The organism is Actinophytocola sp. KF-1 (genome assembly GCF_054661535.1).
Genome location: NZ_BAAFVK010000002.1, coordinates 168,966 through 225,924, shown reverse-complemented (window position 1 = coordinate 225,924; position 56,959 = coordinate 168,966). Strand labels below are relative to the sequence as shown.

The 56,959-nt window shown below is 71.4% G+C and carries 49 protein-coding genes and 1 riboswitch (2 of these 50 only partly in view); of the genes, 21 read left to right on the top strand and 28 right to left on the bottom strand.

The genetic code is table 11. From position 1 onward, the window contains the following. The 5 genes from fxsT to ACYQ77_RS06810 all read right to left on the bottom strand — a co-directional run. A protein-coding gene (fxsT, locus tag ACYQ77_RS06830; RefSeq protein ID WP_459708548.1) for an FxSxx-COOH system tetratricopeptide repeat protein crosses the window boundary here: on the bottom strand, positions 1-4,253 show its 5' portion. Its footprint begins 151 nt before the window's first position; the window shows 4,253 of its 4,404 coding nt (coding positions 1-4,253); the start codon lies at positions 4,251-4,253; its stop codon lies off the left edge, out of view. Beyond that, a complete protein-coding gene (locus tag ACYQ77_RS06825) occupies positions 4,253-5,299 on the bottom strand; it encodes an AAA family ATPase (RefSeq protein ID WP_459708546.1) in 1,047 nt (348 codons plus the stop codon). The genes fxsT and ACYQ77_RS06825 overlap by 1 nt, the downstream gene beginning before the upstream one ends. After that, positions 5,296-6,693: a VMAP-C domain-containing protein gene (locus ACYQ77_RS06820; protein ID WP_459708544.1), complete on the bottom strand. Its 1,398-nt coding sequence runs from the start codon at positions 6,691-6,693 to the stop codon at positions 5,296-5,298. The genes ACYQ77_RS06825 and ACYQ77_RS06820 overlap by 4 nt, the downstream gene beginning before the upstream one ends. Positions 6,694-6,921: 228 nt before the next feature. Then, entirely contained in the window at positions 6,922-7,881 is a 960-nt protein-coding gene (locus tag ACYQ77_RS06815) for an effector-associated domain 2-containing protein (RefSeq protein WP_459708542.1), read from the bottom strand. 128 nt (positions 7,882-8,009) lie between these two features. Further along, a complete protein-coding gene (locus ACYQ77_RS06810) occupies positions 8,010-8,384 on the bottom strand; it encodes a hypothetical protein (RefSeq protein WP_459708540.1) in 375 nt (124 codons plus the stop codon). 81 nt (positions 8,385-8,465) lie between these two features. On the opposite strand from ACYQ77_RS06810, the gene ACYQ77_RS06805 reads away from it, so the two are divergent. Further along, on the top strand, positions 8,466-8,714 hold the full coding sequence (locus ACYQ77_RS06805) for a hypothetical protein (RefSeq protein WP_459708539.1): 249 nt from the start codon (positions 8,466-8,468) through the stop codon (positions 8,712-8,714). A gap of 311 nt (positions 8,715-9,025) precedes the next feature. Here the strand turns inward: ACYQ77_RS06805 and ACYQ77_RS06800 are convergent, their stop codons facing one another. The 5 genes from ACYQ77_RS06800 to ACYQ77_RS06780 are packed head-to-tail and all read right to left on the bottom strand — an operon-like array spanning position 9,026 to position 14,697. Continuing rightward, on the bottom strand, positions 9,026-9,823 hold the full coding sequence (locus ACYQ77_RS06800) for an EamA family transporter (protein WP_459708537.1): 798 nt from the start codon (positions 9,821-9,823) through the stop codon (positions 9,026-9,028). 1 nt (position 9,824) lies between these two features. Then, a complete protein-coding gene (locus ACYQ77_RS06795; protein WP_459708535.1) occupies positions 9,825-10,325 on the bottom strand; it encodes a MarR family winged helix-turn-helix transcriptional regulator in 501 nt (166 codons plus the stop codon). Positions 10,326-10,328: 3 nt separating this feature from the next. Further along, complete coding sequence (locus tag ACYQ77_RS06790; RefSeq protein WP_459708533.1) at positions 10,329-11,807, bottom strand: CYTH and CHAD domain-containing protein; 1,479 nt, start codon at positions 11,805-11,807, stop codon at positions 10,329-10,331. Positions 11,808-11,825: 18 nt separating this feature from the next. Beyond that, complete coding sequence (locus ACYQ77_RS06785) at positions 11,826-13,838, bottom strand: hypothetical protein (RefSeq protein ID WP_459708531.1); 2,013 nt, start codon at positions 13,836-13,838, stop codon at positions 11,826-11,828. Positions 13,839-13,893: 55 nt separating this feature from the next. Beyond that, positions 13,894-14,697: a class I SAM-dependent methyltransferase gene (locus ACYQ77_RS06780; RefSeq protein WP_459708529.1), complete on the bottom strand. Its 804-nt coding sequence runs from the start codon at positions 14,695-14,697 to the stop codon at positions 13,894-13,896. Positions 14,698-14,750: 53 nt separating this feature from the next. Here ACYQ77_RS06780 and ACYQ77_RS06775 point away from each other — a divergent pair, with 53 nt between their 5' ends. Then, positions 14,751-15,296, top strand: a complete 546-nt coding sequence (locus ACYQ77_RS06775) for a TIGR03086 family metal-binding protein (protein WP_459708527.1) — start codon at positions 14,751-14,753, stop codon at positions 15,294-15,296. A 1-nt stretch (position 15,297) separates the two neighbouring features. Here the strand turns inward: ACYQ77_RS06775 and ACYQ77_RS06770 are convergent, their stop codons facing one another. Genes ACYQ77_RS06770 through ACYQ77_RS06755 form a run of 4 tightly spaced genes read right to left on the bottom strand, consistent with a single transcriptional unit; the run spans position 15,298 to position 17,939 of the window. Then, on the bottom strand, positions 15,298-16,047 hold the full coding sequence (locus tag ACYQ77_RS06770; protein ID WP_459708525.1) for a carboxymuconolactone decarboxylase family protein: 750 nt from the start codon (positions 16,045-16,047) through the stop codon (positions 15,298-15,300). Beyond that, complete coding sequence (locus ACYQ77_RS06765; protein ID WP_459708523.1) at positions 16,044-17,228, bottom strand: RNA polymerase sigma factor; 1,185 nt, start codon at positions 17,226-17,228, stop codon at positions 16,044-16,046. Before ACYQ77_RS06765 ends, ACYQ77_RS06770 begins: the two co-directional genes overlap by 4 nt. After that, positions 17,206-17,571: a YciI family protein gene (locus ACYQ77_RS06760; RefSeq protein ID WP_459708522.1), complete on the bottom strand. Its 366-nt coding sequence runs from the start codon at positions 17,569-17,571 to the stop codon at positions 17,206-17,208. Before ACYQ77_RS06760 ends, ACYQ77_RS06765 begins: the two co-directional genes overlap by 23 nt. A gap of 59 nt (positions 17,572-17,630) precedes the next feature. Further along, the gene (locus tag ACYQ77_RS06755; protein WP_459708520.1) at positions 17,631-17,939 is read right to left on the bottom strand and encodes an isoamylase early set domain-containing protein; all 309 of its coding nucleotides are present in this window, start codon (positions 17,937-17,939) and stop codon (positions 17,631-17,633) included. Between the two features lie 121 nt (positions 17,940-18,060). Between ACYQ77_RS06755 and ACYQ77_RS06750 the strand changes: the two genes are divergently transcribed. From ACYQ77_RS06750 to ACYQ77_RS06740, 3 genes are all read left to right on the top strand, one after another. Next, positions 18,061-19,539 (top strand): right-handed parallel beta-helix repeat-containing protein, encoded by a 1,479-nt coding sequence (locus ACYQ77_RS06750; protein WP_459708518.1) that lies wholly within the window; start codon positions 18,061-18,063, stop codon positions 19,537-19,539. Between the two features lie 387 nt (positions 19,540-19,926). Continuing rightward, positions 19,927-20,127 (top strand): hypothetical protein, encoded by a 201-nt coding sequence (locus ACYQ77_RS06745; RefSeq protein WP_459708516.1) that lies wholly within the window; start codon positions 19,927-19,929, stop codon positions 20,125-20,127. Positions 20,128-20,131: 4 nt separating this feature from the next. Beyond that, positions 20,132-20,839 carry an SDR family oxidoreductase gene (locus ACYQ77_RS06740; RefSeq protein WP_459708514.1) on the top strand — a complete coding sequence of 236 codons (708 nt, stop codon included), beginning with the start codon at positions 20,132-20,134 and terminating at the stop codon, positions 20,837-20,839. A 43-nt stretch (positions 20,840-20,882) separates the two neighbouring features. On the opposite strand, the gene ACYQ77_RS06735 is transcribed toward ACYQ77_RS06740, so the two are convergent. Together ACYQ77_RS06735 and ACYQ77_RS06730 are read right to left on the bottom strand one after the other, a co-directional pair. Next, on the bottom strand, positions 20,883-22,337 hold the full coding sequence (locus ACYQ77_RS06735; protein WP_459708512.1) for an aminotransferase class I/II-fold pyridoxal phosphate-dependent enzyme: 1,455 nt from the start codon (positions 22,335-22,337) through the stop codon (positions 20,883-20,885). 194 nt (positions 22,338-22,531) lie between these two features. Next, on the bottom strand, positions 22,532-23,332 hold the full coding sequence (locus ACYQ77_RS06730) for an endonuclease/exonuclease/phosphatase family protein (RefSeq protein ID WP_459708511.1): 801 nt from the start codon (positions 23,330-23,332) through the stop codon (positions 22,532-22,534). A gap of 97 nt (positions 23,333-23,429) precedes the next feature. Between ACYQ77_RS06730 and phoU the strand changes: the two genes are divergently transcribed. From phoU to ACYQ77_RS06715, 3 genes are all read left to right on the top strand, one after another. Then, entirely contained in the window at positions 23,430-24,086 is a 657-nt protein-coding gene (gene phoU / locus ACYQ77_RS06725; protein WP_459708509.1) for a phosphate signaling complex protein PhoU, read from the top strand. A gap of 960 nt (positions 24,087-25,046) precedes the next feature. Next, positions 25,047-28,574 (top strand): GH116 family glycosyl hydrolase, encoded by a 3,528-nt coding sequence (locus ACYQ77_RS06720; RefSeq protein ID WP_459708508.1) that lies wholly within the window; start codon positions 25,047-25,049, stop codon positions 28,572-28,574. A gap of 8 nt (positions 28,575-28,582) precedes the next feature. After that, positions 28,583-29,656 (top strand): GTP-binding protein, encoded by a 1,074-nt coding sequence (locus ACYQ77_RS06715; RefSeq protein ID WP_459708506.1) that lies wholly within the window; start codon positions 28,583-28,585, stop codon positions 29,654-29,656. Here the strand turns inward: ACYQ77_RS06715 and ACYQ77_RS06710 are convergent. Further along, on the bottom strand, positions 29,643-30,608 hold the full coding sequence (locus ACYQ77_RS06710; protein WP_459708504.1) for a zinc-binding dehydrogenase: 966 nt from the start codon (positions 30,606-30,608) through the stop codon (positions 29,643-29,645). The genes ACYQ77_RS06715 and ACYQ77_RS06710 overlap by 14 nt on opposite strands. 368 nt (positions 30,609-30,976) lie before the next feature. Next, positions 30,977-31,174: riboswitch (cobalamin riboswitch) on the top strand. Between the two features lie 97 nt (positions 31,175-31,271). Here ACYQ77_RS06710 and ACYQ77_RS06705 point away from each other — a divergent pair. The 3 genes from ACYQ77_RS06705 to ACYQ77_RS06695 all read left to right on the top strand — a co-directional run bounded on the left by ACYQ77_RS06705 (position 31,272) and on the right by ACYQ77_RS06695 (position 36,190). Continuing rightward, positions 31,272-33,611, top strand: a complete 2,340-nt coding sequence (locus ACYQ77_RS06705) for a ribonucleoside-diphosphate reductase subunit alpha (RefSeq protein WP_459708502.1) — start codon at positions 31,272-31,274, stop codon at positions 33,609-33,611. Next, positions 33,602-34,636, top strand: coding sequence for a ribonucleotide-diphosphate reductase subunit beta (locus ACYQ77_RS06700; RefSeq protein ID WP_459708500.1), 1,035 nt, complete (start codon positions 33,602-33,604; stop codon positions 34,634-34,636). The genes ACYQ77_RS06705 and ACYQ77_RS06700 overlap by 10 nt, the downstream gene beginning before the upstream one ends. A 126-nt stretch (positions 34,637-34,762) precedes the next feature. Then, on the top strand, positions 34,763-36,190 hold the full coding sequence (locus tag ACYQ77_RS06695) for an amidohydrolase (protein WP_459708498.1): 1,428 nt from the start codon (positions 34,763-34,765) through the stop codon (positions 36,188-36,190). Here ACYQ77_RS06695 and ACYQ77_RS06690 read toward each other — a convergent pair. After that, a complete protein-coding gene (locus tag ACYQ77_RS06690) occupies positions 36,116-37,312 on the bottom strand; it encodes an MFS transporter (RefSeq protein WP_459708496.1) in 1,197 nt (398 codons plus the stop codon). The two genes, ACYQ77_RS06695 and ACYQ77_RS06690, sit on opposite strands and share 75 nt — an antisense overlap. 76 nt (positions 37,313-37,388) lie before the next feature. On the opposite strand from ACYQ77_RS06690, the gene ACYQ77_RS06685 reads away from it, so the two are divergent. After that, positions 37,389-37,709, top strand: a complete 321-nt coding sequence (locus tag ACYQ77_RS06685) for an ArsR/SmtB family transcription factor (protein ID WP_459709736.1) — start codon at positions 37,389-37,391, stop codon at positions 37,707-37,709. A 2-nt stretch (positions 37,710-37,711) separates the two neighbouring features. Here the strand turns inward: ACYQ77_RS06685 and ACYQ77_RS06680 are convergent, their stop codons facing one another. Together ACYQ77_RS06680 and ACYQ77_RS06675 are read right to left on the bottom strand one after the other, a co-directional pair. Next, the gene (locus ACYQ77_RS06680) at positions 37,712-38,155 is read right to left on the bottom strand and encodes a hypothetical protein (RefSeq protein ID WP_459708494.1); all 444 of its coding nucleotides are present in this window, start codon (positions 38,153-38,155) and stop codon (positions 37,712-37,714) included. After that, positions 38,125-38,703: a DUF1453 domain-containing protein gene (locus ACYQ77_RS06675; RefSeq protein ID WP_459708493.1), complete on the bottom strand. Its 579-nt coding sequence runs from the start codon at positions 38,701-38,703 to the stop codon at positions 38,125-38,127. Before ACYQ77_RS06675 ends, ACYQ77_RS06680 begins: the two co-directional genes overlap by 31 nt. Positions 38,704-38,764: 61 nt before the next feature. On the opposite strand from ACYQ77_RS06675, the gene ACYQ77_RS06670 reads away from it, so the two are divergent. Next, the gene (locus tag ACYQ77_RS06670; RefSeq protein WP_459708491.1) at positions 38,765-39,379 is read left to right on the top strand and encodes a TetR/AcrR family transcriptional regulator; all 615 of its coding nucleotides are present in this window, start codon (positions 38,765-38,767) and stop codon (positions 39,377-39,379) included. A 639-nt stretch (positions 39,380-40,018) separates the two neighbouring features. Here ACYQ77_RS06670 and ACYQ77_RS06665 read toward each other — a convergent pair. Beyond that, entirely contained in the window at positions 40,019-41,401 is a 1,383-nt protein-coding gene (locus ACYQ77_RS06665) for an MFS transporter (RefSeq protein WP_459709734.1), read from the bottom strand. 95 nt (positions 41,402-41,496) lie between these two features. Between ACYQ77_RS06665 and ACYQ77_RS06660 the strand changes: the two genes are divergently transcribed. Beyond that, positions 41,497-41,949 (top strand): MarR family winged helix-turn-helix transcriptional regulator, encoded by a 453-nt coding sequence (locus ACYQ77_RS06660; RefSeq protein ID WP_459708490.1) that lies wholly within the window; start codon positions 41,497-41,499, stop codon positions 41,947-41,949. 29 nt (positions 41,950-41,978) lie between these two features. Here the strand turns inward: ACYQ77_RS06660 and ACYQ77_RS06655 are convergent, their stop codons facing one another. Continuing rightward, entirely contained in the window at positions 41,979-42,440 is a 462-nt protein-coding gene (locus ACYQ77_RS06655; RefSeq protein ID WP_459708489.1) for a hemerythrin domain-containing protein, read from the bottom strand. A gap of 61 nt (positions 42,441-42,501) precedes the next feature. On the opposite strand from ACYQ77_RS06655, the gene ACYQ77_RS06650 reads away from it, so the two are divergent. Together ACYQ77_RS06650 and ACYQ77_RS06645 are read left to right on the top strand one after the other, a co-directional pair. After that, a complete protein-coding gene (locus ACYQ77_RS06650; RefSeq protein WP_459708487.1) occupies positions 42,502-43,860 on the top strand; it encodes a 3' terminal RNA ribose 2'-O-methyltransferase Hen1 in 1,359 nt (452 codons plus the stop codon). Beyond that, positions 43,857-46,349, top strand: a complete 2,493-nt coding sequence (locus tag ACYQ77_RS06645) for a polynucleotide kinase-phosphatase (RefSeq protein ID WP_459708485.1) — start codon at positions 43,857-43,859, stop codon at positions 46,347-46,349. The genes ACYQ77_RS06650 and ACYQ77_RS06645 overlap by 4 nt, the downstream gene beginning before the upstream one ends. Positions 46,350-46,409: 60 nt before the next feature. Here ACYQ77_RS06645 and ACYQ77_RS06640 read toward each other — a convergent pair whose 3' ends face one another. Both ACYQ77_RS06640 and ACYQ77_RS06635 read right to left on the bottom strand, forming a co-directional pair. Continuing rightward, positions 46,410-47,057, bottom strand: a complete 648-nt coding sequence (locus tag ACYQ77_RS06640; RefSeq protein ID WP_459708483.1) for a response regulator transcription factor — start codon at positions 47,055-47,057, stop codon at positions 46,410-46,412. A gap of 30 nt (positions 47,058-47,087) precedes the next feature. Further along, on the bottom strand, positions 47,088-48,251 hold the full coding sequence (locus ACYQ77_RS06635) for a sensor histidine kinase (RefSeq protein ID WP_459708481.1): 1,164 nt from the start codon (positions 48,249-48,251) through the stop codon (positions 47,088-47,090). A gap of 158 nt (positions 48,252-48,409) precedes the next feature. Here ACYQ77_RS06635 and ACYQ77_RS06630 point away from each other — a divergent pair, with 158 nt between their 5' ends. Then, entirely contained in the window at positions 48,410-49,009 is a 600-nt protein-coding gene (locus ACYQ77_RS06630) for a DUF4190 domain-containing protein (protein WP_459708480.1), read from the top strand. On the opposite strand, the gene ACYQ77_RS06625 is transcribed toward ACYQ77_RS06630, so the two are convergent. Next, the gene (locus tag ACYQ77_RS06625; RefSeq protein WP_459708477.1) at positions 49,006-49,464 is read right to left on the bottom strand and encodes an Lrp/AsnC family transcriptional regulator; all 459 of its coding nucleotides are present in this window, start codon (positions 49,462-49,464) and stop codon (positions 49,006-49,008) included. The two genes, ACYQ77_RS06630 and ACYQ77_RS06625, sit on opposite strands and share 4 nt — an antisense overlap. A 35-nt stretch (positions 49,465-49,499) precedes the next feature. On the opposite strand from ACYQ77_RS06625, the gene ACYQ77_RS06620 reads away from it, so the two are divergent. Continuing rightward, positions 49,500-50,399, top strand: coding sequence for an SMP-30/gluconolactonase/LRE family protein (locus ACYQ77_RS06620; protein WP_459708475.1), 900 nt, complete (start codon positions 49,500-49,502; stop codon positions 50,397-50,399). Here ACYQ77_RS06620 and ACYQ77_RS06615 read toward each other — a convergent pair. The 3 genes from ACYQ77_RS06615 to ACYQ77_RS06605 form a co-directional block, all read right to left on the bottom strand. After that, positions 50,393-50,926 carry a GNAT family N-acetyltransferase gene (locus ACYQ77_RS06615; protein WP_459708473.1) on the bottom strand — a complete coding sequence of 178 codons (534 nt, stop codon included), beginning with the start codon at positions 50,924-50,926 and terminating at the stop codon, positions 50,393-50,395. The two genes, ACYQ77_RS06620 and ACYQ77_RS06615, sit on opposite strands and share 7 nt — an antisense overlap. Positions 50,927-50,942: 16 nt before the next feature. Further along, entirely contained in the window at positions 50,943-51,392 is a 450-nt protein-coding gene (locus ACYQ77_RS06610; protein ID WP_459708471.1) for a L,D-transpeptidase, read from the bottom strand. Positions 51,393-51,474: 82 nt separating this feature from the next. Then, positions 51,475-52,683 (bottom strand): SGNH/GDSL hydrolase family protein, encoded by a 1,209-nt coding sequence (locus ACYQ77_RS06605; RefSeq protein WP_459708469.1) that lies wholly within the window; start codon positions 52,681-52,683, stop codon positions 51,475-51,477. 446 nt (positions 52,684-53,129) lie between these two features. Here ACYQ77_RS06605 and ACYQ77_RS06600 point away from each other — a divergent pair, with 446 nt between their 5' ends. The 3 genes from ACYQ77_RS06600 to ACYQ77_RS06590 all read left to right on the top strand — a co-directional run. Further along, positions 53,130-53,972, top strand: coding sequence for an NAD(P)-dependent oxidoreductase (locus ACYQ77_RS06600; RefSeq protein WP_459708467.1), 843 nt, complete (start codon positions 53,130-53,132; stop codon positions 53,970-53,972). 25 nt (positions 53,973-53,997) lie between these two features. Next, positions 53,998-55,230, top strand: a complete 1,233-nt coding sequence (locus tag ACYQ77_RS06595) for a PucR family transcriptional regulator (protein WP_459708465.1) — start codon at positions 53,998-54,000, stop codon at positions 55,228-55,230. A 133-nt stretch (positions 55,231-55,363) separates the two neighbouring features. Next, positions 55,364-56,959: the 5' portion of a molybdopterin cofactor-binding domain-containing protein gene (locus ACYQ77_RS06590; protein ID WP_459708463.1), read on the top strand. 705 nt of this gene lie beyond the right edge of the window; only the first 1,596 of its 2,301 coding nucleotides appear in the window; the start codon lies at positions 55,364-55,366; the stop codon falls past the right edge of the window.

Sequence of the window (56,959 nt, the reverse complement as noted above, 5' to 3'; positions counted from 1 at the left end):
AGGTCGATCGACAGGTTGTGCGCCACGGCGAGCGTGCTCGGGTGCTCGGCACCCAGCCTCGCCGTGCTGCGGGCCAGCGTGTCCTCGTCGATGACCCGGGCCTTCTCCACCTCACCCAGCTCCGCGAGGTCGCTCGCCAGGTTCGTCCGCGCCACCATGACGTACGGGTGGTCCTCGTTGAGCCGCTCGAGCAGCCCGGCGACGGCGCGCTCGTTGAGGTTGCGCGCCTCGTCGAGGTCGCCGAGGAGCCTGCGCGTGACGGCCAGGTTGGTCAGGGCGATCATCACGTACGGGTGCTCGGGGTAGTAGACCTTCTCGAAGTCCCGGACGCCGCGAAGCCCGAACTCGAGGGACTTGCCGAGGTCGCCCGCGTGCCGCAGTTCGGTGGTCATGTCCATCATCGCGGTCACGGTGTCGAGGTGGCCCTCGCCGTGCCGGAGGCGGTAGCGGTTGTAGACGTCCTCGGTGAGCACCATGGCCTGCTCGTGCCGCCCGGCCTTGCGGCGGGCGACCGCGAGGCACCGGTCGCCACCGATGGTCATCGGGTGGTCGCGCCCGAGGATCTCGGTGGCGATCGCGCTGGTCTCCTCCTGCATGTCGCAGGCCTCGACGTAGGCGCCGCACTCGCGGATGTCCATCGCGAGCCCGCTGCGGGTGTTGAGCGTGGCGGCGTGGTTGGCGCCGAGCACCGTGGTGCGGCGGCGCAACGTCTGCTGGTCGAGGTCGCGAGCCGCGAAGAACTCACCGGCGAGCCGCAGCGTGGCCGCGTAGTTGTTGGCGTAGATCAGGGTGGAGGGGTCGTCCTCGCCGAGCACCCTGCGCGCGCTGTCCAGTGTGGTCTTGGCGGTGTCGCGCTTGTCGTAGAGCTGGCCCTCGACCTCGTGGACGAACGCGTTGGCGTTGCCCATGGCGATCGTGGCCTCGTCGTCGTCGCCGAGGTGCTCCCGCATCAACGCGTAGACGTCGGCGCTGAGATCGCTGGCCTCCTTGTTCCGGCCGACGCGGCGCAGCGCGTTGGCCATGTGGCGGCCCATGGCGAGGGTGTCGACGTGGGTGGGGCCGAGGGTGGTCGTCCACGACCCGCGCGCGTCCTCCGCGAGGGTGAGCGCGCCCTGGTAGTCACCGACGGCGAGGAGGTACTGGACGAGGTTCGTGACCATCGTCCGGACCCAGCTGTCCTCGCAGTCCACGGCCCTGGAGTTGGTCGCGTGCGGCAGCAGGTCCGCGTACACGGGCCAGTTGACGGCGTTGGCCGGATCCCCGGGGTCCCCGTTCACGAGCATGAGGTGGACCGCGTGGCGGGTGTCCTCCCACTTGGATTTGTCGAGCTGATCACGCAAGACTGCTTGCACCAATCGGTGTAGTTGGATCGTGTTGCGTGCGTGGTCGATCTTCGCGAGGCTGTAGCGGTGGATCTCGCGGATCGCCGAGTTGAGCTTGATCGGGTCCGCGAGCGCCTCCGCCAACGACGGTGGCACCGGAGCGCCACGCACGCCGGTGAACAGGCTGCGCGCGATCGGTTCCGGGCTGAAGAACGCGCACACCTGTAGGAGCTCCAACGCGGCTCGCCGGTCGGTTCGCAACCGGTTGAGAGGCACGTTCCAGGCCGCCGCCACCGACAACTCGTATTCGCCGGTCGCGCCAGCCTTCAGCAGCTCAGCACTGTTCTTCTCGAGTAGGTCGACGTACTCGGCGACTGGCATACCGGTCTGCGCACGCCACGCCGCCGCCTGTTCGACCGCAAGCGGAAGGTCACCGAGCGACTCAGCGAGACGGTCGGCGTCTTCGTCGGAGATAGTGCCACCGCCCCTGCGCCGCAGCAACTCAATGCTCTCCGATCGAGTGAACAAATCCACCTCGACGGTGCGGGCCACGCCGGCCCACTCGGCATTGCGCGAGGTCACCACGACGTGCCCGGAACCGGCGGGCAGGAACGGGCGCACCACGTCCGGGTGCTCCGCGTTGTCGAAGACGAGAATCCACTTCCGGTCCGGAATACCGCTGCGCAGCATTTCCAGCACCGCGGGAACGGCGGTCTCGGCACTACCCGCCTTGATACCGAGCCGTTTCGCCAGCTCGACGAAACTCGACCGGATCTGGGTCGTGTGCTCGGCCGGGATCCACCACACGATGTCGTATTCCGCGACGTGCCGGTAAATGTATTCGACGACGCTTTGCGATTTGCCGACACCGCCCATGCCGTGCAGCGCCTCCGGCAGCACCGCGGTCGCGCTCTCCCCGGGTTCGGCGAGCCGCTTGCGCAGTTGTTCCAGCAGCGGCTCGCGGCCGACGAAATCGGGATTCCGCAGCGGCACCGCGCCCCAGATCTGCGGTTGACGCACCATTGTGCGACCTTCCGGCTGACTCGATCCCGGGGCAGACATCGTGTTGTCTCCTTCGAAAGCGGCGGGCGTCGCGGTGTCGGACTCGTGGTGCTTGGACTGATCCGGCCGGGGCAGCATACTGTCCTGGCCGTCCCCGTCGCCGGGCGGCGGTGGTTCGACCCTGCGTTTGCGGCGCAGCCGCGCGGCGCGCAGCGCATATCGCCCGGACAACGCGCGGAACACCGCCTCCTGCACCCGCAGATAGGGGCGGTTCTCCTCGGTCACCTCGGGGTCGGGCGTGCGCTCCGGGTCGTCGAGCGCCTCCCGGAAATTGCGCAGCACCGGATTTCGCGCGCCCAGGTAACCGGCGATCAGCCGCGCCACCCGAATTGTGTCACCGCGCCGGCCCGCCGCCAGCAGTTCCGCGCGCACGCCTTTGTGGAACTCGTAGCCGACCCCGTCCGCCTGCGCCGCGGGGTCCGGTTTCATCGACGTTTTCCGCAACAACCCGCCGAGCACCACCTCGGCAATGGCGGAAATGTCCGCGCTGGGCAGCATCACCCGTTGCACGAGCTTGATGGTCGGCATCGACAACGGCACCGCGGCGAGCAATGTCGCGAGCTGGAACGCCGACGCGGACGCGAACGTGCGGAAACGCAACACGCGTTCCCTCGGCGCCAGTTCGGCGGGCGGCTCGGCGGGCACGACGAGGGGATCGGCGACCGGCGCGCCGGGTTCGACGAACACGCTCGTGCTGTCCACCCACCCCGCGCCCGGGGTGCCGAGCAATGTCGCCCAGTTGGCCCAGAACGCGGGCTCGAGGCTCAGCACCGGGATCGGCACCGCCCCGTCCGCCGCGAACGGGGCGCCCGCCTCGCTCCGCACCCGCAGCCGCGCGTTGGGCGCGCCGGGACTGCCGGCACGCAGCCGCACCCGGCGCGGCGTCAGCCCGCTCCAGTGCCACAGGCGTTCCGGCAGCAGGTTGACGATCGCGGTCGGCGTGTGCCGCGCCCACGAGGCCACCACGCGGGTGACGGCGTCGGAACGCCACCCCGCGCCGATACCGTCGGTGAGCACGACGAAAACGGTTCGCCCGGTCGGGTCGATCTGGTCCCGCCAGTCCCGCACCACGCCGTCCGGGCCGGGCGTGCGCAGCAGCACGTCCTCCTCGTCGGACACCGAGCCGTCGACCAGCAGCGTGCGCACGTCGCGGAACGCGCCCTGGCGGCGGAACAGGTCGCACAGCTCGTCGACCTGTTGCTGCCACACGTCCGCCGCGCCCGCCGTGTCGATCACGACGACCAGGTCGAACCGGCGCGCCCGCGCGGGGCGGAACGCGGGGACCCACATCCGGTCCTGCACCGCCCGCTCCGCCGTCGCTTCCTCGTCCAGCTCCTGCTGCCACGGCGAGTTCACCCGCCTGCCCAGCGGCCGCAGCGCCTTGGCGATCTGCCGCCGGTTCTCCAGCGCGGGGGCGGCGGGCCACGTCAGCGGCGCCGTCTCGGCGGCGGCGTTGCGGTCGAACACGGCCGCGCGGACCGGGTGCGGCCTGCCGACCTGCCAGTCCTGGTGCGCGGGCTCGCGCCCGTCCTCGGGCGCTTCCTGCTGCCTGCGCGCCTCCGGCGCCCCGGGCCGCTCCGGCTGGTCCGGCGCGGTGGCCTGGCCGTCGGTGCGCGGCGGCGGCCCGGCCGGGACCTCCGGCGGCCCGGGCTCCCCGTCCGGGGCGGGCGGTTCGCGGTGGTCCCCGTCGGGCGGGGCGGGCCGCAGCGTGCGCGCGAGCCACAGCGCGTCGCGGACCTCGTGCCACTCCAGATCGCCGGTGGTCAGGCGGGGCACCTCGGGGGCGTCCCCATCCTCGAAGTGCGGGAACACCCCCGAGGCGAGCCCGGGAGCGCCGTCCGGCGAATCGTCCAGTGGCAGACCGCTCATCAGGTCTCCGTGACGGACGAGGACAGCGGGTGCCAGATCGCGGTGAGCAGCTCCTGCCAGTCGTGGTCGGGCTGGTACGCCCCGGAGGTCGCGAGCTCCACCGCGAGGTGCACGGCGTTGAGCAGCTGGTCGGAGGCGAGCCCGCCGGTCGCCTCGCTCCGCGCGGTGAAGTCGGCGATCAGGCGGGCGACGTCGACCCGGTCGATCCCGTCGACCGCACCGAACTGCGCGGCCACCATCGCGCCGAGCTGTTGCGGCGTGGGCGGTTCGACGTGCAGTTTCAGGCAGCGGCGCAGGAACGGCGCGGGGAACTCCCGTTCCCCGTTGCTGGTGATGATGACGATGGGGAACGCGCGGGTCCGCACCCGGCCGCGCCGCACCACCGCGGTGCCGTCCGGGTCGCCGGTCAGCACCGTGACCTCGGGGTGCCTGCTCGCGAGCCGCGTCAGCTCGGGGATCTCGTACTCGCCGTCCTCGAAGACGTTCAGCAGGTCGTTCGGCAGGTCGATGTCGCTCTTGTCGAGCTCGTCGATCAGGAGCACGCGTGGCCGCTCGTACGGCAGGAGCGCGGTGCCGAGCGGGCCGAGGTGCACGAACTCGCCGATGTCGGGTTCTTCCCCGCGCCGCGCGTTGATCTCCTGCACGCGGCCGATGGCGTCGTAGAGGTAGAGGCCGTCCTTGAGCGCGGTGCGAGACGTGATGGACCACCGCAGCACCGGCCCGAGCCCCAGCTCGCGGGAGATCAGGTAGGCGAGGCTGGACTTCCCGGTGCCGGGCCTGCCCGTCACCAGCAGCGGCCTGCGCAGGTAGATCGCCGCGTTGACCATCGCGATCTCGTGCGGGTGCGGCACCCGGCCGACGCCGGGCACGCCGCCGATCCGCCGGTCGGTCTCCCCGCCGTCGTCCTCGGGCGCCGCGCACACGGGTTCGCCCGCGAACCGCCGCCACGGTGGCGGTGCGGGCAGTTCGTCGACGAAGCCGGGGGCGCCGGTGCCCCGGTACACGTGCCAGTCCACCGGCAACGGCTCGTTCGGCACAGCGCTCATGCCACGCTCACCTCACCGGGTGGCACGACGAGGCGTTCCGGGTCGTCCCACATCACCGCCAGGTGGTGGCCGATGTGACCGGGGTGCGACTCGTACGCGGTGGTCCGCAGGTGTTTGATCCGCTGCAGGACCGAGGCCGACTCGTCGTTGTGGAGCAGGTGCCGGACGGTTGCCAAGAATTCCTCCGAAACGCCGTCCTCGCGGTCCCACATGACGACCGGCACGCCGGCACGCAGACCGACCGAGATCTCGGCGCTGCCCATCGGTGGTTCGCGGAGGACGAGTGCGACCAGGTTGGGGTTGTTCTCGAAATCGACGATGAGCTTGCGGATCGCGTCGCCCTCCGCGACCCACCGCACCGATTCCCGTTCGACGGCACCGGAGTCGGCGATCTGGCCGGTGAGCACCGACCAGCGCACGTGCCACGGGCGGTGCCATTGCCCTTTCTGCATGCGTTCCAGGGAACGGATCGCGAACACGTACCGGCAGCCGATGGGCAGCTCCGGCAACGCGCTCTCCACCTCCCACGACCACTGCTCGATGTCGAGGTTCAGCAACTCGTCGGACAGGACCGCCTCGATGTGGATCGCGGGCTGGAACCTCGCCCACTTCGTCTCCACGTCCTCGATCAGTTCGGCGACGCGGCGTTTGATCTCGTCGAGCGTACCGGTGACGTCCTCGCCGCGTTCCGGGTGCCACCCGTCGGACAGGTCGAGCTGTGACCAGTGGGAGAGCTGGTAGGTGTCGTGCGCGAGCCCCGTGCGGCGCAACAACAGCACGACGTAGGCGGGTGCTCCGGGCGGCGGACCCGGTGACGGCGCGGCGAACGCGCGGCGCAGCGCCTGCAGCTGGGTGACCACGCCGAGCCGGTTCGCCTGCCGGTCGGCCCACCTGCGCAGCTCGTTCGCGAGTTCGGGCCTGCGGCCCTTGGCGAGGTGTTCGACGAACACGACCGGTTTCGGCAGCCCGTCCGGTTCCGCGTTCAGGCTCTCCAACGTCGCGAACACGTCGCGATAGGTGGTTTCCGCAGGGAGTTCGGGCGCACCCAGACCGGCGACCTGCCCGTACAGGTCCACCAGATCCTTGAAGATCATCCCTGACAGCAAGGCGAAGAGCCTTTCTCGTTCCTCCTCCGGCCACAGCTCCGAGGCGTCGCGCTCAGCGATTATGCGCGCAACCTCTCGCATGTGAATGGTGCCTTCGTCAAGTTCACCGAGAATGTCCAACAGCGCGGCCAGACCGTCCGATCGGCGGGCGCAGACCTCGACGATGCTCAGCACGTGCGGGCCGATTCGCGGGCTCTCGTCGATCTGCAACGGGCCGAGCCGGTCGATCAGGAGGCGGACGACGAAGTTGCGGTCCTGCTGCGAGGTCAGGCATGGCAGCGACTGCATCGCCTTCACCAGCGGCCACAACGGTCCGCCGGCACTACTCGACGTCACTGGAGCCGCTCCTTCCCGCACCACCGCGCTGGACGTCCCGCGGGCGCAGGATAGCGATCATGTTGCGCCTCGTGGGCAGGTTCGTCCAGGATGCCCACGCCGTTTCACGTCGGCAAGCCGCGGCGCGGCCGATCTCCCCGGAAGCGCGATCTGTCCTTGATTTGTCCAGTCCCCGGGCCCCTACGTGCCGTTGCCCAGCAACGAGACGAGGCGGTTCAACGGCAGTGAGCCACTCGGTTCCTGTTCGGAGATCGCGCTGACCAGTTGGACGACGCCGTCCTCGAAGTCCAGGCAGGTGCGCAGGATGCTCGTGACGTGCGCCCTGCGGTTCGGGAAGTAGCGGATGGCGCCCGCGAACCGCAGCTGGTCGATGACGAACGAACGGCTGTGCTCGCCCTGCATGCAGGGGATCGCCTCGATCGCGTCGACCACCTGGTAGAACTCCGGCGACGCCGGTCGCATGACCGGCGTGACCACGACGAAGGACGTGCCGCCGTTGGCGGGCGCGGTCTCCTCGCGCTTCTCGATCTCGCGCGGTCCCGGCGGTTCCGGGCGTGCCCCGTCCGGCAGGCGGATCCAGCCGATCCCGGTGGTCTCCTTGACGGTCACGTCGAACCGCACGTACTCCTCCGGGGCGTTCTCGGGGCGCTGGCGGATGACCTCGTCGTAGAACCAGGCCGAGGCGATCACGGCGAGCAGGCCGGTCGAGGTGCGTAACGCCTCCTTGAGCGGCGGCGCGTCGAGCAGGCGGGCGGCGTGGATGATGGCCGTGCCGGTGACGCCGCGGGCATGCCGGGTGATCTCGCCCGCGTGCAGTGCCATGCGCAACCGTAGCCGTTCCTCCGGCGGGTGTTCCGCGTTGTGCGCCCGCAGGGCGGAGACAAGTGCCGTCGGCAGGTTCGCGGCGAACGTCGCCTTGCCGACAGTTGACGGGGCGAGCGCGAGGATGCTGTCGCCCGCGCCTTCGTGGTAGCAGTTCTCCCACGGGATGTCCGACCGGTGGAAGGCGTCCTCGACGGCGGCGTACATGCCCTCGCGAAGTGCGACGTAGTTCGGCCGGGTCCGGTCACCGCCGCCGAAGCCCTCGATGTCCACCGCACAGATCGTCTTGTGCTCGTCGGTGGCCTGCTCGTCCGCCATGCTGCTCACCCCCGAAGTCGTTCCATTCAGGATGCCCACGGCATTTGACCCTCGGCAAGCGATCGCCGGAACCGGTCCGGGATTCCGCCGATGTGTCCATGTTTTGTCCAGTGGCGCCGTGCACCCGGTCAGCTGACCCGGAACACGGGCCCGCGCGGGGTGAACGGGAGCCGCACACCGGCGGGGATCAGGAACGCGTGCTCGCGGCGCACCCGCACCACGTCGCAGACGCCGTCGGTGATCACCAGGAGCGGGCCGCCGGCCGGGAAGTCCGGCGCCTGTTCGAGCAGCCGCACCCCCGGCTGCAGCACGGTGCCGCCGCGGCCGCGCACCTTCACGGTGCCCGCGATGTCGGACGGGGCGAGGTAGCCGGCGTCGTGGGCGACCGCGTCGCAGAACACGACCCTGGCGGCCGGGACGTCGCGTGCCATGGCGTACGACGCGATCGCACCCAGTGCCTTGCCGAGCAGTTGCGTGTCCATCGACCCGGACGTGTCCAGCACGACGCCGAACATCGCGCGCTGTGACAGGTCCTCCGGCCGGAGCTTGCCCGGGGTGGCGGACTGACGTCGCGACGCCCGTGCGTGACTGCGCTTCGGTTCCGGGACGCGGACGTGCTCGTCGAACCAGGGGTGTCCCGCGCGATCTGCTCTGGCGGGCAGAACTGGCTGCGCCCGCCGACGATCCTCGGCACCCCCATGAGGTCCTCGGGCGCGAGTTGCGTACCCAGCAACGACACGCAGTCGAGCCCCAACGACGCGGCGAACTGCCGCACCAGCGACGACCGCACCTGTTTTGTCCGGCACGGCCTGGCCGTGGGCGGGCTCGGCTAGGGGTGGGCTCGGCTGTGCGAGCGCGGGCCCGGCTGTCCTGGAAGGCAACTATCGCTGCGCGCCTGCGCCCATGCCCGGCCCGCGAAGCGGGCCTGATCACGCCGCGACATCACCACCCACGGAGCCGGGAACACCGCAACCCCGGGCGGCAGCACACCGGGTCACCACGCCAAGGCCCCGGGCACGCCCCCGGGCCACCGGCAGAACGGGGTGCGCCGGGGCACCCCCAGGGCCCCGGCACACCGGGGCTGATGATCGGACACGTGGCTAAGTCCTGACTACATTCTCCACAAGCCGCAGGTCAGAGGCCGTCACCCGATGACGAGCAACCCGATCGCGGCGCCCGCCCCGGCCAGCCCGGCGACCTGCCACCCGCTCAACCGCTCACGCAGCAGCGTCACCCCGAGCAGCACCGGGATGGCCGGGTACAGCGACGACAGCACGACCGCCACGGTCACGAGCTGGTGCCACGTCGCGAGCAGGTAGCACGTCAGCGCGAGCGCGGCCATGGCACCGCACGCCGCGGCGGGCGCCACTGCCGTCACCGGCCGTCGCACCGCGGGCAGCACCACGAGCGCGGCCGCCACCCGGCCCGCCACCACCGCCCACAGGCCCGCGTCGGCCTGGGCCAGTGCCAGGTACTGCACGGCGATGCCGACGCTGGCGAGCAGCGCGTCGGTCAGCCCCGCCGGCTTCGCGGGCCCCGGGGTGCGCGCGACCAGCCACAACGCGGGCACGGCCGCCACGATCCCCGCCCACGCGAGCGCGGAAGGGCGGTCACCGAGCAGTGCCACGCCGACCAGCACCGGCAGTGCGACCCCGCCGACCGCGCTGACCGGCACCACGACGGACATGGCGCCGCGGCTGATGCCGCGGTACAGGAACAGCATGCCGACGCCGGTGCCGACCCCGGACAGCGCACCCCACGCGAGCCCGTCCCACCCGACGTGGGCGGGCACGAACGGCGCCACCGCCAGCACGAACAGCAGCCCGCCGACCTGGCCGGCGAACGCCACGGTCCCGAAGTGCGCGCGGCGGGACAGGACCCCGCCCACGTAGTCGGCGACCCCGTACGCCAGCGCCGACGCGAGCGCGAGCAGCGCACCCACGTCAGCTCCGCGCGGCCTGGCCGACCGGGCAGGTCCCGCCGGTCGTGCACGCGGCCCGGTCGCACAGCCTGCACAGCAGGTCGGCGCTGCCGATGTCCCCGTACAGCCTGGTGAGCAGCTTCTCCAGCAGCCCGCCGAGCCGCGCCCGCTCGTCGGCGGACAGGGCCGACAACACGTCGGTCAGCACCACCGCCCGTGCCGCCAGCAGTTCCTCCGCCGCGCGGCGGCCCGCGGGGGTGAGACCCACGAGCACGACCCGGCCCGCCCGCGACGACCGTTCCGCCAGCCCCGCGCTGACCAGCGTGTCGACCAGCCTGGTGGCCGCCGACTGCGTCAGCCCGACCTGCCTGCCCAGCTCGGTGCCGCTGACCGGCCCGGACGCCAGCACCACGACCGCGGCGGCGCCGCTCGCGCTCAGCCGGGTCGTCACGTTCCGCAGCGTCAGGTCGGCGACCGCGAGGCCGCAGGCCCCCAGCAGGTTCGCGAGACGTGACTCATGCATGCCTCATGCATTCCACGGGCGCGCCTTCCGCAAACGCCGCCAGTACGCCGGGTACACCTCCGCCACGCGCGCGCAACGGGCCCGTTCCCGCTCCAGCAGCAGCCCGTAGGTGAACCCGTTCTCGCCCGCCATGTGGGCCTGCATGCCCAGGTCACGCAGCACGGGCTGGACGATCGTGCCGTCCTGGTGCTCGCCGAGCACCTTGGTGAAGTCCTTCGCCCGCTTCCGTGCCGTGCGCGCCGGCGTGCCGACGGCCGGTTCCGCCACCTCCAGCCCGTACCGGTACCGCTTGCCCGCCTTCCTGGCGCGGTGCAGCGTGCCGTCCGCCAGGCGGCGCTTCGTCTTCCGGTACGCCCGCCGCAGGTGCTTCGGCAGTTCCTTCGCCGCGGGACGCGACGCGCGCTTCGGCAGGTCGGGGTCGGCCAGTAGCCGCGCGAGGTCGTCGAGCACGCGGCGGTACCGCCTGTCCGCCAGCGTGGCCGTCACGGCCTCCTGCGCCGCCGCGGCCGCGGGCGAGAAGTGCCTGGTCAGCCGCGCGGACACCGGCCCGACGACCAGTTCCGCGGGCAGGGCGGCCACGGCCGAGGTCAGGTGCGCCTCCTGCACCTCCAGGTCCCGCGCGTCCGCGAGCCGCCTGCCGAGCCACCGCAGGTCGGCACGCAGGCGCGACGTGTCCGGCAGGAGGCGCCGGTACACGCGCAGTGCCGCCCGCAGCCGACGCGCCGCGACCCGCATCCGGTGCACACCGTCGGGTTGCTCCCGGCGGACGGCCAGGTCCTGGCGCACCAGCACGTCGTACTGGGCCCGCACGTAGGCGAGCACGGCCTCCCCCGCGGTGCCCTTCGCGTCGAACGCGACGGCCGCGGGCGGCGGCACGAGCCGCCCCAGCTTCGAGCTGTGCCCGGCCCGCTTGATGCCCGCCTTGCGGAGCACCTTCTCCGCACCCGCCAGCACGCCGTGCGCGGCCGGGTCGGCCAGCTCGACCTCCAGCTCCCGCCATTCCTCCACATTGGACGATCCGTCGAGCCGGGTCGCGGTGACCCGGTCGTCGGTCACCTCGGCGAGCGGCCGCCCGCCGTCCCCCAGCAGGTCCCACACGCGGCGGTGCGTCTTGAGCTGGGCGACCGGGCGCAGCGGGGCGCCGCGGGTCATCGCGGTCGTCAGGTCCGCCAGCTCGTCCGGCGGCGCGTTCGTCGCGCGCTCCGGCCGGTCGTCCAGCGGCAGCCGCAGCTCGGTGCGCGAGTCCGGCCCGGCGGGCACCTTGAGGTGCCAGCCCGCGTCCTCGCCACCCGTGCGCCTGCGCAGCGTGGCGCCGTACCGGGCGAGCCGCTGGTCGGCGGTGTCGAAGTAGACGGCCGACAGGTGTTCCGTGCGTGGCCCGCGCACCTCGCTGACCCCGGGGACGTCCGTCCACGCAGGCAGCTCGGTGCGCGGGGCGGCCTCGTACTTGCGTTCGGTCTCGGCATGGGCGGTGACAGCCATGCCTCCATGATTACCCGATCAGGGCCCGGCCACGCGGCTCCAGGTCCGCAGGTACACCTCCGCGCCCCTGCTCATGTCGGACACGACGGCCTGCCCGTCCGGTCCGGCGACGATCCGCAGGTCCTCCAGCCAGTCCGGCAGCAGGCCGTAGTGCGCGAGCCCGTCGGTGTTCACGTCGAACACCCGCTCCCCCGTCCGCTGGCGGTCCACAGTGGAGCCGCCGTCGAACGTGGTGAACGGGTACTGGACAGCAGAGCCGGGGCGGGGCGGCGGCTGGTGGCCGAACCCGCCGGTGTCGAAGCCCGCGCCGAAACCGAAGTCGGCGCCGGGGCCCGCCGCGGCCTTCATCGACCGCCACTCGCCGAGGAACTGCTCGGTGCCCCAGCCGTACGGAACGGCCATGCCACCCAGCGCGTAGATCCGCGGGTAGTAGCTCGGGTCGACCCACGAGTGGCTGGAGATCACGCCCGGGTAGTTCCGCGACTCGAGCAGGTCGAGCGCCTGGCCGGTCGCCTTGGCGCTCATGTGGTCGATGTCGATGAGCATCCCGCGGTCCATCATGCCCTGCATGGCGTACGCGCCCAGCTCGGTGAGCCCGTTGACGTTGCAGTGCGGTGCGCTCGGGTAGACGGGGAGGGTCACACCGGGTGGCAGCAGCGCCGCCAGCGGACCGGAGAGCAGGTCGCTCTCGAACTGGATGGTGTTGTCGTGCGCCGCCGTCGGGCACTGCTCGACCTGCCAGAACCGGCCGGTGGACGCGAAGTTGGCGGCGTTGATGATCGTGCCGGCGGCGCCTTCGTCGAACCGCACGCCGCACAGCGCGTTGTCGAACTTGTGGCACACGAACATCCGCCGCACGCCGAGGTCGTACAGCTCGTCGAGGCCCGCGTCGATGTCCGCGCGGTCGCACAGCGGGGTCCCGTTGCGGATGCCGCACCCGAACGGCTGCGACACCTCGACACCCAGCACCACCGCGAGCTTGCCCTGTTCGATCACCGACCGGGCCTCCGCGGGGTCGCGCACGATCCGGAACCAGCCGCGGCCGGGCCCGCCGTGCTGGGTGTCGATGAAGTCCTCCAGCTCGTGGATCCGTTGCGCCTGCAGGCGGATCGACGCCATGTCGTCGCACGGGTTGGACTTGATCGGGTAGATCCGGCACAGGGCCTCGTTGTTCACGAACAGGTTCGTGTAGACCCGCAGGCCGCCGCGCCAGGCGCGCTCCAGCCACCGGTAGTACATGGCCTCGTGGGTCCACGAGTTGTGCTTGGGCCAGTCCTTGAACGTCGGCCACCCGGTCGTGTCGTGCGTGAACGTCGGGTAGCCGCCGCCCGCGAGGTTCTCCCACCAGGCGCCGAGGCCGTGTGGTTCGTGGTCGGGGCAGTCGACGAGCGCCGCGGTGATGCCGTACTGGCTGAACGGGGCGCCGCAGTGGATGTCGCCGCCGATGAACTCGTACGCGGTCAGGTGGCTGTGCAGGTCGGCGAGGCCTCGAACCTCGCCGTTCACGGTGCCGGTGAACGGTTCGCCGGTGATGTTCAGCTCGGCCTCGGGCGCGGTCGCGCAGCCCGCCGCCGGCACGAGCGTGAACGGGGTGGCGGTGGACCGCAGCGCGAGCGTCTTGAGCAGCGGGTCCACGGCGAGCTGCCGGTTCGCGGCGACGGCCGTGATCGTCACCGCGTCCCCGGCGGCGGTCAGCCGCCAGTTCGTGTCGGCGCTCGCGGCACGTGCGGTCAGCACGCCCAGCGTGCCGAGGCCCTGGCCGAGGAAGTCGTTGCCCGTGCCGTACAGCAGGTAGGTCGCGGGACCGGTGCCTTGCAGCCGGAACGGCTGCGAGGCGGCGCCGCCGGTGGCCTGGTAGCCGCCCAGCGCGTTGCGGACCACGAACTTGCCGCTCGGCGCCTTGAGCGCGACACACGCACCGTCGAGCGCGGCGACATCCGGTGGCGCGGCCTGTGCGCTGGGCACCGGCAGGCCGAGCGCGGCGGCGGTGAGCACCGCGGCGAGTGATCCGAGCAGACGTCGACGGCGCATGGCGACCTCCGTTGGTCCGGGCCGCCTCAAGATGTACTCGTGAGTAAGTTTCGCGTCAAGCCGCCGAACGTCGGGCAGTCGCGACCCCGGTGACGATCATCCGGCGCTGGACGAAGTCCTCCGGCCCCAGCTGCGCCAGCCGGGCCCTGGCGGCCTCGAGGAACTCCGCACGTGCCGCCTCCGGCAGCCCCGCGTACCGGCGCGCCGGGTACCCGAGCCCGGTGTAGCGCACCACGAACTCCTCGCGCGTCGGCCGGAACTCCCAGTCGACGGCCCGCATGTCCGCGTCCACGAACCCCGCCGCGGTGACCAGCTCGGCGACCTTCTCCGGCGAGTCGACCACGTCGTGGTTGGCGAGCAGCGACTCCTCCCGCGGCGCGCCGTGCCGGTCCAGCTCCTCGAGCCAGACGTCGACGGCCTTCATCTGCTGGTCCGGCCCCCAGGTCGCGAGGCCGAGCACGCCGCCGTCGGCGAGCACGCGGTGCGCCTCCCGCAGCCCGTCGGCGGGCTCGGGCAGGTGGAACAGCATGAACGCGGCCACGGCGACGTCGAACGCGCCGTCCGCGAACGGCAGCCGGGTCGCGTCGGTGATCACGCGCGGGAAGTCGGCGGGCGCCCGCGCGATCATGCCGGGCGACCGGTCGATCCCGGCGACGAGCGCGTCCGGCGCCGCCTCCCGCAGCGCGGGGAGGAGCGTCCCGACCCCGGTGCCCACGTCCAGGACGCGGCGCGCCCCCGCCAGCGGCAGCCGTTCCATCAGCTTGCGGCTGACCGGGTGGAGGGCGCCTGCCCAGGTGCGCTCGTAGGTGTCCGCCGCTTCGGAGTAGTGCCGTGCGAGGGCACGAACGTCGTCGGTCACGACATCCACCATGTCACATGTCGAGTCGCGCCGGGCCCGTTCGTCCTCGGTGCATGGAGCTGTACACACGAGCACAGGACGAGTTCGGCGCGATGCTGGCGGCGGTGCCCCCGGACGGCTGGGACCGGCCGTCGATGTGCCGCGAATGGACGGTCCGCGACGTCGCGGGCCACGCCGTCTGGGGCCAGCACCAGCTGCGTGCGTGGGCGACCGGCGGTGCGGACCCGGCACGCGACGGCGCCCCGGGCATGCCCCACCCGGCGGTGATGGCGGGCGACGACCCCGTGGCGGCCTGGCGGTCGGCCCGCTTCGTGCCGTCCGGCGCGGAACTGGGCCGGACGGCCACCATCACCGGAATGGGTGATGTCCCGGTCGTGGGCCTGATGGCCCTGCTGGTCACCGACCTCACGGCGCACACCTGGGACATCGGGCACGCGCTCGGCCTGCCGGTCGACCTGCCGCCGCCGCTGGTGGCGGCGTCGTTCGACTGGGCACGCGAGCACGTCGTCCGGCGGCCCGGGTTCTTCGGGCCCGAGCTGGCGGCCGCACCGGACGCCGACGACCAGACCCGCATGCTGGCGTTCCTCGGCCGGGCCTGACCTAGTCGCGGTCGGCGTCGTAGGTCTTCAGGGCGGCGCCGACCGCGGCGGCCACGGTCAGCTCGAACACCTCGTCCTCGGTGCCGGGCAGGCCCGCCACGTCCTCGTCGGTGATCCGGTACGAGGCGTCGCGGACCAGCGCGGTGTAGGACGCCCAGGGTTCGGGGAGGCCCTCGCCGGTCGCGGCGGCACGGCGCCGTTCCGGCGTGGTCACGGCCGGAGCGGCGAAGACGGCGTACCGCAGGTTCGCCACGGGGTCGTCGTGCCCGGCGTCCGTGCCGCCCGCGAGCAGGAACCCGGGGAAGCGGTAGCCGAACCTGTGCAGGGCCTTCGTGCCGCTGTGCAGCTGGTCGCCGCGCAACGTGAAGCCGAACGCGTTGCCGAGCCGGTTCACGACGTCCCACACGAGCCGCACCCGCGCGGCCTCCCGCCGCGCCTCCGGTGGCGCGTCGTCGAGGGAACGGGTCGTGGCGGGGTCGTGCCCGGCGAGGCGGGTCATCTCGGCGTGCGAGTCGATGCAGAACGGGCAGCGGTGCCGTTCCGCGACCCGGTGGGCCATGTCCTCACGTTCCCCCACCGTCCAGTACGACGGGCCGCGCATCGCCTCGACCGTCAGCGCGAGCAGCGGCCGCGCGAAGAAGCCGGGCCGGTACAACAGCATCCGCACCACGTCGGGTGCGTCGCGGGAGGTCATCCGCAGGAACAGCCTGGCACGCAGCCGGTGCCCGTGGTCGAGGCAGGACAGTCTCATGTGGTCTCCAGTAGCCGGCCTGCGAGGAACCGCCGCTCGGCCGGGTCGGTGGCGAGGTCGTGTGCGCGCCGGTACGCGGCCGCGGCGTCGGCACGCCTGCCCAGCCTGCGCAGCAGGTCGGCGCGGGTGGCGTGCCACAGGTGGTAGTTCTCCAGCCCGTCGATGCGGTCGACGAGCGCGAGCCCGGCCGCCGGGCCCTCGGTCTCGGCGACGGCGACCGCGTGGTTGAGCGCGACCACCGGGGTCGGCGCCAGCGCGAGCAGCGCCTCGTACAACGCGGCGATCCGCGCCCAGTCGGCCGGTGCGCGCGTGTGCTGGACCGCGATCATGGCCTGCAGCTGGTACGGCCCCACGGCCCCGTGCCGGAGAGCGCGTGCCAGCACCCGGACCGCCTCGGCGATCATGCCGTGGTCCCACCGCGCGCGGTCCTGGTCGGCGAGCAGCACGAGGTCGCCGCCCGGCGAGCGGCGCGCCGCGGCCCTGGACTCGTGGAGCAGCAGCAACGCGACCAGCCCCATGGCCTCCGGCTCGTCCGGCATGAGCGCCGCGACCAGCTTCGCCAGCCGCACGGCCTCGGCACGCAGGTCGTCGTCGCCGGGGTAGCCGTGGGTGTAGATCAGGTAGACGACGGCGAGCACCCCGGCCAGCCGCTCCGGCAGCCGGTGGTCCGGTGGCACGGAGAGCGCGATCCCGGCGTCGCGGATCTTCCGCTTCGCCCGCACGAGCCGCTGCGCGAGCGCGGCCTCGCCGACGAGGAACACCCGCGCGATCTGCGCCGCGGTCAACCCGACCACCGCGTTCAGCGTCAGCGCCACCCGCACCTCCTCCGCGAGGGCGGGGTGGCAGCAGGTGAAGATCAGGGCCAGCCGCTCGTCACCGACGCTGACCAGGCGTTCCTCGGCCGGGAAGTCCGGGGTGGGTGGCACCGCCGCCTCCTTCTCCCGGCCCGCGCGCGCCCGCCGCAGCCGGTCGATCGCCAGGTTGCGGGCCACGGTCAGCAGCCACGCCACGGGGTCGCCGGGCACGCCGTCCGCCCACCGGCGCAGCGCGAGGGCGCACGCGTCCTGCAGCACGTCCTCGGCCAGCTCGAAGTCGCCGACCGCGCGCAGGAGTGCCGCGAGCATGCGTGCCCGGTGCTCCCGGTAGACCCGCTCGACCTCAGCCGACGTGGTGGTCGACACCGGGTACCCGGACGACGGGCCGGACCTCGATCGTGCCCACCGCCGCGAGCGGGCACATGGCGGCCAGTTCGAGGGCCTCGTCCAGGTCGCGGCAGTCGAGGACGTAGTAGCCGCCCAGGAACTCGCGGGTCTCCAGGAACGGGCCGTCGGTGATCATGGTCCGGCCGTCGCGGACGGCGACCGTCGTCGCGGCGCCGTCCTTGGTCAGCGGGTCGCCCGCCACGAACGCGCCCCGCCGACGGCACTCGTCGGCGAACGCGTTCACCCTGGCCAGGGCCTCCTCGAAGCCCGGGTCACCGGGTTCCGGGCGGTCGCAGTTGTAGATCAGCAGCAGGTACTGCACGTCTCCTCCTCGGGTGCGCACACAGAGGATGACGAACGGACCGCCCGGATCTCGACAGTTCAGCGAGGTTTTCTCGCGGCGGGGAGCGCGACGACGACGCTGTCCTCGCCGACCTGCCGCACGTCGGGGTGCTCGGTCTCGTTGCACCAGTGGCCGCCCTCGCCGAGGTAGCGGAAGCGCATCTCGGCGCCGTGGGGGACGGTGACGGACACCGAGCGGGTGCCGTTGCTGCGCGGGCGCAGCTCGTGCACGCCGGGCCGCCACTCGTTGAAGTCCCCGACGACGCTCACCCGGCCGCGCGGTGTGCCGGGACGCAGGACGAAGGTGACGCGGACGTCGCCGGAGCGGTCACGGTCGATCTTCAGCATGGCTCTCCACAGTCGATCTTCTTCGGGTGCGCGGACATCATGGCCCGGATCGGCGAGATTCGCCCGAAGGACAACGCTTCCGGGTGACGACACGAGGCCACCGGCTGCCTAGCTTTGCCGCATGGCACGTGTTCCCGTCGCGCTGGCGGCTGCCCTGGTCCTGGCCGGACTGTCCCCTGTGGCCGCTGCGGCGCCCGCAGCCGACGACGAGTGGGCCGTGTGCGACCGGATCGTCCCCGGGCACCCGACCCCGCCCGAGGGCGCGGTGGTGGTCGAGCCGGTGGACAACGCCGTGCAGCGGGCGACGGCGGCGAACCCGGCGGGCACCACGTTCTGGCTGGCCCCGGGCACCCACACCCTGGGCGACGACGAGTTCGGCCAGGTGCTGCCGAAGAACGGCAACGTCTACCTCGGCGCGCCGGGCGCCGTGCTCGACGGCCGCGACAACAACCGGTACGCGTTCACCGGCGAGGCGAAGGACGTCGTGCTCCGCGACCTGACGGTGCGGAACTTCGCCGCCCCGCGCGACGAGGGCGTGGTGAACCACGACTCCGGCGACGGCTGGCTGATCGAGAACACCACGATCGAGGACAACCGGGGCGCCGCGCTGATGGCGGGCAACGGGCAGGTGGTGCGCGGGAACTGCCTGCGGGACAACGGGCAGTACGGCATGAACGCCTACAAACGCGGCGGGCTGCGGGACCTCGTGGTCGAGGGCAACGAGATCACCGGCAACAACACCGACGACTGGGAGAACCAGACCCCGGGCTGCGGCTGCACCGGCGGCGTGAAGTTCTGGGCGGTCGACGGTGCCGACGTGCGCGGCAACTGGGTGCACGACAACCGCGGCGCGGGCCTGTGGGCCGACACGAACAACAACGACTTCCTCATCGAGCACAACCTCGTCGAGAACAACGACGCCGAGGCCCTGTTCTACGAGACGAGCTACAACGCGGAGATCCGCGGCAACGTCTTCCGCGGCAACACCCTCGTGCAGGGCAGGAGGTTCGCCGACCGCGGCGACGACTTCCCGGTGGGCACCGTCTACATCTCCGAGTCGGGCGGCGAACCGAGGGTGGCCGCGCGCACCGACCGCATCGACATCCACGACAACACGTTCGAGGACAACTGGTCCGGCATCACCCTGTGGGAGAACGCCGACCGCTTCTGCAACAGCCCGGCGAACACGTCCGCAGGCCACTGCACCCGCCTGGTCGCGAAGGAACACGACTGCTCCGCCCCGGCGATCAACCAGAAACCCCTGCGCGACGACTGCCGCTGGAAGACCCAGCGCGTCGACGTCCACGGCAACCGCTTCACCATCGACCCGGCGGCCCTGAACTGCGACACGCTGTGCGGCCGCATGGCGGTCCTGTCGAACTGGGGCACCTACCCGGAGTGGTCCCCGTACAAGGGCAAGGCGGTCCAGCAGGCGATCACGTTCGAACAGCAGAACACGTGGCGCCAGAACGTCTACGTGGGCCCGTGGACCTTCACGCCGTTCGACCAGTCGCGGGTGCTGCAACCGGCGGAGTGGCAGGCGGAACCGTACAAGCAGGACGTGTGCAGCGCCTTCACCCTCCTGCCGACGACCTGCTGACACACCCCTGTGGACAACCAGCCGTCGGCGGCCATTCCTGTCGGTGCCCGCCGGTACGCTGGATTCCGGGGGCCGGAGGCCGCCCCCTTCCGGCCGTTGCGCCCGGCGCGACAGGCACCGGCGAACTTCCGACGGCGAGACGCCCAGAGGCGAGCACCCAACCGGCGAAACCTCCCGGAGACGGATCCCCAGGCGCGAAGCCCCCAACAGCGAGACCCGCGAGGCAGGCCCTCCGAGGAGCGAGTTCCCGAAATCGAGCCCCCGCAGGAAGCCGAACGCAACCGCTGTGGACAACCCCGGTCAGAGCGCCCGCCGCTGTCGGTGCCCGCCGGTACGCTGGATTCCGGGGGCCGGAGGCCGCGGCCAGGCCCTGGCACACTGGCCCCCATGGCCCCCGCCACCGAGTTCGAAGGGCACCGGACCACGCTGTTCGGGCACGCCGACCGCCTGCTCGGCTCCGCCGCCGAGACCGAGGACATCGTGCGGGCCGCCTGCCTGCGCTGGGACCGCGCCGCCACCGCCCACCCCGGCGCGTGGCCCGCGAAGGTGGTCACCAACCTGACCGCCACGTTCGTCGCCGGTTCCTGATGGCATGACACCGATTCTCGTCACCGGCGGCACGGGCACGCTCGGCCGCGCGGTGGTCGGCGAGCTGACCGCACGCGGTCACGACGTGCGCGTGCTCAGCCGCCGGACCGGCACCGACCTCGTCACCGGTCGCGGCCTCGGCGAGGCGCTGCGCGGCGCCGGGACCGTCCTGCACCTCGCCACCACGCTCCGCGGCCGCCGGGACGTGGTCGCCGCCCGCAACCTGGTCGACGCCGCCGCGGACGTCCGGCACCTGCTGTTCATCTCGATCGCCGGCATCGACCGGATCCCGCTCGGCTACTACCGGGGCAAGCTCGCCGCCGAGCGGATCGTGGCCGAACGGCCGCACACGATCCTGCGCGCCACCCAGTTCCACGACCTGGTCCGCACGCTGCTGGCCGGCGCGGCGAAGCTGCCGGTCATGCCCGTCCCGGCGGTGCGGGTCCAGCCGATCGACGTCCGCGACGTCGCCTCCCACCTCGCCGACCTGGCGGCGGGCGACCCGCGGGGCCGGGTCCCGGACATCGGCGGGCCGGAGATCAAGACCTTCCGCGAGCTGGCGGGCGACTACCTGGACGCGGTCGGGAAGCGCGCCCGGATCGTGGCGCTGTCCTTCCCGGGCCGGGTGTTCCGCGGCTACCGCGAGGGCGCCAACCTCGTGCCCGCCAACCCGGCGGGCACCATCACGTTCACGGAGTACCTGACCCCGTGATCCGCGCCGGACCCGCCATTCCTCGCCGTGGCCTTGCTCGTCCTCAGCGTGCGACCACCCGCACGGACTTCAGCTCCGCGTCCACCGGGTCCGGGATCTGCATCCCCGCGCCGAGCCCGCTCCGCACGTAGTCCAGGACCTCCCGGGTGATCACCTCGCCCGGCAGCACCGCGGGCGCGCCGGGCGGGTACGGCGTGATCATCTCCGCGCAGATCCGGCCCACCGCGTCCTCGGCGCCGACCTGCTCGGTCTCGCCGAAGAACGCGTCCCTCGGCAGCATGGCGGTCGCCAGCTCCAGGTCGGCGGGCGCGGGCAGGTCCACGGGACGCGGCGTGGGCAGGTCCGCCTCGCCCAGTGCCCGCACTGCGCTGACCAGCACACCGGCGGTCTCCTCGTCGTCGGCGACGGTCAGCTGCGCCACGATCCGGCGGTGGTCGGACAGCCCGACGGTCACGCGCTGGTGCTCCCGCAGCCAGTCCGCGGCCTGGTACCCGCTGATCCCCATCCCGGACACGTCGATCACGATCTTCAGCGGGTCGATCGAGCGGGCGAGCTCCGGTCCGGTGAACTCGTCGCCCATCACCGCCACGCCGTCCACATCGGACAAGGCGGCGCGGGTCCGGTGCGCGAGCGCCAGCGCGGCGCCCAGCAGCCGCTCGCCGTGCTCGACCATCATCCGCCGCCAGCCGTCGAGGGTCGCGTACACGAGCGACGTGGGGCTGGTGGTGCCGAGCAGGTCCTCCCGCGCCTTCAGCACGGCCGGGTCGACGCGGTCGCCCTGGAGGTGGAACACCGAGCTCTGCTCGACGGCGGCGCCGGACTTGTGCACGCTCGTGACGCAGAGGTCGGCGGACGCGTCCATCGCCCACGGCGGCAGGTCGGGGTGGAACGGCAGGTGGGCGCCCCACGCCTCGTCGACGATCAGCGGCTTGCCGAACTCGTGGCAGACGGCGGCGATCGCCTCGATGTCCCCGCACGTCCCGTAGTCCGTCGGGGTGACGAGCAGCATGCCCTTGGCGTCGGGCTCCTCGGTGAACCGCTTCCGCACCTCGTCGGCCGACGGCGGGTGCGACAGGTGCAGGCCGGCGTCCCAGTTCGGCCGCACCCACACCGGCGCGACGCCGGAGATGATGAGCCCGGAGATCACCGACTTGTGCGACTGCCGCGCCACCAGCAGCTTCTCCCCCGGCCCGGCGACCGCCAGCATGGCGCTCTTGACCGACAGCGAGCTGCCGCACGTGGAGAAGAAGGCGTGGTCCGCGTGGACCGCGTCGGCCATCAGCTCCTGGGCCTTGGCGAGCACCCCCTGCGAGACGGTCCGGTCGTCGAGCCCGTTGATGGTGATGACGTCGCTCGCGAACACGTCGCGCCCGACGACGTCGAGCACCCGCTGGTCCACGCCGCGGCCCTGCCGGTGCCCGGGCGGGTTGAACGGCATGTAACCGCGGTCACGGAATGCCTGGAGGGCCTCCAGGACAGGCGCACGGCTGTGATCCATGCTGGCGGTGTGCCCAGGTGGTGAACGTGCGAAACCGAGGGGCGTCCACACCCGCCCACTCGTGTTCGTAGGCGAACGGCTCGGAGTCGATGTCCTGGCGCCACGCCTCGAAAAGGGCGATGAGCTGGGATTCTGTCGGCTCCACGAACCCGTACGTCGCCTTTTCGAGCATTACCGTTACCGCCGTTCACCTGTCACCGGCCAGGAGCGAAGTCCGCGACCAACCCACAGTGGTCACTGGGCCATACCCCGTCCACAGGTGTGTCAAACGTTCGTGCACAGTCTATTACTCTGAGTGTCGGCCCGGCGCGGCCGCAGCGGATGAAGATGTAGTCGATCCTGCGGTCGAGATCCGTCTGCCAGTGCTCTTCGATGATCGGCACGAGTGACGGCGCGAACGTCGGCCCGGGCTCGTCACCGTGGGTGAGCTCCCACGCGTCGCGGTAGCTGACGCTCGTGCCGTCGAGGGCCTGGAGGCCGCGCAAGAACCGGATGCTCTCGGCGTCGGGCATGGCGTCCATGTCGCCTGCGAGGATCACGTGCTGGCCGCTCCGCTCGACCAGTTCTTCGACGAACCCGGCGGTGAGCACCGCCTGTCTGCCGCGCTCGTACTCGAGGTCGGTGGCCCACGACGGTTTGTGGTTGACGACGAGCAGCGGCGTCTCGCTGTGGGGCCAGTGGATGTCGGCGATCTGCGCACCGGCGGCGAAGTCGGCTGTGCGCGGCCCGACCTGCAGGTCGAGTTCGCGCACGACGCCGATGGGCCAGCGGCTGGCGATGGAGATGCCGGAGCCGTCCGGCTCGCGCAGCGGGTGGTGGGTGACGTGGTAGCCGTCACCGAGCACCTCGGTAGCCTGGTCGTAGTCGCCGGTCGCGATCGTCTCCTGGAGCGTCACCACGTCCGGGTCGAGGCGCCGGAACCAGTCGGCGGCCGCCGGGAGGCGGCGTGGCCAGTCCATGTGATGGCCGAGCAGGTTCTGTGTGACCACGCGCATGCGTTCGAGTCTGGTCGGGGCCACCCCCGCCCGCACGGTGGTGACGCATGGAACGACCGCGGCCGGGGTAAGCCACCACGTCGGGAAAGGTGACGCGATGCGGGAATCGTTCCACGCGGATCTGGCCGAACTGCGCGCGCTGCTCGCGAAGATGTGCGAGCGAGCGGCAACCGCCATGCGCCAGGCGACGGAGGCCCTGCTGTCGGCGGACCTCGACGCCGCCAGGAGCGTGCTCGCGGCCGACGCGGAACTGGACAGCATGCGCGACCAGTGCGAGGAGCGGGCGCAGCAGATGCTGGCGCTGCAGGCCCCGGTGGCGACCGACCTGCGCGTGGTCCTGTCCGCCATCTACTGCGCCGAGAAGATCGAGCGCATGGGCGACCTGGCCGAACACATCGCGAACACCACCTGCCGAGTGCACCCCGCCCACGTCGTGCCGGACGAACTGCGCGACACCTTCGGCCGGCTGGGCGCGATCACCGCCGACATGGCCACCAAGCTGGTGACCCACGTGACCGACCCGTGCGCGGGCGCCTTCGCCGAACTGGACGCCACCGACCGCACCGTCGACGAGCTGCACGCGAAGGTCCTGGCCACGATCACCGCGAACACGGCCACCTACGACGTCCCCACCGCGACGACGCTCGCCCTGGTGGCCCGCTTCTACGAAAGGTACGCGGACCAGGCCGTCTCGACCGCGAAGCGCGTCGAGTTCGTCAGCACCGGCACCACCCCGACCCACCGGACGACTTGAGCCCCTGACGGAAAATCCCGAGTTGTCCACAGGCAAGATCGTCACGCCCCCGACCGTCACCCCGACCCGGTAGACTGGCATGGCGGGTGGCTCCCGGGAACGGGTGGGGTCCGCATCGGCCGCGATTTTCGCGATCCGCGCCCCCGTCACGCCGCGAACCGCAAACCCCGCAGCACTTGAGCACAAACCCGAATTCGCTGACCTGTCCACAAGCAAGATCGACAACCCCACCGCTGTCGCCCCCACCCGGTAGACTGGCATGGCGGGTGGCCCCCGGGAACGGGTGGGTCCGCATCGGCCGCGATTTCGCGAAGCGCGCACCCGTCTCGCCGCAAGCCCCAACTCCGCTTCAGCACAAATCCGAACCCGTCATGTTGTCCAAGGGCAAGATCGTCATCTCCCCGACGGTGGGCCCCGCCGGTGAGTTGGCGTCGGGGTGAACTCCGGGTTCGGGTCCCGTCAAGGCCGGATGGGTCTGCCCTGGGCTTGTCGGTTTGCCTTGCCTGGGTTTCCCTCCGGGGGGTCCTCGCCGGACGGGCTGATCTCCGGGATGGCAGCGGGTTGGGCACGGGGCTGGTTTGGCAAGGACTGATGTCCGTGGTGGTGCCTGCCATCCCGTCGACCTCCCACGGGCTATCACACCGCGTCAAGGGGGCCCGGCGGCTTGGGCATCGGGTTGGTTCGTGCTTCGGGCCCCCTTGACCCGGCGTGATCGGGCTTCGCCAGGTCGACGGGATGGCAGGCACCACTCACGGGGTGATAGGGGCTTCGCCCGCTTCGCGGGGCGGGGCGCTGCGCGCCCGGCATGCGGGGGATCGGCTCTCGCCACCACCGAGCATCGCGTGCCACGTCCACTCGCGACACTCCCGCGACTACGCCACCCCAGCCGTTTAGTCAAGGCTGGATCCTCGCCACCGATGCGCCTACGCTGCCTGAGTAATCGATTACCGGAGGCGTTCGATGACGACTGCATCCGAGTGCTGCGCCGACGGCGGCTGCTGCGAGGAACCCTCGGGCCACTCCCGCCGCACCTTCCTCGCCATGGGCATGGCCGGCGTCGGCATGCTCGCCGCCCCCTCGGCCGCGGCCGCCGAACTCGGTCTCGACCCCGACGGGCTCATCGCCGTCCCCGCTGACAAGCACCTCGATCCCGCCACCCTCACCCGCCGTGGCACCCCCACCGAGTACACCGGCCCCGCCCTCCAGCGCATCGGCATGCCCGTCGGCGGCGGTTGCAGCGGCCAGGTCTACCTCGCCGGCGACGGCAAGCTCTGGGCGTGGGACATCCTCAACCCCTCCACCTTCCCCCTCGGCGGCGCCACCGCGGGCGGCCCGCACTACGCGCAACCGCTCACCGCCACCTCCCCGTTCGCGCAGAGCTTCTCCTTACGTGTCAACGGAACCACCCGCACGCTCGACGCCGACGGCTTCCCCGACGTCCGCTTCGTCGGCCAGTACCCGATCGGCACGGTCACCTACCGCGCCCCCGACTGCCCGGTCGTCGTCACCGCCGAGGCGTTCTCCCCGTTCATCCCGCTCGCCACCGCCGACTCGACGCTCCCCGCCACCACCGTCCGCTTCACCGTCCGCAACACGAGCCGCCGCGCGGTCGACGTCGAGATCACCGGCGCGGCGGAGAACCCCGTCTGCCTCACCGCCCGCGACCGGCAGCCGACGGACCTGCTCGCGACACCGTTCCCCGGCGGCGTCCAGTTCGCGGCCCGCGCGGGCGAGGAACCCGACAGCACCGACATCGTGTTCGAGGACTGGGAGACCGGCACGTTCGACGGCTGGACCGTCGAGGGCGACGCGTTCACCATCGCCACGCAGGCCGAGCTGCCCGCGTACATACGCCGCTTCGGCGACCTCCTCCTGCACGGCACGAAGTTCGTGACCTCGCACAACTTCCGCGCGTCCGGCGACCCCGACGGGCGCCAGGGGGTGCTCACCAGCCGCGAGTTCACGATCGAACGCAGCCACGTCGCGGTCTCCCTCGGCGGCGGCAACCGGCCCGGCGAGACCGGCGTCGAGGTCGTGGTCGGCGACCAGGTCGTGGCGAGCGCGACCGGCCGCGACAGCGAACCGATGGTCGCCGTCATGCTGGACGTCAGCGCCCACCGGGGGAAGACGGCACGCATCCGGATCGTCGACCGCGCCACCGGACCGTGGGCACACGTCAACTGCGACGCGATCGTGTTCACCGACCGCCCGGACGTCGTCTTCGAGACCTGGGACTCCTTCGACGGCTGGACCGTCGACGGCGACGCGTTCGGCGCGGGCCCGGTCACGCCCGCCGAGTGCCCGCCGGACTTCCGCCGCCCATTCGGCGAGATCAACGACCTGAACGCGGTCGACGGCCGGTTCGCGACCTCGTTCAACTTCCGCGCGCCCGGCGATCCCGACGCCTACCAGGGCCGCCTCACCAGCCAACCGTTCCAGGTGGACAGACGGTACGTGACGGCCTGGATCGGCGGCGGCGGGCACGCCGGCCGGACGTGCGTGAACGTCGTGGTGGACGGCGAAACCGTCGCGAGCCTCACCGGTCACGAGATCGAACCGCTGACCGCCATGTCGGTCGACGTCAGCCGCTGGCACGGGAGGACCGCGCACCTCGAGGTCGTCGACTCGATCGCCGCGGGCTGGGGGCACGTCAACGTCGGCAGGATCGTGTTCAGCGACCGGCCGGTCCGCTCGGTCCCGATCGAGCGGCTCCCCGAGTTCGGCACGTTCGCCATCGCCGCCACCGGCTCCCGCGTGGCCACCGACGACGGCGCCTCGGCGACCGTCACCGTGCCGCTGACCGTCCGGCCGGGACAGTCGCGGTCGGCGCAGTTCGTGCTGGCGTGGCACTTCCCCACCCCGCAGCCCACGGCGTTCGGCTGGTTGCGCGACGGTCCCCGGCTGCGCCACCACTACGCCACGCGGTTCCGCGACGCCCGCGCGGTCGCCGAGTACACGCTGGCGAACCTGCCCCGGCTGGGCGCGCAGACGCGCGAGTGGGTGCGCACGTGGTACGCGGACTCCTCGCTGCCGCACTGGTTCCTGGAACGCACGCTCGCCCCGGCGTCCACGTTGGCCACCGGCACGTGCTTCCGCTTCGACAACGGACGCTTCTACGCGTGGGAGGGCATCTACTGCTGCGCGGGCACCTGCGGGCACGTGTGGAACTACGCGCAGACGGTCGCCCGTCTGTTCCCGGACCTCGAACGCGACACCCGCGAGCGCGTCGACCTCGGCATCGCGCTGCGCCCCAACGGCGAGATCGGCAACCGCGGCGAGGCGGGTGAGGGCTGGTTCGCCGACGGCCAGTGCGGCACCATCCTGCGCGTCTACCGCGAGCACCAGATGTCGCCGGACACCGCGTTCCTGCGCCGCGTGTGGCCGTCGGTCCAGAAGGCGCTCGAGTGGGTGATCACGCAGGACGGCGACGCCGACGGGATCCTCGAGGGCGGCCAGTGGAACACGCTCGACGCCCAGTGGTGGGGCGAGATCCCCTGGATCAGCGGCCTGTACGTCGCGGCACTGCACGCGGGGGCCGCCATGGCGCAGGAGATGGGCGACCCCGAGTCCGCGGCGCGGTACACGCGGCTCGCCCAGCGCGGCTCCTCCTACCTGGAGAGCGCGCTCTGGAGCGACGACTACGGGTACTTCTTCCAGCGCGTCGACCCCGCGCACCCGACCGCGCCGAACTCCAACCGCGGCTGCCACATCGACCAGCTCTACGCGCAGACCTACGCCGACCAGCTCGGCCTGCCCCGCGTGTTCCCGGCAGACAAGACGCGGACCGCGTTGGAGAGCGTGTTCCGGAACAACTTCGTGCCGGACGCGGCGTCGTACCGGCCGCCGGGCATCCCGGCGCCACGCGTGTACGCGATGCCCGGCGAGGCGGGCACGCTGATGTGCACGTGGCCGCACGGCGGGTCGACCGAAGCGGGGGGCGGCGGGGTCGTCGGCTACTTCAACGAGGTGTGGACCGGGCAGGAATACCAGTTCGCGGCCGGCCTGGTGGACGCGGGCATGGTGGCCGAGGGCCTCGCCGTGACACGTGCCGTCCACGACCGGCACCACGCCGCGAAACGCAACCCGTACAACGAGATCGAGTGCAGCGACCACTACGCGCGGGCGATGATGAGCCACGGCGTGTACCTCGCGGTCTGCGGCTACGAGTACCACGGCCCGCGCGGCCACCTCGGCTTCGCGCCGAAGATCACGCCTGCGGACTTCCGCGCGGCGTTCACCGCGGCCGAGGGCTGGGGCCTGTACCGCCAGCAACGCCGTGGCGCCAGGCAGACGTGCGCGGTCGAGGTGCGGTACGGCACGGTGCGCCTGTCGACCCTGGCGTTCGAGGTCACGGGCCGGGTCCGCGTGGTGACCGTGCAGGGCGAGCGCACTCCCTTCCAGCAGACCGGTGCGCGGGTGCTGGTCACGCTGCCGAAGGCGAAGACCGTGCGAGCAGGCACCACCCTGACCGTCGACCTCGTGGGGTAATCGATTACATGGCCATCTTCGTACCGGTGAGCGGCTTCCTGGGCGCCGGGAAGACCACCACTCTCCTCGCGGCGGCCCGGGAACTGCGTGCCCGCGGCCACCGCCCCGCGATCGTCACCAACGACCAGGGCCGCGACCTCGTGGACACGCGGCTGGCGCGGACCGTGACGGACGCGGTCGGCGAGGTGCTCGACGGGTGTTTCTGCTGTCGTTTCACCGATCTGGCCGAGGTGACGACGACGCTCGTCGCGGGCGGCGCGGACGTCGTGCTGGCGGAGGCGGTGGGCAGCTGCACCGACCTGCGCGCGACCGTGGTGCGCCCGCTGCGCGCCTACCACGGCGACACACTGCGGGTGGCGCCGTTGACGACGATCGTGGATCCCGTGCGGTACCGGGCTTTCGCGCGGGCGTGGACCGCGGGCCTCGACGACGACACGGCATACCTGTACGCCCACCAGCTGGCGGAGGCCGACGTCCTGGCGCTGAACAAGGTGGACCTGCTGGGCGTCGGCGTCCCGGCGCTGGTGTCGGACCTGCGGCGCCGCAACCCGTCGGCGGAGGTGGTCCCGTACTCGGCACGCTCGGGCTCGGTCGCCGCTCTCCTGGACCGGTGGCTGGCAGGCGACGTCGAGGACCGACCGGACGAGGCGCTGGACTACGACCGGTACGCGGCCGCCGAGGCGGCGCTGGCGTGGCTGAACCACGAGGTCGTGGTGACCGGCCCGTTCGACCCGGGACGGTGGGCGCGGGTGGCGCTCGCGTCGCTGTCGCGCGCGGCGGCGGACACGTTGGTGGGGCACGTGAAGGTGAGCGTCGAGGCCGAGGAGGGCATGGCGAAGGGCAGCGTGACGTCCGGCGGCACGGCGCCGACGCTCGACGTGCCGGGCCCGCCGACGGCGGCGACCGCGCGGGCGGTGTTCAACCTGCGGGTGGCGTGGCCGCCCACGACGCTGGACGAGGCGTGCACGGCGGCGATCCGGGCGGCGGACGCGGCGTGCGGCACGACGAGCACGGCGGTCACCGCACCGGCGTCGTTCCAGCCGTCGTACCCGAAGCCGGTGCACCGGCTCACGCGACGGTGACCACCTGCTTGCCGTAGACGCGGTTGTGCTCCATGTCGTCGTGGGCCGCGCGGATGTCGTCCATGGCGTAGACGGTGGGCTCGCCGAGCGAGAGCCGGCCCGCGGCGATGTCGTCCAGCGCCTCCTGGAGCACGTCCGCGGGCAGGTCGCCGGCCTCCCCGCCGTACCCGGTCAGCCGCACCCCCTTCGGCAAGTACCCGATCGGGTAGAACTCCGGCACGATCCATTCGTTCGAGAGCATCCCGGTGAAGCACACGGTGCCCTGCACACGCACGGCGGCGAGCGTGTCCGGCAGTGTGGGCGTCCCGACCAGCTCGATCGCGCCGTCCACACCCGACGGGTACAGCGCGCGCACCTGGGCGGCCACGTTCCCGTCGTCGACGAGGGGGTGCGCCACCCCGACCGCGGACAGCGCGTCCAGCCGCGACGCGCTGCGGGTCGTCGACAGGACGGTCGCGCCCATGCGGGCCGCGAGCGCGGCGGCGGCGAGCCCGACGGAGGACGTGCCACCGCGGATCAGCACGGTGTCCCCGGCGGCCAGCCCGACGCCGATGGTGAGCGATCCGTACGCGGTCTGCAGCGTCTCGGGCACCGCGCCGAGCACGGACCAGGGCAGGTCGGAGGTGAACGGGATGACCTGCCCACGCGGGACGACGGTGTACTCGGCGTAGCCACCGTCGTAGGTGCGGCCCATGTTGCCCATCATCGTGGCGACCTGCTGCCCCAGCGGCAGGTCGCACGGCGAGTCGATCTCCCCGACACACTCGATGCCGAGCACGCGGGGGAACGTGACACCGTGCGCGAGCCCGAGCCGGGTGTGCAGTTCGGACCGGTTCAGCCCGAACGCCCGCACGCGGATCCGCACCCACCCGTCGGTCGGCTCGGGGATCGGGAGGTCCTGAATGGACAGGTTGGTCACGGGCCCCGGCTCACTCAACACGACCGCACGCACGACGCGAATGTACGCGCCTGCGATCCGTTCGTGCCGTTCCCCGTCTCGACCAAGGGCGTGGTGATCCACGCCCAGGCATCCCCTACCCGAACCCGGGGCCACCCCGACGCCGATTCCACCGGCAGGCACCGACAACACGCCGCTGACGATCGTGCCTGTGGGCAACTCACTTGCCCCGCCCACCCAGGACAGCGCGTACGCAAGCCCCACCCGATCCCGGGGGCCACCCGCCTTGCCAGTCTACCAGGGGGCACCGACAGGGCCCGGGTTGTCGATCTTCCCTGTGGACAACCGGGTGAGCTGTGGACAACCTCGTCACGCGACACGCCGACACAACATATGGGTGCTGTTTTCGATCAAGGCCCTATGTATAGTGATCGCGAGCTGGTTCGGCCACCGCGCCACGGTGGTCGTCGCAAGAGGGAACCCGGTGGGAGTCCGGGACTGCCCCGCAGCGGTGAACGGGAACGAACGCCGTCACGAAGCACTGGACGCGAGTCCGGGAAGCGACGGTCAGTAGGCGTCTGCCCGTGAGTCCGAAGACCTGCCCGCTCCCCCGGCCGCGCCCGTGGCCGGGTGCAGTCCGCGTGCCCCGAGGGAGGGCGTGCGGGACAACCCCACCGGTCGGGGTTCTCTCGCGCGCCCGCAAAGCGAGGAGAACACTTGACCGCCATCCAGGACACCATGCGCGTCCGGAAACGCAGTGGGGAAACCGAACCGGTCGACGTCGGCAAGATCGTCCGCGCGGTCGCGCGCTGTGCCACCGGACTCCCGGCGGTGGAGCCGCAGCGCGTCGCCACGAAGACGATCAACGGGCTCTACGACGGCGCCACCACGGAAGAACTCGACCGGCTGTCCATCCAGACCGCCGCCGAGCTGGTCGCCGAGGAGCCCGAGTACTCCAAGCTCGCGGCGCGCCTGCTCGCCACGTACGTCGACAAGGAGGTCCGCGGCCACGGCATCCACTCGTTCAGCCAGTCGATCAGCACCGCCCACTCCCTCGGCCTGATCGGCGACGACACCGCCACGTTCGTCGCCACGCACGCGCGCAAGCTCGACGACGCCATCGACCACGACGCCGACCGGCGGTTCGAGTACTTCGGCCTGCGCACCGTCCACGACCGCTACCTGCTCCGCCACCCCAACAGCCGCACGGTGCTCGAACGCCCGCAGTACTGGCTCCTCCGCGTCGCGTGTGGACTGTCGCACACACCCGCCGAGGCGATCCGCTTCTACCGGCTCATGTCGAGCCTGGCCTACCTCCCCGGCTCGCCGACGCTGTTCAACTCCGGCACCCGGCACACGCAGATGTCGTCCTGCTACCTGCTGGACTCGCCGCGCGACGAACTCGAGTCGATCTACGAGCGGTACGCCCAGGTCGCACGGCTGTCGAAGTTCGCGGGCGGCATCGGCATCCAGTGGTCACGCGTCCGCTCGCGCGGCGCGCTGATCCGCGGCACCAACGGCCACTCCAACGGCATCGTCCCCTGGCTGCGCACGCTCGACGCGTCGGTCGCCGCGGTCAACCAGGGCGGGCGGCGCAAGGGCGCGGCCTGCGTCTACCTCGAGACCTGGCACCCGGACATCGAGGAGTTCCTCGAGCTGCGCGACAACACGGGCGAGGACGCGCGCCGCACGCACAACCTCAACATCGCCAACTGGATCCCGGACGAGTTCATGCGCCGGGTCGAGGCCGACGCCGACTGGTCGCTGTTCGACCCGGACGAACTGCCGGAGCTGCCCGACCTGTGGGGCGAGGCCTTCGACGAGGCGTACCGCGCCGCGGAGCAGGCGGGCCGGGCCGTGCGCACGGTCAAGGCGCGTGACCTGTACGCGAAGATGATGCGCACGCTGGCCCAGACCGGCAACGGCTGGATGACCTTCAAGGACACCGCGAACCGCACCTGCAACCAGACGGCGGAAGCGGGCAACGTCGTGCACCTGTCCAACCTGTGCACGGAGATCCTCGAGGTCACCTCCGACGACGAGACCGCCGTCTGCAACCTGGGTTCGGTCAACCTCGGCGCGCACGTGGCGGGCGGCGAGGTCGACTGGGCGCGGCTGCGGGAGACCGTGCGCACCGCGGTCACGTTCCTCGACCGCGTGATCGACATCAACTACTACCCGACCGGGGAGGCCGCGCGCAGCAACCCGCGCTGGCGTCCCGTCGGGCTCGGCGTGATGGGCCTGCAGGACGTGTTCTTCACGCTGCGCCTGCCGTTCGACAGCGACGAGGCACGGGAGCTGTCGACGCGGCTCGCCGAGGAGGTCTACCTCACCGCGCTGGAGACGTCCGCGGACCTGGCCGCGTCGGCGGGCGCGCACCCGGCGTACGCGCAGACCCGCGCCGCGCGCGGCGACCTGCAGCCCGACCTGTGGGGCGTCACGCCGAAGCAGTCCGACCGGTGGGCCGCGCTGCGGGAGAAGGTCGCCGAGCACGGCCTGCGCAACTCGCTGCTGGTGGCGATCGCGCCGACGGCAACGATCGCGTCGATCGCCGGCTGCTTCGAGTGCATCGAGCCGCAGGTGTCCAACGTGTTCAAGCGCGAGACCCTGTCCGGCGAGTTCCTGCAGGTCAACGCCTACCTGGTGGCGGAACTGAAGAAGCACGGGCTGTGGACCGCCACGACCCGCGACCAGCTCAAGCGGGACGACGGCTCGGTGCAGGGCCTGGCGGGGCTCCCCGCCGAGGCGAAGCACCTGTTCCGCACGGCGTGGGAACTGCCCCAGCGCGCACTGATCGACCTCGCCGCCGCGCGTGGCCCGTACATCGACCAGAGCCAGTCGCTGAACCTGTTCGTCGCGTCGCCCACCATCGGGAAGCTGTCGTCGATGTACCGGTACGCGTGGGCGAGCGGCCTGAAGACCACGTACTACCTGCGGTCGCGCCCGGCGACGCGCATCCAGCAGGCGACGGTGAGCGCCGCGGTCCCCGCCGGTGCGGACGACGCCGCGGTCGCCTGCTCCCTGGAGAACCCCGAGTCATGTGAGGCATGCCAGTGACCACGCTCGAGAACACCGCACGCAAGCAGGCCCTGCTCGACCCCGGCATGGACCTGACACTCCGCCCGATGCGCTACCCGCTGTTCTACGAACGCTTCCGCGACGCCATCAAGAACACGTGGACGGTCGAGGAGGTCGACCTGCACTCCGACCTCGCCGACCTCAACAAGCTGACCGACGCCGAACGGCACCTGGTCAACCGGCTCGTCGCGTTCTTCGCCACCGGCGACACGATCGTCGCGAACAACCTGGTGCTGAACCTCTACCAGCACGTGAACGCGCCCGAGGCCAGGCTCTACCTGTCACGCCAGCTGTTCGAGGAGGCCGTGCACGTCCAGTTCTACCTGACGCTGCTCGACACGTACCTGCCCGACGACAAGGAACGGGCGGCCGCGTTCGCGGCGGTCGAGAACATCCCGTCCATCCGCGACAAGGCCGAGTTCTGCTTCCGGTGGATCGACTCGATCGAGCACCTGAACCGGCTCGAGACCCGGGCGGACCGGCGGGCGTTCCTGCTGAACCTGATCTGCTTCGCGGCGTGCATCGAGGGCCTGTTCTTCTACGGCGCCTTCGCCTACGTCTACTTCCTCCGTTCCCGTGGTCTGCTCAACGGCCTCGCCTCGGGCACCAACTGGGTGTTCCGCGACGAGTCCATGCACATGGCGTTCGCGTTCGACGTCGTCGACACCGTGCGCCGCGAGGAGCCGGACCTCTTCGACGACGAGCTGCACGCCCAGGTCCGGCAGATGCTCCGCGAGGCCGTGGACGCGGAAGCCCAGTTCGCCGCGGACCTGCTCGGCCAGGGCGTCGCCGGCCTGACCGTGTCCGACATGCGCACCTACCTCGAGCACGTCGCCGACCGGCGGCTGGCCGCGCTGGGCCTGGCACCGGAGTACGGGTCGAAGAACCCGTTCGCGTTCATGGAGCTGCAGGACGTCCAGGAACTGTCGAACTTCTTCGAACGCCGCGTCTCCGCCTACCAGGTGGCGGTGACGGGCACCGTCAACTTCGACGAGGACTTCTGACCGGTCGCCTCACTCGAACGCGGCCGTCGCCGGACCGTCCTGGCGACGGCCGCACCTCGTGTCCCGGGCATGTGCGTTCCACCACCACACGTACCCTCCGGTCCTCGCGTGTTCTTGGATGACCTCATGGCTCTCCTGCTGCGTGATGTGACGATCGGCTTCACCGGGCGGCGCGCCGACGTGCGCGTGGCGGGACGCCGCGTGGTCGCGGTCGAACCACCCGGTCTCCCCGCCGACGGCGCCGAGGTCGTCGACGGCCGAGGCGGCACCCTGCTCCCCGGGCTGGTCGACGCGCACGCACACCTGTTGCAGTGGGCCAGCTCCCGGCAACGGGTGTCCCTCGCCGAAGCCACCTCGGCGGCGCACGCGGCGGACCTGATCGCGGCCGCGAGCGCTGCTCCCGGCGAGTTGCTGCAGGGCGCGGGCTTCCACGCCGCGCTCTGGCCCGACCGTCCACACAAGACACTGCTGGACCGCGTGCTGCCGGACCAGCCGGTGGCGCTGTTCAGCAACGACCTGCACACGCTGTGGCTGAGCTCCGCGGCCATGCGCCTGGTGAACGTCGACCACCCGACCGGCGTGTTCATCGAGGACCAGTGCATGGCGCTCACCGCGGCGCTGCCCACGCCCTCGACGGACGTCACCGACCGGTGGGTGCTCGCCGCCACCGAGGCGGCCGCCGCCCGCGGCGTCACCACGATCGCCGACTACGAGTACACCGACACGGTCGCCGACTGGCGGCGCCGGAGCACCCCGGCGACGCGGATCCGTTGCGTCATCGCCAAGTTCCTGCTCGACGAGACCGTCGAACGCGGCCTGAAGACCGGCGACCCGGTCGGTGACCGCCTCACCGTCGGCCCGCTGAAGATCTTCATGGACGGCTCGCTCAACACCCGCACCGCCTACTGCCACGACCACTACCCGGACGGCACGTACCACGGCGAACTGCTCGAACCTCTCGACCAACTCCTTCCTGTTCTCCGCAAGGCCGTCGACAACGGCATCGGCCTTGCCCTGCACGCGATCGGCGACCGCGCCAACACCCTCGCGCTCGACGCGTTCGAACGTCTCGGCGTCGGTGGCCGCATCGAGCACGCCCAGCTCCTCGACCCGGCCGACGTGCCGAGGTTCGCCGCGCTGGGCGTGGTCGCCGGCGTGCAACCGGCGCACCAGCCCGACGACCGCGACGCCGCCGACCGCCACTGGGCGGGCCGCACCGACCGCGCCTACGCCTTCGGCTCCCTCCACCGCGCGGGCGCCACCCTCGAGTTCGGCTCCGACGCGCCGGTCGCGCCGCTCGACCCGTGGGACGCCATCGCCTCCGCGGTCACCCGCACCGACGACGACCGCCCCGGCTGGCACCCCGAGCAGTGCCTGCCGCTGGAGGTCGCGGTCGCCGCCAGTACCGGTGGCCGCGGCACGACCGTCGCGGCGGGCGATCCGGCCGACCTGGTGCTGGCCGGCCGGGACCTCACCGCCCTACCCCCGAGCGAGCTCCGGGACCTCCCGGTCCTCGCCACCGTCGTCGACGGCGCGTTCACGCACCGGGCGTGACACCAGCACCATCAGCGCACCCGCCAGCAGCGCAACGATGCCCGCGGTCGGCGGCAGCGCGCGGATGCCGACGGTGTTGATCACCAACCCGCCGAACACGCCGGACAACCCCACCCCGAGGTAGATCGCCGACGCGTTCAGCGAGAGCAGCAACCCGCTGTTCGCCGGTGCGAGCCCGATGAGGAAGTTCTGCGCGGGCGGGTTGTACGCCCACGTGAACATCCCCCACGCGAACATCACGACCGCGGCCGCTGGCACGTTGGTCGCGGTGAACGGCAACGTCCAGAGCAGCACCATCGCGGCACCCAACGACACGAACAGCGGCCGCATGCTCCCGAACCGGTCGGCCGCACGGCCACCGAGCGAGTTGCCGACGCTCGCCCCGAGGCCGTACCCCAACAGCAGGAAGCTCACCGCGCTGCCGTGCGCGCCCGCCGACTCCGACAAGAACGGCGCCACGTACGTGAACGCCGCCATCGCCGACAGCACACCGAGCACGGTCACCCCGAGCATCAGCCGCACGCGGCGATCGCGTGCCACCGCGAACCGCTCCCGCAGCCCGACCGCGGGTGGCGCCGCCACGGTCGGCACCCCGACCTGGACCACGACCGCCCCGATCAACGACACGGCCGCCACGAGTGCGAACACCCCGTGGTAGCCGAGCGGCGCACTCAGCAGGTTGCCCGCCGGCACGCCGATGATCAGCGCGAACGTGAGCCCACCGAACACCATCGCGACCGCCCGGCCCCGCCGCTCCGGCGGGTTCAGCACGGTGGCGACCACGGTCGCCGCCGGTGTGTACACCGCCGCGCCGAGTGCCGCGACGACACGGGTGCCGAGCAGTAGCTCGTAGGTTGGTGCGATCACCGCGAGCGCGTTGCCGACGGCGCTGACCAGCAGCGCGATCACCAGCAGCCGACGCCGCTCCCACCTGCCGGTGAACGCGGCCAGCAGCGGTGAGGCGATGGCGTAAGCGATCGCGAACACCGTGCCGAGCTGACCCGCGGTGGCCACCGAGACGTCCAGTTCGCGGCTTACCTCCGGCAGCACCCCCGAGACGATGTACCCGCTGGTGCCGACAGCGAAGGCACCGAGCGCGAGCAGATAGGTACGTGGCGACATGCTTCTCCCCGTGGTCTCCCTAAGTACGATGGACACCGTACTACGACAATCGTCGAACTACGATGCTTCTCGTACTATGGGAGTCATGACGGAGACGCTCCCGCACCCGGCCCGATCAGACATCCGGATCGAGTCGGTCCTGCAAGCGCTCGCCGACCCGGTCCGCCTTCAGATCGTGCGCGAACTCGCCCGCATCGGCTGCGACGGTGTCGCGTGCGGCGCGATCGACCTACCGATCAGCAAGTCGACCCGCACTCACCACCTGCGCATCCTTCGGGAAGCCGGCGTGATCAACGTCCGCCCCGTCGGCACCTCACGGATCTCGACGTTGCGCCGCGACGACCTCGACGCCCTGTTCCCCGGCATGCTCGACGGCATTCTCGCTGCCCCGCGTTGACCTCAGAGCGCCACGAACCCGGCGTCCATGTCGGCCACCCACGAGGCCACGGGTAACTCGAACAGCTCGGTCGCCGGCTCTGCTGACCCGACGAAGCCCCCGTCCGCGTACCACTCCGATCCCGGCGCCCGGAACCGCGTCCCGACCACGGGCGCGCGGTCGACTCCCGTCGCGACGTCGTGCACCGTGACCGGAACCCCGGCGCGCGGCGCGTCGAAACCGACATCGAGACCGCCGCGTCCTTCGCGGCCGAACCAGACGCATTCGCTGGCACCGCCCGCCGTCTCGGCGCCCGCCGGCGAGGCGGCCATTCCCATCGCGCAGACCACCACCACGGTGACAGCCAGCGCTCGCCCCCACTTCACTTCCGATCCCCCTTCGAACTTGTGTTCTAAAACGAGATTACCAGAGTTGCTCAGCGGCGCCAGGCGGCGCGGGAAATCCACGACACGCCGTCCCGGAGCGCGGGCTGGCGGTCGAACTGCCGGAAGTCCTTGCGGGAAGCCAACTCCCGCCGGTCGTCCCGGCTTTCCGGTGAGAACGGCACCCCGGTCGCCAGCGCCCGCACACCCACCGCGACCGCCTCGCCCAGCAGGCCGACACCGATGGACAGCGTCATCGGACGCGCGTCGGGATGCATGCCGGCGTGCGTGGCCAGAAAACCCAGACCTCCGTTGACGACCAGCGAGACCGCCCACACGAGGTACGTCCGCGCGGGATAGCGCTGCCACAACGCACCGTCCTTCACCATCAGCCGGACGGTCGTGCCGCGCCAGACCCCGAGCGCGAGCGCGACGAGCGACGTCCCCGTCAGCCACGCGATGTCGACCCCGGTCACCTCGGGCACTTTCGCCAGGCTGTACCCGCCCACCGCCAGCAGCACGACCGGAGTCCCGAACAGATCTCGAGCGTTCAACGGCTCACCGATCGTGCGACGCACGATCGTGTACGCCACCGCCGCGATGACGAGCCCGACCACAAGAACCGTGTGCATTGCCCCTCCTTTTAGCACAACTGTGCCAAGTAAATTAGCAAGAGTGTGCTATAAAGGCAACGTGCCCAAGATCGTGGACCCGGACGAACGCAGGCGACTGGTGACGGAAGCGATCTTCACCATCGTGGTGCGGGACGGGCTCGCACACGCCTCGCTGCGCAACATCGCCGAGGAGGCCGGCCTCGCGGTCGGCTCGGTGCGGCACTACTTCACCGACAGCGAGGAGCTGATCCAGTTCGCACTCCGCGCGCTGGTCGACCGGATCGGCGCGCGCATCCTCGCCCGCGCCGAGCAGGCCATCGCCGAGTCCGACCGGGAGAAGCGCCGCGCCCTCACGACCGAACTGCTCGGGGAACTCCTCCCCCTCGACGAGACCAGGTACACGGAGAGCGCCGTGTGGCTCGCCTTCGCCACCGAGGCCCGCACGACACCGTCGCTGCGTCCGCACGTCCGCGACCTGTACGACGGCACGCGACGACTGGTCGGCAAGGTGCTCGCCAGGTCACGCGAGCTGGGCGGTCTCGCGGACGAGGTGGACATCGAGGTGGAGACCGAGCGCCTCACCGCGTTGCTCGACGGGTTGATGACGAACGGTGTCATCCAGCCCGATCGGATGACACCCGATCTCATGCGCACCGTTCTGGACGCTCACCTGGACAGCATCGCCAAGATTTGACGTACTGGTGGCATGCCGCAGCACTGGCTCGTCGGTCACCTGCGGGCCATGGCCGCGAAATACCGCACGCCGACCCCACGGGAACGTGCCGGCGCGGTCACCGTGCTGCGTGCCGTACTGACAGGCGAAACACCCGCCGCTGACGGCCTCCCGCTGCGGTTGTCACCCGCGGAGGACGACAGCGGCCGCCCGTTCACCCTCCTCACGGCCACCGCGCACGGTTGGGGCAGCGTCCTCCTGCGCACGGGGTCCGACCTGCTGATCGAGGTCCCGCACCCCGGCTCCGACCGCCTCACCGCGCGCCTCGGCCTCGAGTTGTTCCACGCCCTGCCGACCACCGCGCTGCTGGTCGCCGGCGCGCACCGCAACCAGGTCGACGTGGCACACCGCACCGACTCGCTCTTCCACGCGTTCGCGCAAACGCTTGCGCTACCGGAGCTCCAGCTCCACGGGTTCGCCGCCGAGACCGCCCCGGGCATCGACGCGGTCGTGTCGGCGGGCGCGGGCGAGCAGGGCGAACTGCACCGGCAGGTGGAGAAAGCCCTGATCCAGCAGGGGTTCCGGGCCGGCCACCACGAACGGCTGGCGGGCCGCACGAACGCGCAGGGCATCGCCGCGGCGGCGAGCGGCAGGACGTTCCTACACCTCGAGCTCGCGCCGGTACTCCGCGACCGGCGTCGCCACCTCGTCGTCGACGCGGTCACCAAGGCGGTCGCGGACACGCGGCACCAGCAGCGTGACCAGCACCCCGACCGCCGCGGCGCCCGCCGCGATCAGGAACGCGACGCGGAAACCGGTCAGGGACGGCACGGTCAGCGGCCCCACCGTGATCGTCATGTGGGCGAGCAGGGTCGCCATCACCGCGCTCGACACGGCCGTGCCGACGGACCGGGCCAGTGAGTTCAACCCGTTCGCCGAGGCGGTCTCGTGCAGCGGCACCGACCCCATGATGAGGCCTGGCATCGCCGCGTACGCGATGCCGACACCGGAGCTGACGATGATGCCGGCGACCATGACCTCGAAGGCGTTGTGCAGCAACAGCGTCGACACCAGGTACCCGACGGCGATGATCGCCGCGCCGACCATCAGCGACGTGCGCGGCCCACGCCTGCGCGTGATCCCCGCCGACACCGGCGACAGCGCCATCATCACCAGACCGCCGGGCGCCATCCACAGACCCGCGGCGACCATCGACTGACCGAGGCCGTAACCGGTGATCGCGGGTGCCTGCAGCAGCTGCGGCAACACCAGCGACATGCTGTACATCGAGAAGCCGACCAGCACCGACGCGAGGTTCGTGAACAGGACCGGTCGCCGCGCGGAGACCCGCAAGTCGACCAGCGGGTAGCGGACACGCAGCTGGTAGAAGCCCCACACGACGAGCACCACGACCGCGGCGGCGAGCAGGCCGAGCGTGGTCGGCGAACCCCAGCCCCACGTCGCGCCCTTGGTGATCGCGAGCAGCAGGCACACGAGCCCCGTCGCGAGTCCGAGCGTGCCGAGCACGTCGAACCGGCCGGGCGCGCGCACGGACGAGTCGGGCACGACCGTCCACAGCAGGGCCAGGCAGACTGCGCCGAGGCCGGCCGACAGCCAGAACAGCACCCGCCACGACGAGGACTCCGCGATGACCGCCGACAGCGGCAACCCGATCGCGCCGCCGACACCGAGGGTCGCGCTCATCATCGCGATGGCGGTGCCGACGCGTTCAGCAGGGAGAATGTCCCGCATGATGCTGATGCCCAGCGGGATGACGCCCATCGCGCACCCCTGCAGCCCACGGCCGACGACCATCGGCACGAGGCTGCTCGCGAGCGCGGAGACGACCGACCCGGCCACGAGCACCGCGACGCTGACGAGCAGCACACGGCGCTTCCCGTAGAGGTCGCCGAGGCGCCCGCTGACCGGGGTGATCACAGCGGCCGCGAGCAGCGTGACGGTGATGACCCAGGACGCGTCCGACGCGTCCGTGTGCAGGATCGCGGGCAGGCTCGGGATCAGCGGGATGACGAGGGTCTGCATGAACGATGCGACGAGACCGCAACTCGCCAGCACGGTGACGACGATCCCAGGACGCACATGTGTACGGTACACATCCGACCATCGAGGACCGGACGATGCGTGGTAGAGAACACCTCCTTGACGCGATCGAACGCGAGCTGACGCTGGTCAGCCGCCACCAGCTCGCCACGACGGCCAAGGGCGTGCTCGAACGCTCCGCCTACCTGATGCTGAGCCGCATCGACGCCACCGGTCCGATGACCGCCCGCGAGCTGGCGAACGCTCTGCAACTGGAGATCTCCACGGTGACCCGCCAGGTCGGCGCGATGCTCCGGGAGCGCCTGGTGGACCGGATCCCCGACCCGGACGGCGGCGCGGCGCGCAGGCTCCGCATCACCACGACGGGTGCGAGCCGGCTGGCCGCCGACCGCGAGCGCTACCGCACGGGGCTGGGCAAGGTGATCGCCGAATGGGCCGACACCGAGTGCGCCGACCTCTACCGCCTGCTGCGCCAACTGAACGAACGCATCGAAACCCTGCAGGGCACCCCGTGGCCCCGCGAGGACTGAGTGGTTCGAAGCAGGACATCTCCGACGGCTCAGGGCGTCCCGGGACCTCGAGCCAGGGTGACGGCGCGTGCGACGGCCCGCGCCTCCTCGTCCGTCGGCCGTAACCGGTTGAGGGCGTCGACGAGCTTCTTCTCCTCGTAGACGAGGTGCGTTTCCAGCAGCGCGGCCAGCGTGTCCAGCTCCCGTTCGGCCGTCGCGACATCCATCGTGGACACCTCTTTCAGCCGATCGAGCACCTCCGCGACCTGACGATGATCACGGCTCAGCTCGGTCAGCACCGGCGCCAGTTCCGGGAAATGCCTTGCGAGCACGGGAAACCCCGCGTCGTCCTCGGCGGAGTGGTGGTCCGTCAGCACCGAGCAGAACGTCAGGCAATGAGTCGCCAAGTCGACTCCCGCGTACGTCCCGTCACGAAGTTCGGACAGCAGTTCCCTCAAACGTATGTGCGAATCAATGAGCTGGTTACCGAAAGCGGTCAGGCGGTCGTTCATCGGCGCCATCAGATCACAAAACCGGCGGACGCTGTCGGACCGCTCGTGTTTACTCGATCGCATGTTCCTCAGCGTCACCACGACACACACCCCGGCGACAGACCTCGGGTTCCTGCTGCACAAACACCCGGATCGCGCGCAGCGGTTCGACGTGTCGACCGGCACCGCCCACGTCTTCTACCCGGAAGTGACGCCTGAGCGCACGACCGCGGCCCTGTTACTGGAGATCGACCCCGTCGGCCTGGTCCGCAAGGGCGGCGACACCCTCGGACAGTACGTGAACGACCGGCCGTACGCGGCGTCGTCGTTGCTGGCGGTCGCACTGGGGAAGGTGTTCGGCACCGCGATGCGCGGCCGCTGCGACGCGCGCCCGGAACTGGCCGGGACGGCGATCCCGTTGGAGATCCACCTCCCTGCCTGTCCCGGCGCGCTCGCGGAGCGGTTGTTCGCACCGCTGGGCTGGACCGTCGACGCCACGCGGGTGCCGCTCGATCCGGCGTTCCCGGACTGGGGCGACAGCCCGTACTCGGACCTGCGCCTCACCGGCACACTCCGCCTCGCGGACGCGCTGACGCAGCTGTACGTCCTGCTGCCCGTCCTCGACGACGCCAAGCACTACTGGGTCGCCGCCGACGAGGTGGACAAACTGTTGCGCGCGGGCAGGAACTGGCTCGCGACGCACCCCGACCGCGAGCTGATCACCGCCCGCTACCTCGCGCACAAACGGCGCTTCACCGTCGAGGCGCTCGCGCGGCTGACCGAACTGGACGACCGTCCCGCGGAGGACGCCGACGAGCAGGAGCAGCCGGAGCGCGAGCCGTCGCTGGCGCAGTTGCGGCGCGAGGCGATCGTGGACGAGCTGCGTTCCCTCGGCGCGCGCCGCGTCGTCGACATGGGGTGCGGCGAGGGGCGTCTGCTGCGTGAACTCGTGACGGAGCCGACGTTCACCGAGATCGTCGGCGTCGAGGTCGCCGCCCGGCCGCTGCGCACGGCGGCCCGCCGCGTCGACCGGTTCGCCGAGCGGCAGCGCGAGCGCGTCACCCTGCACCAGGGTTCGGTCACCTACGCCGATCCGCGGATCGCGGAGTTCGACGCCATCGTGCTGTCCGAAGTGGTCGAGCACGTCGACCCGCCACGATTGCCCGCGCTGGCGGCGACCGTGTTCGGATCGGCCAAGCCGCGGCACGTGCTCGTGACGACACCCAACGCGGAGTACAACGTGCGCTGGGAGACGTTGCCGGCAGGCCGCTTCCGCCACGCGGACCACCGTTTCGAGTGGACCCGCGCGGAGATGGCCGCGTGGGCGGACGGCGTGTGCGCCGCCCACGGCTACGACGTCCGGCTCGTGCCGGTCGGCCCGGTCGACCCGGAGGTCGGCGCACCCACACAGCTCGCCGTGTTCACGAGGAGGACGGCATGACCCGCACCATCGCCGTGCCGGACCTGAGTCTCGTCGCGCTCGTCGGCGTCACCGGCTCCGGCAAGTCGACCTTCGCGCGCGACCACTTCGCGGCGACGCAGGTGTTGTCGTCGGACGCGTTCCGCGCGATGGTCGCCGACGACGAGAACGACCAGTCGGCGACGCACGACGCGTTCGACGCGCTGCACTACGTGGCAGGCAAGCGATTGCGGGCCGGGCGGATCACGGTCGTCGACGCCACGCACGTGCAGCGCGACGACCGCGCGAAGCTCGTCGCGCTCGCCCGTGACCACGACGTGCTGCCGGTGGCGATCGTGTTCGACGTGCCGCTCGCCGTGCTGCGGGAGCGGAACAAAGGGCACCGCGACCTGCCGGACCACGTGATCCGCCGCCAGCACGACGCGCTGCGGCGGTCCGTGCGGCACCTCGCCAAGGAGGGGTTCCGCAAGGTCCACGTGCTGTCGCCCGACGAGGACGTGGCGATCGAGTACGAGAAGGCGTACAACGACAAGCGTGAGCTGACCGGGCCGTTCGACATCATCGGCGACGTCCACGGCTGCCATGCCGAGCTGGTCACCCTGTTGACCCGGCTGGGATACGTGGTCGGCGCGGACGGCGCGGTCCACCCGGAGGGCCGCACCGCGGTGTTCGTCGGCGACCTCGTCGACCGAGGGCCGGACACCCCGGGCGTGCTGCGGTTGGTGATGGGCATGGTCGCGGCGGGCAACGCGCTCTGCGTGTCCGGCAACCACGAGAGCAAGCTCGTGCGTGCGCTCGACGGTCGCGACGTGCGCGTCTCCCACGGCCTGGCGGAGTCGTTGGCGCAGCTGTCCGAGCAGACCGACGAGTTCCGCAAGAACGCGCGGGAGTTCATGTACGGGCTCGTGAGCCACTACCGGCTGGACGGCGGCAAGCTCGTGGTGGCGCACGCCGGGCTCAAGGAGGAGTACCAGGGGCGCTCTTCGGGGCGGGTGCGGTCGTTCTGTCTGTACGGCGAGACGACGGGTGAGACCGACGAGTACGGGCTTCCGGTGCGTTACCCGTGGGCCAACGACTACCGGGGCGCGGCGACGGTCGTGTACGGGCACACGCCGGTGCCGAAGGCGGAGTGGGTGAACAACACGATCTGCCTCGACACGGGCTGTGTGTTCGGCGGCGCGCTGACCGCACTGCGGTGGCCGTCGAAGGAACTGGTGTCGGTGCCCGCCGAGCGCGTGCACTACGAGCCCGCCAAGCCGCTCGACGCGCCCACGCGTGCGCCGGACCTGTTGCGGATCGACGACGTCCTCGGCACCCGGCACGTCGAGGCGCGGCTGATGGGCAGGCTCAAGGTGCGCGAGGAGAACGCGGCGGGTGCGCTCGAGGTGATGAGCCGCTTCGCGATCGCGCCGCAGTGGCTGCCATACCTGCCGCCGACGATGGCACCGTGCGGCACGTCCACTGTGGACGGCATGCTGGAACACCCGCTCGAGGCGTTCGACGCGTACCGCGCCGATGGCGTCGGCGAGGTCGTGTGCGAGGAGAAGCACATGGGCTCCCGGGCGGTCGTGGTGCTGTGCCGTGACGCCGCGGTCGGCGAGCGGCGGTTCGGTGCGCCGGACGGTGCTGCCGGTGCGGTCTACACGCGAACAGGTCGCTCGTTCTTCCCGGACCCGACCGCGTTCCTGGACCGGTTACGCGCGGCCGCGACGGCGGCCGACCTGTGGTCCACGTTGGACAGCGACTGGGTGATCCTCGACGCGGAGCTGCTGCCGTGGTCCGCGAAGGCAAGCCAGTTACTGCGGCGGCAGTACGCGCCGGTGGGCGCGGCGGCGACGGCTGCGCTGCCGGCGGCGGTGTCCGCGCTTGAGCAGGCGGCGGCGCGGGGTGCGGACGTGACGGAACTGTTGGCACGTCAGCGATCCCGGCTGTCGAACGCGCGGGCCTACGTCGAGGCGTACGGCCGGTACTGCTGGCCGGTCGACGGGTTGAACGGGGTGTCGCTGGCGCCGTTCACCGTGCTGGCCGCGGAAGGGCACGTGCACGCGACGAAGCCGAGGTCGTGGCACATCGACGTGCTGGACCGGTTGGTCGCGGCGGACCCGGAGCTGTTGCGCGGGACGCGGCGGCTGACGGTCGACCTGTCGGACGAGACGTCGGTGGCCGCGGGTGTGGCGTGGTGGACGTCGCTGACCGACGCGGGTGGCGAGGGCATGGTGGTGAAGCCCGCCGACCCGTCCGCGACCGGGAAGCTGGTGCAGCCGGGTGTGAAGTGCCGGGGCAGGGAGTACTTACGGATCATCTACGGCCCGGACTACACGGAGCCAGAGCACCTTCGGCGCCTGCGGCAGCGAACGCTGGGCCGGAAGCGGTCGCTGGCGTTGCGTGAGTACGCGCTGGGTATCGAGTCGTTGACGAGGTTTGTGGAGGAGGAACCGTTATGGCGAGTGCATGAGCCGGTGTTCGCGGTGCTGGCGTTGGAGTCGGAGCCGGTGGACCCACGCCTGTGAGCGGTCAGCCGACGACGCTGCACCGTCCGGTGGCCGACCGACCGTGCAGGACGGCGCAGGCTACGGAGTGACCATGCCCGCTTCGTAGGCGAAGATCGTCAACTGGACTCGATTGGTGACGTCGAGCTTGGCGAAGGTCCTCGTGATGTGGGTCTTCACGGTCGCTTCGCTGAGGAAGAGTTCGGCGCCGATGTCGGCGTTCGACTTTCCCTGGGCGACGGCGGTGACGACTTCGCGTTCGCGGTCCGAGAGGGTGGCCAGTTTGGTCAGGGCGCGCTGTCGGCGGGGGTTGGACCGGGCCTCAACGAAGTGGCCCACCAGCTTGCGGGTGGTGCCGGGCGACAGCATGACGTCGCCCTTGGCGACGGTGCGGACGGCGTCGATGATCTCCTGCGGCGAGCCCTCCTTGAGGAGGAAGCCGCTCGCGCCCGCCGCCAGGGCGTCGAAGACGTACTCGTCGAGGTCGTAGGTGGTCAGCACCAGGACCTTGGGTGGGTCGGCGAGGGCGGTCACGGCTTTCGTGGCGGCCAGGCCGTCCACGCGGCGCATGCGGATGTCCATGATCACGACATCGGGGGTGGTCGCGCGTACGCGGGTGACGGCCTCGTCGCCGTCGCTCGCCTCGCCGGCCACCTCGATGTCCGGGGCGCTGCCCAGGATCATCGACAGGCCGGTGCGCACGAGCGGGTCGTCGTCGACGAGCAGCACCCGCAGCTGAGTCACCGGGACATCGTAGGGTCAGCCCCTGTGCCACGGGAGCCAGGCGCGTACCGCGAACGTTCCCTCGGGTGTCGGGCCCGCCGACGCGTTGCCGCCCAGTGCGGTCACGCGCTCGGAGATGCCGGTGAGCCCGGTGCCGCTGCCCGGGTTCGGGGTGGCGGGGACCAGCGGGTTCACGATCTCGAGGGTCACGCCGGCGCCGGGGCCGCCGCGGACCGTCACGTCCGCGGGTGCGCCCGGGGCGTGGCGGAGGACGTTGGTGAGCGACTCCTGCACGATCCGGTACACCGCCATGCCCAACGGGGCCGGGGCGCTTCCGGCCTGGTCGAGCAGGACGGTCAGGTTCACCGGGACACCGGCCTGCCGGGTCTCCGCGACGAGGGCGGGGAGGTCCGTCAGGCTGGGCGCCGGGCCCGACGACAGCTGGAAGTCCCTGCCGTCGCGCAGCACGCCGATGACCTGACGGAGGTCGTCGAGTGACTGCTTCGCGGTGGTGCGCACCGTGCGGGCGACCTCGCTCGTCGACGTCTGGCCGGTGACCTCCAGAGCGCCAGCCTGCAGCGACAGCAGCGAGAGCCGGTGGCCGAGCACGTCGTGCATCTCGTGGGCTATCCGCGAGCGCTCCTCCTGGCGGGTCATCTCGTCCCGCAGTGCCGCCTCGCGGAGTTCACGCTGCTTCAGGTCCGCTCTCGTGCCGCGCAGGATGCCCACCGTAAGGGGGATCGCCGTCAGCACGGCCGCGGTCACCAGCACGCCGATCAGGTTGCCGGGCATCGTCGCGGGCACCCACGTGCCCGCGATCGTCACCTTGGGGTGCCAGCCCGCGTCGCGCCACACCGCCAGGCACGTCCCCGCGTAGGTGAGGGCGCCGGCCAGCCAGAGCAGGCGGTCGCGGCGGGCGGCAGCGAGGGCCGCCAAGGCGATGAGCGCCGCCAGCGAGTCGGAGGCCAGGAACGCCGGCACGAGCGCGATACCGAGCACCAGCTCCGGTTTCTGGTGCCGCCAGCACAACATGACCGCCGCGCCGATCGCGGCCAGGAAGCTCAGGACGGTGAGGACGGTCGGGTGCAGGTCGGGGTCCGGTGGCACGTACTCGTGCGCACCGAAGGCGTAGAAACTGCTCACCACGCTGACCGCCACCGCGATCACGGTGATCACCACGCCGACCACGCGCCGTCCCATGGGCAGAGCGTACGGACCACACCCGCCTGTCCTCATCGCACTATCCGATGAGGTGGATTACATCGAAAGTCGTAACGCCTGACGGCCTGCGTACGACGCGATCACCGCGCCTTCATTGGTTGCATTCGCGGCATCACATTTCCCCGAAAGGACCTCCCGTGACCCAGTACGCCCCGAACCCGCCGCAGCAGCCCGTCGGCAAGCCCAGCAACGGACTCGGCACCGCCGGCTTCGTCGTCGGCCTCATCGGGCTCGTGTTCTCGTTCATCCCGCTGATCGGTGTCGTGGCCTGGCCGCTCGTGATCCTCGGGATCATCTTCTCCGCCATCGGCATCAGCAAGGCCGCCAAGGGCCGCGCCACCAACAAGGGCCTCGCCATCGCCGGGCTCGTGGTGTCGATCGTCGGGCTCGTGATCTGCGTCCTGTGGGTCGCCGTGTGGAACAAGGCCGCCGACGACATCCAGGAGGAGGCGAACCGCGAAGCGGTGATCGTGTACGAGGTCACCGGTGACGCGCCGTCCGCGGACATCACCTACTCGACCTTCGGCGACGAGATGACCACCAACCAGGAGACGGTCACGAAGCTGCCGTGGCGCAAGGAGGTCACGACCACCGGCCTCGTCAAGGAGGGTCAGCTGATCGTCTCGACCGGCGCCGACGGCGGCAGCGTGACCTGCAAGCTCACCGTCGACGGCAAAGAGGTCAAGACCGCGACCGCGTCCGGCACGTTCGCGATGGCCACCTGCGACAGCATCTAGCCCGGCGAGGGGGCCTGCGGACCGCCGGCCCCCTCGAACACGGTCTCCAGCACCACGATCGTCTGCGTGCCGCTCACGCCGTCGATCGTGAAGATCCTGCGCAGCACGTCCTGCAGCTGCTCGGTCGTGCCGGTGCGGATCTTCACCAGCAGCGCGGCGGAACCCGCGATGACGTGCGCCTCCTCCAGTTCCGGGATCGCCCGCAGGGCGGCACGCGTCGGCTCCTCCCCCATCCACGCGTTCGCCTCGACCAGCACGAACGCCAGCACGGGCCGACCGACGGCGACCGGGTCGACGTCGATGGTCGTGCGGCGGATGACGCCGCGTTCCCGCAGCTTGCGCACCCGTTCGTGGGCCGCGCCTGCCGACAGGCCGGCCAGTCTGCCCAGCGTGGCGTACGACTGGGTGGCGTCCTCGCGAAGCGCGGCCAGCAGAATCACATCCAGCTCATCCACGCGCTCACCATATCGCATTCGGTAGAGTACGCAGCATGCTGAACACCATCCCGACCGAGTTCAAGCTCGTCGATGAGCGGTTCGCCCGTCTCGACGGCGACTTCGTGGTCCAACGGCTCCACGCCGGCGCACGCAAGTCCGAAGGCCCGGTCTACTTCCCCGCGGGCCGCTACCTCGTGTGGAGCGACATCCCGAACGAGCGGCTGCTCCGGTGGGACGAGGCGAGCGGCGCTGTCGGCGTGTTCCGCGAGAACACCGGCCACGCCAACGGGAACACCATCGACCACCAGGGCAGGTTGATCACGTGTGAACAGGGCGCCCGGCGCGTCACCCGCACCGAACACGACGGCACGATCACCGTCCTCGCCACCCATTGGGACGGCAAACGGCTCAACAGCCCCAACGACGTCGTCGTCCGCGCGGACGGCACGATCTGGTTCACCGACCCGAGCTACGGCATCGCCGACGACTACGAAGGGCACCGCGCGGAAAGCGAGATCGGCGCGTGCCACGTGTACCGCCTGGACGCCGACGGCACGGTCACCGCCGTGGCGACGGACTTCTGCCGGCCCAACGGACTCGCGTTCTCCCCCGACGAACGCCGGCTGTACATAGTGGACACGCGGCAGGAACCCAGTCACATCAGGGTGTTCGACGTCCTCGACGACAACACGCTGAGCGGCGGCGAGATCTTCGCCGAGTGCGACTTCGGCCGCTTCGACGGCATCCGCCTCGACGACATGGGTCGCGTGTGGGCGGCGGCATGGGACGGCGTGCACTGCTTCCACCCGGACGGCACGCTGCTCGGCAAGCTGCTGCTCCCCGAGCCGGTGTCGAACCTCGCGTTCGGCGGCGCGCGGCGCAACGACCTGTTCGTCACGGCGGGCGGTTCCCTCTACAGCCTCAAGGTCACCTTCACCGGCGCGCGTTACTGACCACGCGCACCCGGCCACGGCCCCGGTGCGACATCCGGCACGGGCTCGTCCGTGGTCTCCGTGCGGTAGAGCTTCATGCCGCGTGCCTGGTAGTTGGCGAGCGCCGCGGGACCGTCGAGCGAGCAGGTGTGCACCCACACCCGCGAGGTGGTCAGCTCCCACGCGCGTCGCAACGCGACGGTCAGCAGGTGGCCACCGATGCCCTGACCGACGAACGCCGGGAGCAGGCCGAAGTACGCGATCTCCACCTCGTCACCGACGGCGTCCAGCTCGACGTACCCGGCGGGCGTCCCGCTCCGGTACGCGACCCAGGTCTCCACCCCGGGCCGGGACAGCCAGTCGTGCCACTGCTGCCACGTCCACCCGAGACGGTCGATCCAGAACCAGTCACCGCCGACCGCCGTGTACAGGAAGCGGTTGAACTCCGGGCTCACCACCTCGGCGCGGGTGATGGTGACCGGCGCCGGACGAGCCGGGTTCAGCTCGTCCGGGCCGTGCTGCTCGAGGTACCAGGTCGTGATGTCCATACCCTGATGATGCAGGTCAGGGCACGACCTCCACGACGTCACCCGGCTGCAGCGCGCTGAAGTACTTCTTCGCCGCCGCGTTCGAGAGGTGGATGCAGCCGTGCGACTTCTCGCTCAGGCTGCCCTCGTGGAACGCGATACCGCTGGTGGTGAAGAACACCGAGTACGGCATCGGCGCGTCGTAGGCGCGGCTCCAGTGGTCGATGTCCTTGTAGGTCACCTGGAACGTGCCGGGCGGTGTCTCATAACCCGGCCTGCCACTGGTGATCGGCACCCCGCCGTACGTCACGGCGCCGTTGTGCATCAACCAGGACGTGTTCGCGCTCAGGTCGATGCAGGCGTCCGCCTTGGCGCTGCACGGTGCCGCGGGCGCGGCCTGCGCGGTGGCGGGCAGTGCGAGCACTGCCGCCGCCCCCAACGCCGCCGAACCCGCGGCGACCGCGAAGTTCTTCCGCAGCGTTCCCATGATCAGTCCTCCCATCCGTCCACGTGGGACTCGTGTTCGGTACTGCGTTCAGGGGATACCACCACGGAGCGTCCGGAAACCCTTACAGCACGGACAGGTCGACGGCGGCCGCCATCGCGCGGTAGCCGGCGTCGTTGGGGTGCAGGTGGTCGCCGCTGTCGTAGGCGGGCAGCATGCGCAGCGGATCGGCGGGGTCGCGCAGTGCCTCGTCGAAGTCGATCACCGCGTCGAACTCGTGGCCGTGGCGGATGAAGTCGTTCACCGCCTGCCGCGTCGCCTCGAGGGTCTCGTCCCAGACGCGCCAGCCCTTGAACGGCACGAGCGTGCCGCCGATGACGCGGATGCCCCGGGCCTTGGCCTGCGCGATCACCTGCCGGTACGCCGAGATGATCATCGCGGGATCGGTCTGGTGCGGGTCCTGCTGGATGTCGTTGATGCCCTCGAGGACGAGCAGCGTGCGGACGTCGCCCTGGCTGAGCACGTCGTCGGCGAGCCGGGAAAGCGCGTTCCGGCCGAAGGCGCTGCCGGGGACGTCAAGCAGGAGCCGGTTGCCGCTGATGCCCGCGTTGAGCACGCCGAGCCTGCCGCGGAGGCGGTCGGCGAGCAGGTCGGGCCAGCGGTTGTTGGCGTTCGCCGTGGAGCCGACGCCGTCGGTGATCGAGTCGCCGAGGATCGCGACGGAGCCGGGCGCGGTCGACTGGACGTCGACGCCGCTGACGTAGTGCCAGACGTTCGTCTGCTCGGTGAACGCGGCGCCGGACTCCTGGTCGGCGAAGTCACCGTTGCGGGTGAAGAACGAGGTCTGCGCGGTGAACGCGTGGTAGGTGACGGGCCCGGACGGGGTCGGGGTGTAGGTGGTGACGAGCAGGTCGCCGTCGCGGGGCACGACCAGGTCGACCGGGTCGCTGAGGACCTCGGCGGCCGCGGGCACGACGACGGACGGTCGACCGCCGAACGTGACCGTGCGCATGGTGCCGGGTTTCGCCGCGGGCGAGGTGCCGGACTGCGCGACGGCGATGGTGACGTGGCCGAGGGGCAGCGGGGCCCGGCCGAAGGTGTTGGACAGCCGGACGCGGGCCTTGTTGCCGCCGACGCTGGCGTGGACGACGTTGCGGATCGAGAAGTTCGGGTAGCCGTTCTCCGTGCCGGCGACGCCGGTGCCGGGGGACGCGGCCCATGTCCCGACCCAGCCGCCGGGCGCGTGGGCCGCCGGTGGGGTGGACGTGGCCGTGCTCGAGGTGACGAGGGCCGCGGTGAGCACCGTTGCGCCGAAAACCAGTAACCGCCTCATGGCGATCACCGTGACTGGCTGGCGAGCGGGGCGGCAACCGCTGTTCAGGTGACGGGGTTTCGTCACGGGGCGTGGCCTCCGGCCCCCCGGTTTCCAGCGTACCGGGTGGGACCGACATTTCCGGCGGGTTGTCCACAGGCGACGGCCTCCGGCCCCCCGGTTTCCAGCGTACCGGGTGGGACCGACATTTCCGGCGGGTTGTCCACAGGCGACGGCCTCCGGCCCCCCGGAATCCACGTTACCGCAAGGGAACGACAGTCCCGGTCCGGCGGGCGGGGGCTGTCCACAGGCGGGGCGGTTGTCCACAGCGACGGGCCGTGGCCCGGGTTTCGTCGGTGCCATGCCGTAGCGTGGTTCGAGGGGGCCGGAGGCCACGCCAGGCCGGGCGGTATCCAGGTACTCACCGCACCCGGTAACCGGCGGCCGGCCGGACTAGGTTGGCTGGCATGACCACTGTTGCACTGCTCGGCACCGGGATCATGGGCTCCGGCATGGGCCGCAGCCTCGCTCGCGCCGGGCTTGACGTCACCGTCTGGAACCGGTCCGCTGACAAGGCGCGCGCGCTCGGCCTGCCCGTCGCCGAGGACGCCGCCGCGGCGGTGCGGGACAAGGACGTCGTGGTCACCATGCTCTTCGACGCCGCATCCGTCGCCGCCGTCATGCGGGACGCGCTGCCCGCGATGCGGGACGACGCGGTGTGGGTGCAGACCAGCACCGTCGGGCTCGATGGCACCACCGAACTGGCGCGGCTCGCCGCCGAGCACGGCATCGCCTACGTCGACGCGCCCGTGCTCGGCACCCGCCAGCCCGCTGAGAACGGGCAGCTCACCGTGCTGGCGGCGGGCCCCGCGTCGGTGCGGGACCGGATCGCGCCGGTGCTCGACGCGGTCAGCGCCAAGGTCGTGTGGGTGGGCGAGGAACCGGGCGGCGGGCACCGGCTGAAGCTCGTCGCCAACGCGTGGGTGCTGTCGATCACCGCAGCGACGGCGCAGAGCGTCGCCCTGGCGGAGGGCCTGGGGCTCGACCCGCGCCAGTTCCTCGACCTGATCGCCGGTGGACCGCTCGACTCCGGGTACGCACAGCTCAAGGGCTCGGCGATGCTGTCAGGCGACTTCACACCGGCCTTCGCGCTGAGCGGCGCCACCAAGGACGCGGGCCTGATCCGGGCCGCCGCGGCCGACGCCGGCGTGGCGACCGACCTGCTCGCGGCCCTGGAGAAGCTGTTCGCGGCCGCCGGGGACCAGGACGACGACATGGCGGCGGTGATCCGGGCGGCCCGGCCCTCTTGAGCCGCTGTGCGATCCTCTATCCGGGATGACCGAACTGCCCCACCGCGTCGGTACCCGGACCGCGACGTCCCTGGTGGCGGACGTGCTGTCACGCGTTCCGGAGCTCGCCGACGCCCTCGTCACGCTCATCGGCGAGCAGAACCCGGGGTACCGGCGCGTCAACGTTGTCCCGCCGCACGACCTCTGGCAGTCCTGCCACGACAACCTCACGCGCGTGCTGCAGCTGGTCTCCCGCGCGGCCGGTGACGAACCCGACGGCACCGACCTCTACGACGCGGCCCGCGCGACCGGGCGGCAGCGGGCCCAGCAGCGGATGCCGCTGGACGACGTGCTGCGCTCGTTCCGGCTCGGCGGCCGACTGGTGTGGGAGGCGCTGATCGACCGGGCCCGCGCCGGTGAGCTGGCCGACCCGGACGAGCTGCTCAACCTGGCGTCGTGGGTGTGGACGGTCGTCGACGACACCTCGGCGCAGGTCGCGATCGCCTACCACGCAACGGAACGCGAGCTGGTGCGGGTCGACGAGCAGCGCCGCGCCACGCTGTGGGAGGGCCTCCTGCACGGCCGCGCGAAGGAACCGGCGTTCGCGTTGCAGGCCGCGCAGAGCATTGGGGTGCCGGTCGACGGGCCGTACGTGGTGGTCGTCCTCGACCGCGGCGACATCACCGGCACCGGCGACGACCGGACCGGATCGGCGCTGGAGTGCGCGCTCGCCGAGGCGGGCATCGTGTCGGTGTGGCAGGCGCGGGCCCACACGCTCGTCGGGCTGCTCGCCGTCGCCGACACCACCGCCGCGCTGCGGGTGCTGCGCGCCGACCCGAGGGGGCCGGCAGGCGTGTCGATGACGGTGCCGTCGCTGGCGGAGGTGGACGTCGCGTACCGGCAAGCGGTGCTGGCGCGCAACACCGTGCCGCCGGGGCGCGTGGAGGTCGCGGCGCTGGCCGACCGGCTGCCGGAGGCGCTGCTGCTCAACTCGCCCGCGCTGGCGGAGGCGCTGATCGAGCGGCGGCTGGGCCCGCTGCTGAAGGTGCCGCTGGCCGAGCGGCGGCTGCTGCTGGACACGCTCAACTCGTGGCTGGAGACCGGCGGGTCGATCAACCAGACCGCGAACGCCGTCCACTGCCACCGCAACACGGTGATCAACCGGCTGCGGCGGGTCGAGACCATCACCGGGCTCGACCTGACGGACACGGCCGCGCACCTGGAACTGTCGCTGGCGCTGCGGGCGTCCTGGTTGCTGCCGCCGGGACCGCTCGCGTAACCAGGTCACGCGTCGGAGAGCGGGCAGTCTCACCTCTTGGTAGTGACCTGTGCACCGTGCACAACCGGGTACGCCCAAACGTAGGCATGGTGTTCCTTCTCATGGCGTATGCGACGTGACACACTCCGCGACCATGGCAGAACAAAGTCGTTCGCCGGAGAACTACACTCGGCGGCGGTTCCTCGGTTACCTCATCGCCGCGCCCACGCTCGCCGTGGGGGTGGCCTGGGCCGCGGGCGGTTTCGACAGCGCCGAGGCCGCCATCCCGTCCCCGCCGCAGCCGGAGGACCTCTTCGACCTCGGTGACCTGCAGAACCTCGCCGCGGCGCCGACCTCCGGGTTGATCTCGGTGCAGGTGAACGAGGACGGCACCGCGTCGTTCGCGCTGCACCGGTGCGAGGTCGGGCAGGGCATCACGACGACGGTCGCGATGATGATCGCCGAGGAGCTGGACCTGCCGGTCGAGAAGATCCGGATCACGCTCGCCGACGCGCGGCCCGAGCTGCTGATGAACCAGCTCACCGGCGGCTCCAACTCGGTGCGCAGCATCTACACGCCCGTCCGCACCGCGTCCGCGATCGCCCGGCAGCGGCTGATCCGCACAGCCGCCGCGCAGTGGGGGGTGCCGGAGCGCGAGGTCGCGACCCGCGACGGCGTGCTGTCCCACAAGAGCGGCAGGACCGCCACCTACGGCGAACTGGCGACCGCCGCGGCCACCGACAAGACGATCCAGGTGTCGGCCGACCTGAAGGCGCCCGCGGACTTCCGGGTGCTGGGCAAACCGCACAACCGCATCGACGCGCTCGAGGCCGTCACCGGGCGCAAGCAGTTCGGCATGGACATGCGGGTGCCAGGCGCGAAGCCGTGCATGGTGCGCAGGGCGCCGACGATCAACGGCACCCCGAAGGCCGTGCACAACCTCGACGCGGTGCAGGCCATGCCGGGCATCACCGACGTCGCCGTGATCACCTACGGCGTCGCGGTGCGCGGCGACACGTTCGGCCAGTGCATCGACGCGCTGCGGGCCCTCGAAGTGGACTGGCACCCCGGCACGGTCGCCGGCGAGTCCGACGCGACCGTCCTCGCCAAGCTGAAGAAGGCGCAGCTCCCCCTCGCCGTGCCGCCGCTCGGCGCGATCTCGGTCGACGCCGAGTTCACGTTCGCGTTCGCCTCCAACGCGCCGCTCGAACCGGACAACGCGATCGCCGACGTGCGCGCCGACCGCGCGGAGGTCTGGTCGACGCTCAAGGTGCCGATCGTCGCGCAGAAGAACATCGCCGCCAAGCTGGGGCTGCCGATCGACAAGGTGGTCGTGCACGTCGTGCCCGGTGGCGGCTCGTTCGGGCGGCACCTGTTCGACGACGTGGCCGTCGAGGCCGCGGAGATCTCGCAGAAGATGGGCAAGCCGGTCAAGCTGTCGTGGTCCCGCACGGACGACTTCCGGCAGGGCCGCACGCACCCGATGAGCATCTCGAAGGTGCGCGCCACCTACCTGCTCGGCAACGTGCTGACCTTCGAGCAGCGGCACGTCAGCTCGGCGACCGACTTCGGCCACGGCCTCGGCGAGATGATCACCGCGACCGCGGCGAACCTGCCGATCGCGGGCAACCTGTCGTTCGCCGAGTCGGTGTTCCTGCTGAGCCAGTCGGTGCCCTACAACTTCGGCGTCGTCACGCAGCTGCTGAACGAGATCCCGCTCAAGTTCAACACCGGCAGCATGCGCAACATC

Excerpts from the sequence above, each read along its gene's own strand:
- ACYQ77_RS06825 (WP_459708546.1), bottom strand. The coding sequence starts at position 5,299 with ATGAGCGCTGTGCCGAACGAGCCGTTGCCGGTGGACTGGCACGTGTAC.
- ACYQ77_RS06820 (WP_459708544.1), bottom strand. The coding sequence starts at position 6,693 with ATGCAGTCGCTGCCATGCCTGACCTCGCAGCAGGACCGCAACTTCGTC.
- ACYQ77_RS06815 (WP_459708542.1), bottom strand. The coding sequence starts at position 7,881 with ATGGCGGACGAGCAGGCCACCGACGAGCACAAGACGATCTGTGCGGTG.
- ACYQ77_RS06795 (WP_459708535.1), bottom strand. The coding sequence starts at position 10,325 with ATGCATGAGTCACGTCTCGCGAACCTGCTGGGGGCCTGCGGCCTCGCG.
- ACYQ77_RS06790 (WP_459708533.1), bottom strand. The coding sequence starts at position 11,807 with ATGGCTGTCACCGCCCATGCCGAGACCGAACGCAAGTACGAGGCCGCC.
- ACYQ77_RS06785 (WP_459708531.1), bottom strand. The coding sequence starts at position 13,838 with ATGCGCCGTCGACGTCTGCTCGGATCACTCGCCGCGGTGCTCACCGCC.
- ACYQ77_RS06775 (WP_459708527.1), top strand. The coding sequence starts at position 14,751 with ATGGAGCTGTACACACGAGCACAGGACGAGTTCGGCGCGATGCTGGCG.
- ACYQ77_RS06770 (WP_459708525.1), bottom strand. The coding sequence starts at position 16,047 with ATGAGACTGTCCTGCCTCGACCACGGGCACCGGCTGCGTGCCAGGCTG.
- ACYQ77_RS06755 (WP_459708520.1), bottom strand. The coding sequence starts at position 17,939 with ATGCTGAAGATCGACCGTGACCGCTCCGGCGACGTCCGCGTCACCTTC.
- ACYQ77_RS06750 (WP_459708518.1), top strand. The coding sequence starts at position 18,061 with ATGGCACGTGTTCCCGTCGCGCTGGCGGCTGCCCTGGTCCTGGCCGGA.
- ACYQ77_RS06745 (WP_459708516.1), top strand. The coding sequence starts at position 19,927 with ATGGCCCCCGCCACCGAGTTCGAAGGGCACCGGACCACGCTGTTCGGG.
- ACYQ77_RS06740 (WP_459708514.1), top strand. The coding sequence starts at position 20,132 with ATGACACCGATTCTCGTCACCGGCGGCACGGGCACGCTCGGCCGCGCG.
- ACYQ77_RS06735 (WP_459708512.1), bottom strand. The coding sequence starts at position 22,337 with ATGGATCACAGCCGTGCGCCTGTCCTGGAGGCCCTCCAGGCATTCCGT.
- ACYQ77_RS06730 (WP_459708511.1), bottom strand. The coding sequence starts at position 23,332 with ATGCGCGTGGTCACACAGAACCTGCTCGGCCATCACATGGACTGGCCA.
- phoU (WP_459708509.1), top strand. The coding sequence starts at position 23,430 with ATGCGGGAATCGTTCCACGCGGATCTGGCCGAACTGCGCGCGCTGCTC.
- ACYQ77_RS06720 (WP_459708508.1), top strand. The coding sequence starts at position 25,047 with ATGACGACTGCATCCGAGTGCTGCGCCGACGGCGGCTGCTGCGAGGAA.
- ACYQ77_RS06715 (WP_459708506.1), top strand. The coding sequence starts at position 28,583 with ATGGCCATCTTCGTACCGGTGAGCGGCTTCCTGGGCGCCGGGAAGACC.
- ACYQ77_RS06700 (WP_459708500.1), top strand. The coding sequence starts at position 33,602 with ATGCCAGTGACCACGCTCGAGAACACCGCACGCAAGCAGGCCCTGCTC.
- ACYQ77_RS06695 (WP_459708498.1), top strand. The coding sequence starts at position 34,763 with ATGGCTCTCCTGCTGCGTGATGTGACGATCGGCTTCACCGGGCGGCGC.
- ACYQ77_RS06690 (WP_459708496.1), bottom strand. The coding sequence starts at position 37,312 with ATGTCGCCACGTACCTATCTGCTCGCGCTCGGTGCCTTCGCTGTCGGC.
- ACYQ77_RS06685 (WP_459709736.1), top strand. The coding sequence starts at position 37,389 with ATGGGAGTCATGACGGAGACGCTCCCGCACCCGGCCCGATCAGACATC.
- ACYQ77_RS06675 (WP_459708493.1), bottom strand. The coding sequence starts at position 38,703 with ATGCACACGGTTCTTGTGGTCGGGCTCGTCATCGCGGCGGTGGCGTAC.
- ACYQ77_RS06665 (WP_459709734.1), bottom strand. The coding sequence starts at position 41,401 with ATGCAGACCCTCGTCATCCCGCTGATCCCGAGCCTGCCCGCGATCCTG.
- ACYQ77_RS06660 (WP_459708490.1), top strand. The coding sequence starts at position 41,497 with ATGCGTGGTAGAGAACACCTCCTTGACGCGATCGAACGCGAGCTGACG.
- ACYQ77_RS06655 (WP_459708489.1), bottom strand. The coding sequence starts at position 42,440 with ATGAACGACCGCCTGACCGCTTTCGGTAACCAGCTCATTGATTCGCAC.
- ACYQ77_RS06650 (WP_459708487.1), top strand. The coding sequence starts at position 42,502 with ATGTTCCTCAGCGTCACCACGACACACACCCCGGCGACAGACCTCGGG.
- ACYQ77_RS06645 (WP_459708485.1), top strand. The coding sequence starts at position 43,857 with ATGACCCGCACCATCGCCGTGCCGGACCTGAGTCTCGTCGCGCTCGTC.
- ACYQ77_RS06635 (WP_459708481.1), bottom strand. The coding sequence starts at position 48,251 with ATGGGACGGCGCGTGGTCGGCGTGGTGATCACCGTGATCGCGGTGGCG.
- ACYQ77_RS06620 (WP_459708475.1), top strand. The coding sequence starts at position 49,500 with ATGCTGAACACCATCCCGACCGAGTTCAAGCTCGTCGATGAGCGGTTC.
- ACYQ77_RS06615 (WP_459708473.1), bottom strand. The coding sequence starts at position 50,926 with ATGGACATCACGACCTGGTACCTCGAGCAGCACGGCCCGGACGAGCTG.
- ACYQ77_RS06610 (WP_459708471.1), bottom strand. The coding sequence starts at position 51,392 with ATGGGAACGCTGCGGAAGAACTTCGCGGTCGCCGCGGGTTCGGCGGCG.
- ACYQ77_RS06605 (WP_459708469.1), bottom strand. The coding sequence starts at position 52,683 with ATGAGGCGGTTACTGGTTTTCGGCGCAACGGTGCTCACCGCGGCCCTC.
- ACYQ77_RS06600 (WP_459708467.1), top strand. The coding sequence starts at position 53,130 with ATGACCACTGTTGCACTGCTCGGCACCGGGATCATGGGCTCCGGCATG.
- ACYQ77_RS06595 (WP_459708465.1), top strand. The coding sequence starts at position 53,998 with ATGACCGAACTGCCCCACCGCGTCGGTACCCGGACCGCGACGTCCCTG.